Source organism: Burkholderia sp. Bp8998 (assembly GCF_003854235.1).
Lineage (GTDB): Bacteria > Pseudomonadota > Gammaproteobacteria > Burkholderiales > Burkholderiaceae > Burkholderia.
On sequence record NZ_QTQF01000051.1, the window covers coordinates 1 to 44,480 of the forward strand.

General features: G+C 68.8%; 28 protein-coding genes and 1 pseudogene. 11 read left to right on the forward strand and 18 right to left on the reverse strand.

Going from position 1 to position 44,480, the window contains the following annotated elements:
* Nucleotides 1-101: pseudogene (locus DIE06_RS33115) on the reverse strand (hydrolase); the annotation flags it as partial.
* Between the two features lie 312 nt (nucleotides 102-413).
* Here DIE06_RS33115 and DIE06_RS33120 point away from each other — a divergent pair.
* Both DIE06_RS33120 and DIE06_RS33125 read left to right on the forward strand, forming a co-directional pair.
* The gene (locus tag DIE06_RS33120; protein ID WP_124665045.1) at nucleotides 414-695 is read left to right on the forward strand and encodes a XapX domain-containing protein; all 282 of its coding nucleotides are present in this window, start codon (nucleotides 414-416) and stop codon (nucleotides 693-695) included.
* A gap of 187 nt (nucleotides 696-882) precedes the next feature.
* Nucleotides 883-1,791, forward strand: coding sequence for a LysR family transcriptional regulator (locus DIE06_RS33125; protein WP_124665046.1), 909 nt, complete (start codon nucleotides 883-885; stop codon nucleotides 1,789-1,791).
* Between the two features lie 113 nt (nucleotides 1,792-1,904).
* Here the strand turns inward: DIE06_RS33125 and DIE06_RS33130 are convergent, their stop codons facing one another.
* On the reverse strand, nucleotides 1,905-3,731 hold the full coding sequence (locus DIE06_RS33130) for a winged helix-turn-helix domain-containing protein (RefSeq protein WP_124665047.1): 1,827 nt from the start codon (nucleotides 3,729-3,731) through the stop codon (nucleotides 1,905-1,907).
* Nucleotides 3,732-4,044: 313 nt separating this feature from the next.
* On the reverse strand, nucleotides 4,045-4,470 hold the full coding sequence (locus DIE06_RS33135; RefSeq protein WP_124665048.1) for a DUF3331 domain-containing protein: 426 nt from the start codon (nucleotides 4,468-4,470) through the stop codon (nucleotides 4,045-4,047).
* 557 nt (nucleotides 4,471-5,027) lie between these two features.
* Between DIE06_RS33135 and DIE06_RS33140 the strand changes: the two genes are divergently transcribed.
* Nucleotides 5,028-5,849, forward strand: a complete 822-nt coding sequence (locus tag DIE06_RS33140; protein ID WP_124665070.1) for an alpha/beta fold hydrolase — start codon at nucleotides 5,028-5,030, stop codon at nucleotides 5,847-5,849.
* A 160-nt stretch (nucleotides 5,850-6,009) separates the two neighbouring features.
* Here DIE06_RS33140 and DIE06_RS33145 read toward each other — a convergent pair whose 3' ends face one another.
* The 3 genes from DIE06_RS33145 to DIE06_RS33155 form a co-directional block, all read right to left on the reverse strand.
* Nucleotides 6,010-6,642: a response regulator transcription factor gene (locus DIE06_RS33145; RefSeq protein WP_260433858.1), complete on the reverse strand. Its 633-nt coding sequence runs from the start codon at nucleotides 6,640-6,642 to the stop codon at nucleotides 6,010-6,012.
* A gap of 108 nt (nucleotides 6,643-6,750) precedes the next feature.
* Nucleotides 6,751-7,122: a response regulator transcription factor gene (locus DIE06_RS33150; RefSeq protein ID WP_124665050.1), complete on the reverse strand. Its 372-nt coding sequence runs from the start codon at nucleotides 7,120-7,122 to the stop codon at nucleotides 6,751-6,753.
* 70 nt (nucleotides 7,123-7,192) lie between these two features.
* On the reverse strand, nucleotides 7,193-8,656 hold the full coding sequence (locus DIE06_RS33155) for a winged helix-turn-helix domain-containing protein (protein WP_185733537.1): 1,464 nt from the start codon (nucleotides 8,654-8,656) through the stop codon (nucleotides 7,193-7,195).
* 374 nt (nucleotides 8,657-9,030) lie between these two features.
* Between DIE06_RS33155 and DIE06_RS33160 the strand changes: the two genes are divergently transcribed.
* The 6 genes from DIE06_RS33160 to DIE06_RS33185 all read left to right on the forward strand — a co-directional run bounded on the left by DIE06_RS33160 (nucleotide 9,031) and on the right by DIE06_RS33185 (nucleotide 20,745).
* A complete protein-coding gene (locus DIE06_RS33160; protein WP_185733538.1) occupies nucleotides 9,031-14,115 on the forward strand; it encodes an ATP-binding sensor histidine kinase in 5,085 nt (1,694 codons plus the stop codon).
* A 182-nt stretch (nucleotides 14,116-14,297) separates the two neighbouring features.
* Nucleotides 14,298-15,578: a cytochrome c gene (locus DIE06_RS33165; RefSeq protein WP_124665053.1), complete on the forward strand. Its 1,281-nt coding sequence runs from the start codon at nucleotides 14,298-14,300 to the stop codon at nucleotides 15,576-15,578.
* The gene (locus DIE06_RS33170) at nucleotides 15,575-16,078 is read left to right on the forward strand and encodes a (2Fe-2S)-binding protein (protein ID WP_124665054.1); all 504 of its coding nucleotides are present in this window, start codon (nucleotides 15,575-15,577) and stop codon (nucleotides 16,076-16,078) included. The genes DIE06_RS33165 and DIE06_RS33170 overlap by 4 nt, the downstream gene beginning before the upstream one ends.
* The gene (locus tag DIE06_RS33175) at nucleotides 16,075-18,336 is read left to right on the forward strand and encodes a molybdopterin cofactor-binding domain-containing protein (protein WP_124665055.1); all 2,262 of its coding nucleotides are present in this window, start codon (nucleotides 16,075-16,077) and stop codon (nucleotides 18,334-18,336) included. The genes DIE06_RS33170 and DIE06_RS33175 overlap by 4 nt, the downstream gene beginning before the upstream one ends.
* A 70-nt stretch (nucleotides 18,337-18,406) precedes the next feature.
* Nucleotides 18,407-19,324 (forward strand): LysR family transcriptional regulator, encoded by a 918-nt coding sequence (locus DIE06_RS33180; RefSeq protein ID WP_124665056.1) that lies wholly within the window; start codon nucleotides 18,407-18,409, stop codon nucleotides 19,322-19,324.
* Nucleotides 19,325-19,632: 308 nt separating this feature from the next.
* Nucleotides 19,633-20,745 carry an alkene reductase gene (locus tag DIE06_RS33185; RefSeq protein WP_124665057.1) on the forward strand — a complete coding sequence of 371 codons (1,113 nt, stop codon included), beginning with the start codon at nucleotides 19,633-19,635 and terminating at the stop codon, nucleotides 20,743-20,745.
* A gap of 88 nt (nucleotides 20,746-20,833) precedes the next feature.
* Here the strand turns inward: DIE06_RS33185 and DIE06_RS33190 are convergent, their stop codons facing one another.
* From DIE06_RS33190 to DIE06_RS33200, 3 genes are all read right to left on the reverse strand, one after another.
* Entirely contained in the window at nucleotides 20,834-21,505 is a 672-nt protein-coding gene (locus DIE06_RS33190; RefSeq protein ID WP_124665058.1) for a phosphohydrolase, read from the reverse strand.
* A 95-nt stretch (nucleotides 21,506-21,600) separates the two neighbouring features.
* On the reverse strand, nucleotides 21,601-23,532 hold the full coding sequence (locus tag DIE06_RS33195) for an amidohydrolase (protein ID WP_260433859.1): 1,932 nt from the start codon (nucleotides 23,530-23,532) through the stop codon (nucleotides 21,601-21,603).
* Between the two features lie 110 nt (nucleotides 23,533-23,642).
* Complete coding sequence (locus tag DIE06_RS33200) at nucleotides 23,643-26,540, reverse strand: winged helix-turn-helix domain-containing protein (protein ID WP_124665059.1); 2,898 nt, start codon at nucleotides 26,538-26,540, stop codon at nucleotides 23,643-23,645.
* 385 nt (nucleotides 26,541-26,925) lie between these two features.
* Between DIE06_RS33200 and DIE06_RS33205 the strand changes: the two genes are divergently transcribed.
* Together DIE06_RS33205 and DIE06_RS33210 are read left to right on the forward strand one after the other, a co-directional pair.
* Nucleotides 26,926-27,834, forward strand: coding sequence for a helix-turn-helix domain-containing protein (locus DIE06_RS33205; protein ID WP_124665072.1), 909 nt, complete (start codon nucleotides 26,926-26,928; stop codon nucleotides 27,832-27,834).
* Nucleotides 27,835-27,985: 151 nt separating this feature from the next.
* The gene (locus DIE06_RS33210; protein WP_124665060.1) at nucleotides 27,986-28,891 is read left to right on the forward strand and encodes a LysR family transcriptional regulator; all 906 of its coding nucleotides are present in this window, start codon (nucleotides 27,986-27,988) and stop codon (nucleotides 28,889-28,891) included.
* An 18-nt stretch (nucleotides 28,892-28,909) separates the two neighbouring features.
* Here DIE06_RS33210 and DIE06_RS33215 read toward each other — a convergent pair whose 3' ends face one another.
* From DIE06_RS33215 to uca, 9 genes are all read right to left on the reverse strand, one after another.
* A complete protein-coding gene (locus DIE06_RS33215; RefSeq protein WP_124665061.1) occupies nucleotides 28,910-30,367 on the reverse strand; it encodes an alginate export family protein in 1,458 nt (485 codons plus the stop codon).
* Nucleotides 30,367-31,296, reverse strand: a complete 930-nt coding sequence (locus DIE06_RS33220) for a glyoxalase (protein ID WP_124665062.1) — start codon at nucleotides 31,294-31,296, stop codon at nucleotides 30,367-30,369. Before DIE06_RS33220 ends, DIE06_RS33215 begins: the two co-directional genes overlap by 1 nt.
* A gap of 139 nt (nucleotides 31,297-31,435) precedes the next feature.
* On the reverse strand, nucleotides 31,436-31,975 hold the full coding sequence (locus DIE06_RS33225; RefSeq protein ID WP_185733539.1) for a hypothetical protein: 540 nt from the start codon (nucleotides 31,973-31,975) through the stop codon (nucleotides 31,436-31,438).
* 138 nt (nucleotides 31,976-32,113) lie between these two features.
* Nucleotides 32,114-33,163 (reverse strand): patatin-like phospholipase family protein, encoded by a 1,050-nt coding sequence (locus DIE06_RS33230; RefSeq protein WP_124665064.1) that lies wholly within the window; start codon nucleotides 33,161-33,163, stop codon nucleotides 32,114-32,116.
* Nucleotides 33,164-33,256: 93 nt separating this feature from the next.
* Complete coding sequence (locus DIE06_RS33235; RefSeq protein ID WP_124665065.1) at nucleotides 33,257-36,712, reverse strand: adenylate/guanylate cyclase domain-containing protein; 3,456 nt, start codon at nucleotides 36,710-36,712, stop codon at nucleotides 33,257-33,259.
* A gap of 86 nt (nucleotides 36,713-36,798) precedes the next feature.
* Nucleotides 36,799-37,707: an ABC transporter ATP-binding protein gene (locus DIE06_RS33240; RefSeq protein ID WP_124665066.1), complete on the reverse strand. Its 909-nt coding sequence runs from the start codon at nucleotides 37,705-37,707 to the stop codon at nucleotides 36,799-36,801.
* A 45-nt stretch (nucleotides 37,708-37,752) separates the two neighbouring features.
* Complete coding sequence (locus DIE06_RS33245; RefSeq protein WP_124665067.1) at nucleotides 37,753-38,727, reverse strand: ABC transporter permease; 975 nt, start codon at nucleotides 38,725-38,727, stop codon at nucleotides 37,753-37,755.
* 64 nt (nucleotides 38,728-38,791) lie between these two features.
* The gene (gene atzF, locus DIE06_RS33250; protein ID WP_124665068.1) at nucleotides 38,792-40,702 is read right to left on the reverse strand and encodes an allophanate hydrolase; all 1,911 of its coding nucleotides are present in this window, start codon (nucleotides 40,700-40,702) and stop codon (nucleotides 38,792-38,794) included.
* Nucleotides 40,699-44,286 carry an urea carboxylase gene (uca, locus tag DIE06_RS33255; protein ID WP_124665069.1) on the reverse strand — a complete coding sequence of 1,196 codons (3,588 nt, stop codon included), beginning with the start codon at nucleotides 44,284-44,286 and terminating at the stop codon, nucleotides 40,699-40,701. The genes atzF and uca overlap by 4 nt, the downstream gene beginning before the upstream one ends.
* Nucleotides 44,287-44,480: the final 194 nt, after the last annotated feature.

The window sequence follows — 44,480 nt, forward strand, 5'->3', positions numbered from 1 at the left end:
CGATCGATCGACTGCACGCCGAACGCCATCTGCGGCTGCTGGTCGATGAAGATCAGCTGGCTGTTCTGCGGGGTGAGAACTTCAAGTTTCGGATTGCTCATGGCGGTCATGTCCTTTGACGGGGAGAAAAATCAAGCCTGCCTCGCCGGCAAGCCGGGGTTGGGGCGCCCGATGCGCTGTGCTGGGAGGTTTTCCTGCCAACGGCCTCCATTCAATACGGAAACCCGCAGCAATGCCAATTAATCGTTCTGTTTTAAAACGCCCGCAAAACAGATCCTGAAAAAAACTTAAATCAATTGAATTTTCGCGCCGCGCCCGGCGTGGCCTGATAGGCTCTTTTCCGACTTCGTCCGTTCATCGGCTGTGATTTATCCGCATCCTTCACACGGTTGTCATTCACTTCAATTTATCTTATGAAACCGTACATTGCCTCGCTACTTGCCGGCATTCTCGCCGGCGTCGTCTACGCGCTGATCGGCGTGCAATCGCCCGCTCCGCCCACCATTGCGCTGGCCGGCCTGTTGGGCATCCTTGCCGGCGAACAGATCCTGCCGGTCGCTCGCCGGATGCTCGCGGGCATCCACCTGAAGACCGCATGGAACGAGGCGAAATGCAGCCAACACATGTTCGGCTCGCTGCCCGGCGCGCAGCCCTCCCATGCCGCGGCGAAGCGCCGCGAATCGACGCCGACCTGACGCACCGTCATTGACCGGACCCAGCGGTTCACGGCGTTGACGTGACGGCCCGACGCCTCGCCTGTGGAATGCACCGGAATGTGCTGCAAGCGCCCCCGCCCATCGATGGCGGCTCATGCTCCGTTGCGCGCGCACGTGCATCGCCAAGTGTGAGAATCTTCAGCCTTTAGGCGGGAGAGACGTCAACATGAAGCTGTCATTCGAAGCGCTCGAAGCGCTGGACGCGATCGACCGCACCGGCACGTTCGCCGAAGCCGCGGAACTGCTGCATCGCGTACCGTCGGCCCTGACTTACCTCGTGCAAAAGCTCGAGGGCGACCTCGGCGTCGCCCTGTTCGACCGCAGCGGACGCCGGGCGAAGCTCACGCACGCGGGTCGCGTCGTCGTCGAAGAAGGCCGGCGGCTTCTGCATGCCGCGGAACAGCTCGAACTCAAGGCGCTGCGCGCGCAGCAAGGCTGGGAAACCGAGGTGCGCATCTGCATCGACGAGATCCTGCCGTTCGACGCGCTCTGGCCTTACGTGCATGCGTTCGACGGGCTGGGCATGGACACGCGGCTGCGGCTGTCCACCGAAGTCCTCGGTGGCACCTGGGACGCACTGGTGTCGCGCCGCGCGGATCTCGTCGTCGGTGCGGCGGGCGAGCCGCCGGAACTGCCGGGCATCGTCGCGCGACCGATCGGCACGCTCACGCACGTGTTCGCCGTCGCCCCCACCCATCCGCTCGCGGCGATGCCTGAACCGCTGTCGATGGCGTCGGTCGTCGCGCATCGCGGCGCCGTCATCAGCGATACGTCTCGCGAACTGCAGCCGCGCTCGGTCGCCGTCGATACCGGGCAGCCGACGCTCGCGGTACCCACCCTCGCGGCGAAACTGGCCGCGCAGTGCGAAGGGCTCGCCGTGGGCACGCTTCCGGATTGCATCGCGGCCCGCGCGATCGCGCAGGGCAAGCTGGTCGCCCGCCAGGTGACCGGCATGCGCGACACCACGCATTGCTACCTGGCGTGGCGCGGCGACGAAGCCGGCCGTGCATTGCTCTGGTGGGTCGAGCAGCTCGATCGGCCCGATCTCGTCGACCGGTTCCTCGCGCTTGCGTGATCCCGTCGTGGCGCCGGATTCCATCGCGAATGCACCGCATCACCTTCACGCGCCGCGTGTCCTGGTCCGCGCATCGGTCCGACATATCGTGATTGCACCGGCCACGCGCGCCGTTACGGATCGCGCGGCAGCGGCCCGGCCCCATCTGCCTCACCGGCTTCACCGGCCTCGCATGCAAGCACGTTCGCGTCCGGCCACGCATCGGGCGCGCCCCGCGCCGATCCGGACGGACGTTCGGGCGCGGCGACGTACGCGGCCAGCAGGCGAACACGCGCATCGGCACGGAGCGATGCCGCGTCCCGATCCCGCATCGCATCGAGCGCCGCGCGCGCGCGTTCCCGACCCTCGCCGACGAGCGACAGCTCGAACAGGCACGGCACCGCCACGGCCGCCAGCGCGATGCCCGTCTCGGCGTCACCGCCCGGCGAGAATGCCCAGTCGAGCGCCGCGCGCAGATTGCCGAGTTCGCGGCGAACCAGATCGAGCCGCGCGTCGGCCGGCGAACCGTCGCCGCCCGGCGCCCGCGTGAACAACCGATGGAAGTAGTGCGCATGCGCAAGCGCGGCCGCCGCGCATTCGCCGTTGTTCGCGAGTTGCTGCAGGGCGTAGGCGCGCGTCGTCGTCAGCAGCCGATAGCGCGGCGCGCCGTGCGCATTCTCGACGCTCACGAGCGACTTCGACACAAGGCCGGCGATCGTGTCGAGCAGATCCGCATCGCCCCCGCCCCGCGTTCCGACGACGTCCCGCACCGCGTCGATCGAAAAACCGTCGCGGAACACGCCGAGCCACCGCAGCAGCACGCGCTCCGCGTCGCCCAGCAAGCGGTAGCTCCAGTCGTACATGGCCTGCAGCGTCCGGTGGCGCGGCAACGCGGTGCGAAAGCCGCTGGTCAGCAGCCTGAAATGGTCGTCGAGATGCGCGGCCAGCACGTCGATACCGAGCACGGCCGCACGGGCAGCGGCCAGCTCGATGGCCAGCGGCAGGCCGTCGAGACGCCGGCAAACCGACGCCATCAGGGACACGCTGCGTTCGTCGAGCGGAAAGCGCGGGTCGGCGGCGCACGCGCGTGCCGCGAACAATTGCACCGCGCTTGCGCCCAGCATCTCCGCTGCGGCGGCACGCTCGTCCGGGACATCGAGCGGCGCAACCGGACACTGCCGCTCCCCGTGGATGCGAAGCGCCTCGCGGCTGGTCGCCAGCACGCGCAGCCCGGTGTCGGACTCGGTCAACACGGCCGCGATGCGCGCCGCCGCATCGAGCAGATGCTCGCAATTGTCGAGCACGAGCAGCATCCGGCGATGGGCGACGCTCGCCAGCACCGCTTCGAGCGTCGGCGACCGGGCCGGCCGCGCGATGTCCAACGCGTCCGCCAGCGCGTCGGGGACGAACTGCGGGCACGCAACCGTCGCCAGCGACACGAACGCCGCGCCATCCGCAAAGCGCGTCTCGGCCCGGATCGCGGCTTCGATCGCGACGCGCGTCTTGCCGATGCCGCCGGCACCGACCAGCGTGACGACGCGCGACGCGTCGAGCGCCGCGAGGACGTCGGCGACCATCTGCTCCCGCCCCACGAGCGCCGTCGGCGCGGGCGCGAGCCGCGACGGCGCGAGACGCCCGGGAGCGCCGCCTTCGCCTGGGGGTGGGGCATGGGCTTGGCCGCCGACGAGCCGATAGCCGCGCCCCGGCACCGTGACGATCAGATTGCGGTCGCGGGCCAGCGCCTTGCGCAACGACGCGATATGCACCTGCAGGTTGTTTTCCTCCACGATCGTATGCGGCCACACCCGCCGCATGATCTCGTCTTTCGAGACCAGCGCGCCATTTGCCTGAATCAGGATTTCGAGAATTTCGAAGGCACGGCTGCCGATGCGCAACAGTTTTCCGTTCGCGCGAATTTCACGTCTGTCGAGAAAAACGTGAAGTGTTCCAATGCGGATCATGGGCATTTCTAGTCGAGAGCATTGATCGATGCGCTATCCAAAAGCGACTTCGATTTGACCCCCTATGCTACGGCATCCGCTGCGTATATTGATTCGAATTATTGGAACGGAACGAGCAAGTTTTTTGAATCGTCGGAATCCGCACACCGCCATTTATCGATGAATCGCTTTTTTGACGATAAAACGATTACCGATCTTGAATCGGTTTTTTCCCGCACCGATTGGCGCGGGAACCCGGGCGTACGCAGATGATGTGCCGGACGCGTTTCCGCAGCCTCGTGCTGCGGTTCGAAACGGGCGTGCCCGCCCCCGGTTACGCGCGGGACATCCTGACGATGAAGCGGTCCAGTTCGGACGCGAGGATCGCCTCCCGGCAATTCGCCGGACGATTCGAGCCGCGCCACTGCGGCTTGTAGATCGCATCGCCGGTGCGGATCGGCTGGCCGGTCAGCGCGCAACGCCCCAGCGAGCGCGACTTCGCGCTGATCCAGCGCTGCTCGTCATACCGGCAGTGCGTCGGATCGCTCCACGACACGAGCACCGAGGATTCGGTCTGCCGCTCGATCGCGACGATCGCGCAGCGGCGGCGCGCTCCACCGCTTGGCGCAGCACGTGCATCGTCGCGATGACGGTGGCGCGCGACGTCGCGGTCGCGAAGATTCGACGACGCGCAGCGGCTTGCATCGGGCGACGGATCGAGCAGCGTCATTACGTGGTCCCAGCGATCGAATGCGTCCATGGCGGCATATCCAGGCAAATGGCGAGAGATTCGGACGTTTCGCCCCCGTCCCCATCACGGTCGTCACGCGCCGGCGCGAACCGGCAGCGGCCCGCGACGGGACGGCTTGATGCTGACGATAGCGGGCGGCCGCTGAAGAGTCTTGATTTCCCGGCTTAATTGTTCTGGCCGCCCCGCACGCGCGGCGCGCGGCACGGCCGGTTCATGAAAATTCAGCCGGATTTCAGTACAGGCCGCGTGGCCCCGCGATAGGCTCCCGTCGACGTTCGTTCGCCCCCCTCGTGCGCCTGCCGGCTCGCGAGCGCGAACGCACGACGGCTGCCGGCGAGATTGCCGCATGCGGGCAGATCCGGACATTCATTCCACGCGGCATCGTTCCACCACCGCACGTTCAAGGAGCCTCAATGCGTCCCGAAGACATCGACGCCGTCCCCTCGGCGCGCCGCCGAGACATGCTGCTCGCCGGCGCGACCGCCGTTGCAGCCGCCGCGCTGCCGGCCGCCGCCGCCGCTGCCGCCCCCCATCACGCCTCTTCCGCCCATCAAGGCGCCCATGCGATGAACACGATCACCACGAAAGACGGCACGCAGATCCATTTCAAGGACTGGGGCAGCGGCCGTCCGGTCGTCTTCTCGCACGGCTGGCCGCTGTGTGCCGATGCCTGGGACGCGCAGATGCTGTTCCTGGTGCAGCACGGCTACCGCGTGATCGCGCACGATCGCCGCGGTCACGGCCGATCGAGCCAGCCGTCGCAAGGCAATGACATGGATACCTACGCGGACGATCTCGCCGCGCTGATGAACGCGCTCGACCTGCGTGAAGCCACGCTCGTCGGCCACTCCACCGGCGGCGGCGAAGTCGCGCACTATATCGGCCGTCACGGCACGAAGCGCGTGGCGAAGGCCGTGCTGATCGGCGCCGTGCCGCCGCAGATGGTGAAATCCCCGACCAATCCCGGCGGCCTGCCGATGGACGTCTTCGACGGCATCCGCAAGAACGTCGCCGAGAACCGTTCGCAGTTCTACAAGGATCTGGCCGTACCGTTCTTCGGCTTCAATCGCCCCGGCGCGAAGGTGTCGCAGGGCACGATCGACGCATTCTGGGCACAGGGGATGATGGGCGGCGTGCATGGCCAGTATCTGTGCGTGAAGGAATTCTCCGAGGTCGACTACACGGAGGACCTGAAGAAGATCGACGTCCCGACGCTGATCCTGCACGGCGACGACGACCAGATCGTGCCGATCGACGATTCCGCGCGCCTGTCCGCAAAGATCGTGAAGCACGCGCAGCTCAAGGTCATCCCCGGCGGCGCGCACGGCATGTGCGTCGTCGACGCGGACCGGATCAATGCCGAACTGCTCGCGTTCCTGAAGGCGTAAGCGTCGTCACATGGCGCGCCGGGCCGGCGCGCCCTTCAGCGGCCTTCAACGCGGTTCAGGATTTTTCAGGTTGTTGAGGTCGTCGCCATCCGGTTGCCTCGCGCGCCGATGCGCAACGGCCGCCGGTCGTGCGCCGGTCGCGCACGGCTGGCGCACCGGCTCATTCGGGCGCGCCGCCCGGGCGCACGCCCAGCGCTTCGGCTTGCCGCACGAGGTCCGGCAGCGTGCGCACCTGCATCTTCTTCATGACCTGCGCGCGGTGCACCTTCACCGTGATTTCCTGCAGGCCGAGCTGCGACGCGATCTGCTTGTTCATCAGCCCCGCGACCACATGGCTCATCACTTCGCGTTCGCGCGGCGTCAACGACGCATAGGCCTGACGCAGCGCACGCAGCACGCGATCGCGCGAGAGACGCTCGCGGTCCCCGGCCAGTGCGCGGCTGACGGCATCGAGCATCGCGTCGTCGTCGAACGGCTTGGTCAGGAAGTCGAGCGCGCCGCCCTTCATCGCCTTGACCGTGGTGGCCACGTCGCCGTAGCCCGTCATGAACAGGATGGGCACGTTCAACCCCGTGCGCACCGCTTCCTCCTGAACGGCCAGCCCGCTCTCGTCGGCAAGACGCACATCGAGGATCAGGCAACTCGCCACATCGGGCCGCTCGAACGCGAGAAACGCCCGCGACGACGCGAAAGTCTCGACGTGAAAACCGGCCGAACGCAGCAGCCGGCTCAATGCGCGCCGCAGCGTTTCGTCGTCGTCGACCACATAGACGATCGACGTCATATCCGGCATGCCTGCCATTGCTTTCCCTGTGTTGACGTACCGTTCATCGCCGAATGATAAACGAGCCGGGAGCCCCGCGAAATGCCCGCGCAACCCTTGCGTGGCCGGGCGACGGCGTCAGGCAGGACGCCCGCCCGATGCGACCTGGTCGATCAGATTGATCATATCGTCCGATGGAAACGGCTTGCGCAGAAATGCGACCGCGCCTTGCGCGAGCGCGCGGCGAACCGATTCGTCGTCGCCGTGCGCCGACATGAAGATGATCGGAATCGTCGCGTTGCGCTGAACCAGCAGGCGCTGAACGTCGAGGCCGCTCATCCCCTTCATCTTCAAGTCGAGCAGCATGCAAGCCGCGTCGTCCAGCGGGCCGCTCGCGAGGAATTCCTCGCCCGACGCAAACTGCAATGCCGTATAGCCAGCCGATTTCAACAGGCTGGCAAGACTCTTACGGACCGACGCATCGTCATCGATGATGCAAACAATGCCCATGAAATGAGAACCCGAGATCTTTTTCTATCCAGAACATCGCGATACCGCTCGAGCGGTATCGACCGACGTATCACGCCCACCTGAGCGCCGGCATCGGTTGCACGGACACGACCGTCGCCGGCTGCGGCGCATCCGCGCGCTCCTCCGCCACGAACGACGCATATCGGGCATGAACGCGACCGGCCTCGCCGGACTCCGCCAGCTTCTCGAGCGCATAGGCGCGCACGACCTCGAGCAGCGAGTAGCGCTTCGACAGCCCGGCGGAATGGACGACCAGCAGCGATTTCGACGCGAGGCTGACCACGCAGTCGAGCACCTGATCGGCGGCCGGTTCGTCGCAGGCGGCCAGCGCGCACGCCGCGTCGAGCCGGAACGCATCCGGAAACACCGCGAGACGGCACAGCACGAGGCGCTCCGCCTCATCGAGCAACCGGTAGCTCCATTCGATGGTGGCCCGGAGGGTCTGCTGGCGCGGATGCGCGGTACGCAGGCCGCCGGACAGCGACAGGACGGACTTGTCGAGATCGGTGACCAGCCCCTGGATCCCGAGCGATGCCACACGGGCCGCGCCGAGCTCGAGCGCGAGCGGCAGGCCGCTCAGGCGGCGGCAGATGGTCGCGATCGCGTCGAGCGTCTGCAGGTCCGCCGGAATGTCGGTGCCCATCGCACGCGCGCGCGCCAGAAACATGCGGACGGCGCCGCACGCGAGGATCTCGTCGCCGTTCGCGCCGGCCGGCGGCACCGGCAGCGGCCCGACCCGGTACACGCGCTCGCTGGCGACCCGCAGCGGTTCGCGACTCGTCACCACGAGCAGCGCGCCGGTATTGCCCGCCGTGATCGCTTCGCAGAGATCCGCGAGCGCATCGACATGCTGCTCGGCATTGTCGAACACCAGCATGACGCGCCGCCCGCCGATCGCGCGCACGACATCCGCCGGCTCGGCGGCCGGATCGCCCGGTGCGCCGAGCGCGTCCAGCACCGCGGATTCGAGCGTCGCGCCGCCCGGCCGGCCGGCGAGATCGATCCGGACCGACTCGATGCCGCATATCGCCGACCAGGCCGCGACGACCTCCTGCGCGAGATGCGTCTTGCCGACACCGCCCGGCCCGACCAGCGTGACGAGCGCCTCGCGTTCGAGCAGCGTGTGCAGCTCGGCCGCTTCACGTTCCCGGCCGATCAGCGGACATTTGCGCGATACGCCGCCGGCGCGTGCGCCGGCCGGCGCGTCGGACCGCTCCGGCTCATGCTCGGCGCGGGAAAGCTCGACCGGCGCCGCAAGGCGATAGCCGCGGCCCGGTTCGGTCCGGATCCAGCCGTGCTTGCCGCCGAACAGCTTGCGCAGCGTCGACACGTGCACCTGGATGTTGTTCTCGACCACGATCGTGTGCGGCCACACGACCTGCATGATTTCTTCCTTCGATACGAGCCTGCCGGCTGCCTTCACCAGCAGCTCGAGAATCTCGAACGCGCGGGCGCCGATATATCGCGGCTGCCCGTCGACGTAGACTTCGCGGCACTCGAGGGATACCGTCACCCGACCGAACCTGTACATGATCCGCACCCGCCCATGCTGCGTCAAACCGTGCGCCGCCTCGCGAGGCGGCCCCCTTTGCCTTGCCCTTCGGGCCGCGTCGCGGCATGTCGAAGCGCGCACACGGATCGTATGGCGCGACGCTCGCGCGGACCATTATCCATAGGTTTAGTCCGGTGCCGGCGGGCCGTCGTCGAACTTGCCGCGGGTACTGCAAATTCTCGCGAGCTGACGGACAATGCACGTGCCGCGCGCCACGCGCGCATTCAGCCCGGCCGATACCGCTTTACGCGCCGCCTACACGCCGTACTCTGCTTCAACCCACCTGCCACGCCATCGTGAACCAAGCCCTGCGCGCCCCGGACAACGCAAATCGAATGGATGCGGACTGGCTCGCGCGTGCCGGCGTGTCGAATGCGGTCCGCTCCGGCGACGTCCTGCGGTTCGACCTGACGGACGCCGACACGGGGCGCGAGTGGTCGGCATGCCAGACCCGCTGGGAATTCGATCTGCGCTGCCGGCAATTCGAGCGCGAGTTCGCGTTGAACGACGTGCTGGAACCGGCGTGGGCGCTGCTGCCCGCCGCGCTGATCCGCGCAGCCGACGGCCCGGTGCTCGTGTATCCGCGCGTCGACGTGCGGGCGTTGGACACGCTGGCCGACGAACCGCTGCCGCTCGAGGTGTTTCTCGACACCGCGATCCAGGCCGCGCGCACGCTCGGGGAACTGCACCGGCGCGGCTGGCTGCATGGCGATCTGCAACCGGCCAGTTTCGCCATCGCGCCGAACGGCACGGTCATGCTCCGCTCGTTTGCCCATGCCCGCGACCGGCGCGCGGAGCACGTCGCCGAGCGCACCATACGCACGGAGTTTGCCGCGTTCGCCGCGCCTGAAGTATCGGAGGGCGCGTGCGGTGACGAGCGCTCCGACCTCTACGCGTTCGGCATCACGCTGTTTCGCCTGCTGACGGGCGCGCTGCCGTACCAGGCCACGTCGACGTCCGAATGGGTGTATGCGCACGTCGCCATGCAGCCGGCGCCGCCCACGGCCTTTCGCGCGGACGTGCCGGCCATCCTGAACGACCTGATCCTGAAGCTGATCGCGAAGGAGCCCGCCGACCGCTATCCGTCGTGCGAAACGGTGCAGCGCGATCTCGAACGCATCCTGCACGACTGGCTGGCCTCGGGCCTCGTCGAGCCGTTCGCGCTCGGCGGCCGCGATCCACTCGGCGGCCTGCACACGGCCGACCTGCTGGTCGGCCGCGAGCCCGAGTCCCGCCGGCTCGAGGCGGTTCGCGCAACCGTATCGCGCACCGGCGAGGCAGCCATCGTCCTGATCGACGGCGCGGCCGGCATCGGCAAGACCGCGCTGATCGAGGCGTTCACGCGCGACGTGCGGGCCGCGTCGAGAACGGCATGGTGCGCGTCCGCGAAGGTCGATCAGTTCCAGCCCGCCCGGCCCTACGCACCCGTGCTGCAGGCGCTGCGCGCGCTGTTCGGCAGCGCGCTGGCCCGGCGCGACGACGAAATCGCGCAAATCGCCGCGCGGCTGCGCGACTGCGTGGGCCGTCAGGCCAGCCTGCTGGCGCGCATCTTCCCGGAAATCAACTGGCTGCTCGATGTCGAGCCCGTCGCATTCGGCCATGCCGATGCGATTCCGGAATTTCATCTATGCCAGATCGTCGTGAATGCCTTCCGCGCGTTCGCGGCGCCGGCCGAACCGCTCGTCGTGACGCTGGACGACCTCCAGTGGGCCGATGACGCGACGCTCGCGTTTCTCGCGTCGATCGCGGCCGATCCGCCCGCGAATTTCTGTATCGTCGCCGGTTATCGGAGCGGGCCGCAGCACGATTTCGCGCCGGCCTTCCGCGGCTTCCTGCGGCAGCTCGACCGCGCGTGCGTGACGGCCCTGACGCTCGCGCCGCTCGGCGCCGCCGACGTCCCGCGCATGCTGGCCGGCATGCTTCGCGACGCGCCGGAGCGGCTGTCCGGGCTTGGCGCCATCGTTCACCGCAACACCGGCGGCAATCCGTTCCACATCCAGCAGCTGCTGCGTACGCTGATCGACGAGCGCTTGCTCGACTACGACGCGGCACGGCAGGGATGGCAATGGTCTTCGGCCGATATCGACGCGCGCTCCCTGAGCGAGAACGTCGTCAGCCTGCTGGAGATCCGGATGCAGCGGCTGCCGCACGAATCGAGAATGCTGCTGTCGCTGCTGGCCTGCGCCGGCATCGAGGCCGACGATGCACTGCTGTGCGCCGCCGCCGGCAAGACGCGTGCGGAACTGAGTTTCTGGATGGACCCCGTGCGTCAGGCCGGCCTCGTGTCGCTCACCGACAGCCGCTGGCGTTTCGCCCACGACCGCGTCCTCGAGGCCGTCTACGCGCTCACCGATCGCGCGGAGCGCACGCTGCGCCACACGCGGATCGCCACCGCGATGCTCGCCCGCGTCGACCGCGCGTCGACCGAATGCCTGCTCGCGCTGGCCACCCAGATCGAGCAGGCGAAAGCCGTGCCGCTCGACCGCGCGCTCGCGCTCGCGTTCGCGGATGTGCTGGTCGCGGCGGCAGAGGCGGCGGCCCCGGCTGCCGCGCGCGATCGTGCATTGTCGTTTCTCGCGTCCGCGCAATCGCTGCTCGGCCCCCACGCGTGGTCGCGGCACTATGGTCTCGCGAGCCGGATCGGCATCCTGCGCGGCGGCCTGCTCCTCGCCACCGGCGAAACCGCGCAGGCGGCCATCGCGATCGACGCGCTCATGGCGCGTACGCGCACGCCGGCCGACCGTGCCGAGGCCCACCGGCTGAAAGCCGCGCAACTCACGGTGGAGTCGCGCTACCGGCAGGCCGTCGACGTCGCGCTGGCCGGGCTGGCGCTGCTCGGCGTGACGCTGCCCGCCGAGCCGGTCGAGGCCGATCTCGCGGCAGCCTGCGACGCGGTGAAGGAGGCGCTCGACGGCCGCGCCATCCACACCCTCGTCGACTTGCCCGTGATGACCGACACACGCGTGGAAGCCACGATGGCGCTGTTGACCGCGCTCGAAGCCGCGATGTTCTATCCGAGCGGCGGGCTGATGCTGCTGCATTTCGCGACCATGGTCCGGCTGACCCTGCGCCACGGCGTCACCGCCGCGTCGGTGCAGGGCCTCGCATGGTACGGCGTCAGCATTGCGCAGTATCGCGACGCGTACGACGAGGGCTTCGAATTCGCGCAGGTCGCGCTCGCGCTGGTCGATCGCCACGGGTTCGAGCGCTACCGTTCCGCGACGTTGATCGCGCTCGACCAGGTGAGCGTCTGGACCCGGCCGCTGTCGTATGCACTCGAATGCGCGCGCGATGCGAAGGCGGCCGGCAACGCGAGCGCCGAGCTGCGCTGGATGTGCTACAGCTGCAACCACATCATCAGCGATCTGCTGTCGATGGGCGAAGCGCTGCCGGCGATCCGCGACGAGATCGATCCGCTGCTGAAGATCGCGCGCGGCGCGCGTTACGACGACATCGTCGACCTCGTTTCCACGCAGTCCGAATTCGTCGATGCGCTGCAGCTCGGTTTCGATCGGCCGATCGGCACCTGGCGCACCCGCGCGTCGCCCCGGACGCCGATGTCGGTGCTGCGGTTCTGGACCGACGTGCTCGCCGGCCAGGCGGCGTTCATCTTCGGCGACGCGGACGCGGCGCGCGCATCGCTCGATGCGGCCGCGCCGTTCGCGTGGTCGACGCCCGCGCACATCATGCAGTCCGACTTCCACCTGTTCGGCGTGCTGGCCGGCATCGCGGGCGACGCCGGCACCACGCCGCCCGACCGGCTGCTCGAACGCTTCGCGCCGCAGCGCGCGCGCTTCGCCGCGTGGAGTGAACGGAATCCGGGAACGTTCCGCAACAAGCTCGCGCTGATCGACGCCGAGTTCGCGCGCGTGCGCGGCGACCATGTCGTCGCGATGCAGCAGTACGAGGCCGCTGCCAGCCTCGCCGCCGAGCGCGGTTTCGTGCACGAACAGGCGCTCGCGCGCGAACTGGCCGCGCGCCATGCCGCATCGCTCGGGCTGAGCGGCCAGGCCCGCCATCAGCTGCGGCTCGCGCACGCGTGCTACCGGCGCTGGGGCGCGGCCGGCAAGACGCAGGCGATGGAATCGCAGCATCCGTTCCTCGTGATGGATCCGTTGCCGGGCGAACCGGCCGTGCCCGCACGCGAGGACCTCGATTTCGCGCTCGCGATGCGCGCCGCGCACTCTCTGTCCGAGGAAATCGTGCTGGAGCGCCTGATCCAGACGCTGATGCGCAACATGATCGTCTATGCCGGGGCGCGCTACGGCCTGCTGCTGCTCGCACGGCACGACCGGCTGACGATCGAGGCAACCGCGCGCACCATCGGCAGCGACATCATCATCAACAGTACGCGCGGCGAACCCACCGACGACGACATTCCGCTGTCGATCCTGAACACTGCCGTGCGAACCCGCAAGCCGGTCGTGTTCGCGAACGCGCAACGCGAAGGCGCACCCGATCACATCGACAGCCTGCGCGCGCATCCGACGCGCTCGCTGGTCTGCCTGCCTCTGCTGAAACAGGGTGCGCTGATCGGCGTGCTCTATCTCGAGAACAAGTTGACCAACGGCGTGTTTTCGCCGCGGCGCATCGCGATGCTGGAAGTGCTGGCGCCGCAGGCGGCCAATGCGCTCGAATCCGCACGGATCTATGCGGAACTGATCGACGAGAACGCGCGCCGGCTCGAAACGGAGGCCGCGCTGCGGCATGCGCGGGCCGAGCTCGCACGCACCGCGCATGTGACCGTGATGGGCGAACTGGCCGCGTCGATCGCGCACGAGATCAACCAGCCGCTCACCAGCATCGTGGCGAGCGCGGGCGCCGGCATGCGCTGGCTGCGCGGCACGCAGCCCGACCTCGGCGAAGCGCTCGCGAGCCTCGAGGACATTCGCGCGTCCGGCGTACGGGCGGCCGACATCGTCCGCGCATTGCGATCGCTCGCGCGCCAGGCGCCGCTCGCGCTGGCCCCGCTCGCGATCGACGACCTGATTCGCGACATGCTGCATCTCACCGCGACCGAAATCGACGCCAAGCAGGTCGCACTGCGCGTCGACCTGCACTGCGACGACATCCGCGTGATGGCGGATCGCACGCAGCTCCAGCAGGTGATCCTGAACCTGGTCACCAACGCGCTCGACGCGATGGACGGCCCGGCCACGTCGCGCGAGCTCGACGTCACGTCGTACGCCGGTGACGGCCAGGTGGTCATCAGCATCGCCGATCGCGGCGCCGGCATCGACGCCGGCATCGCCAGCCGGATCTTCGATCCGTTCTTCACGACGAAGTCGCACGGGATGGGGATGGGCCTCGCGATCTGCCGCTCGATCATCGAGGCGCACGGCGGCACGCTCGAGGCCACGCCGCGCGACGGCGGCGGTACCGCGCTCACGTTCCGGCTGCCGGTGTCGACGGCACACTGACTTCAGAACGTTTCAGCACGGCTTCAGGAAATGGCGACAGTGCACGCGTAGACTGCCTGCACGAGCCGTTGCGCGGGCATTTGGCCGCGCGCGGTGCCCATCCTGGAGTGACGCATGATTTCCGTCGCACATTGTCCCGCACGTCGAATCGGGCGCGAGCGGCCGATTCGCGTGGAGCGCGCATGAAGCACAAACGACTCTGGTTCGGTTTGACCGGCGTCGCGATCATCGGCGTGGCCATCGCGGCCGCCATCATGATCCGCCCGTCGATCGCGCCGATCGATCCGCCCGCGCGCGCATCGTTCGATCCTCGACTCGTGCGGGCCGGCGCGCGCGTGGTCGCGCTCGGCGATTGCATCGTCTGCCATACCGCGAAGGACGGCCAGCCGTTCGCCGGCGGGTTGCCGCTCGCGACGCCGTTCGGCACGATCTACGCGACCAACATCACGCCGGACGCCGATACCGGCATCGGCCGCTGGTCGCGCGAAGCCTTCGCGCGCGCCTTGCGCCGCGGCATCGCCCGCGACGGTCATCCGCTCTACCCGGCCTTCCCGTACATTCATTTCACGCGCATGTCCGACGACGACATCGCGGCCGCGTATGCGTACCTGATGACGCGCGAGCCGGTTCAGGCGAAGACGCCGAAGAACGACCTGATCTTCCCGCTCAACTTCCGCCCGCTGGTCGCGTTCTGGAACGTCCTGTTCCTGCGCGAGGGGGCGTACACGCCGGACCCGTCGCAATCCGCGCAATGGAATCGCGGCAAGGCGCTCGTCGACGGTCTCGGCCACTGCGCGTCCTGTCACTCGCCGCTGAACGCGATCGGCGGCGAACAGGCGGGCAAGGCGTTCGACGGCGGCCTCGTCGACGGCTGGGACGCGCCGCCGCTCAATATGCTCGGCAACGCGGCACGTCCGTGGACGCAGGCGCAACTGGTGACGTACCTGCGCACCGGCCGCGCGAGCGAGCATGGCGCGGCCGCCGGACCGATGCTGCCCGTCACGCGCGATCTCGCGACCGTGCCGGCGGAGGACGTCGAGGCGATCGCCGCGTACATCCTGTCGATCCAGAAACCGGGCGGCCCGCGAACTGGCGCAGTCGAAGCCGCGCGCCCGCCCAGGACGCCCGAGGGACAACGCGGTGCGGTGCTGTTCCAGGCCTCGTGCGCGCAGTGCCACGGGCCGGCGGCGCCGATGCAGTCGATCGGCGAGCGGCCGACGCTAGCGTTCAGCACGGCGGTCGCCGCCGACACGCCGCGCAATGCGATCCAGATGATGTTCAACGGCATCGGCTGGCACGGCGAGGACACGCTGAACTACATGCCGTCGTACATCGACCCGTACGACGACCGCCAGATCGCGGACCTCGCCGCCTATATCCGCGAAACGTACTCGGATCGCCCCGCTTGGAACGGCGCCGAAGCCATGGCCGCGAAGCTCAGAAAGGAGGACAGCCCGCGATGATCACCCTCACCGTCAACGGTGCGCGGCACACGCTCGACATCGATCCGTCCACGCCGCTGCTCTATGCGCTGCGCAACGACCTGCACCTGCACGGCGCGAAGTTCGGCTGCGGCCTCGGACAGTGCGGCGCCTGTACCGTGATCGTCGACGACAAGCCGATGTTCTCGTGCCTGATCCCGGTCTCGGCGGTCGGCACGCGCAGCGTCAGAACCATCGAGAGCCTCGGCACCGCCGAGCGGCCGGGCAAGCTTCAGCAGGCGTTCATCGATCACCAGGCGGCGCAGTGCGGTTATTGCATCGCGGGCATGATCATGCGCGCGCAGGCGCTGCTCGAACGCAACCCGAAACCGACCGAACGCGAACTGCGTACCCACATGGAACCGAATCTGTGCCGCTGCGGCACCCATCTGCGGATCCTGGCGGCCGTACGCCAGGTCGCGGGCCTGCCGGATCCGCAGCCGGCCGGCGCACCCGTCACGATCAGCAAAGGGCTCCGATGAACGCACCCGACGACATCGACGAAGGCCGCCGGCACTTCATGGTTTCCGGCGCGCTGTTCGTCGCGTTCAGCCTCGCGCCGGCCGCTCGCGCCGCCGCCGAGGTCGTGATCGCGGATGAAGGCGCGGCCGTCCATGTATCCGGAGCCACCGAAACGCTGGCCGGCAGCCTGAAGACCAATCCGCTGCTGGATGCGTGGATCAGGATTGCCCCCGACGGCCGGGTCACCGTGTTCACGGGCAAGGTCGAGCTCGGCACCGGCGTGCGCACCGCGTTGCTGCAGGTGGCGGCCGAGGAATTGAACATGAAGCCCGCGCTGATCACGTTCCTGACCGCCGACACCGGCGCATCGCCGGACGAAGGCCTGACCGCCGGCAGCCACACGATGGCGGACAGCGGCTCCGCGCTGCTGAACGCCGCCGCGCAGGTGCGCGGGCTGCTGGTCGACGGCGCGGCGAAGCAGTTCGGCGTCGATCCGCGCACGCTCACGGTCGCCGACGCGGTCATCAAGGCGCCGGACGGCCGCACGATGCGCTATGGCGATGCGGTCCGCATCGTCGACCTGCATCGCAACGCGACGCCGACGTCGCCACTGAAGAACCCGGCGACGTTTGCCGTGATCGGCACGTCGCTGCCGCGTGTCGACATTCCGAACAAGGTCACGGGCGGCGTCAGCTACGTGCAGGACATGGCACTGCCCGGCATGCTGCATGCGCGCGTCGTGATGCCGCCGGTGTACGACGCGAAGCTGCAGTCGTTCGACGAAGCCGCGATCCTGAAGATGCCGGGGGTCGTGCGGATCGTGCGCAACGGCAGCATGCTCGCCGTCGTCGCCCAGGGCGAATGGCAGGCGGTCGTCGCGCAGCGCGCGCTGGCCGCCGGCAGCCGCTGGTCGGCGGGCCGCGCGTTGCCGGATCGCGCGACGGTCCATGCAGACCTGAAGCGCATCGCCACGCAGGACATCGAGATCGCCAACACGCATGCGGCCACCGCGCCGGCGGCGAAGACGCTGAGCGCCACGTTCCGGAAGAACTACCTGCTGCACGGCTCGATCGGGCCGTCCTGTTCGGTCGCGCATCTCGAGAACGGCACGCTGACCGTGTGGACCCACTCGCAAGGCGTGTATCCGCTGCGCGACGCGCTCGCCGAGATGCTGTCGATGCCGAAGGCGGCGATCCGCTGCATTCACATGGAGGGCTCCGGCTGCTACGGGCACAACGGCGCGGACGATGCGGCCGCGCATGCGGCGCTGATCGCGGCCGCGATGCCCGGCAAGCCGATTCGCGTCCAGTGGATGCGCGAACAGGAGCACACGTGGGACCACTTCACGCCGGCGATGGTCACCGAGATCAGCGCGTCGCTCGACGCCGGCGGCCGTATCGTCGACTGGAAATACGCGCTGTGGAGCAGCTCGCACAACGAACGCATCGTCAATGCCGGCCGGTTGCTGCCCGCGCGAATGCTCGAGCCGCCGTTCGTCCCCGCGCCGTCGACGCCGATGCTGCAGCCCGAGGGCGGCGGGGATCGCAATGCGATCCCGCTGTATGCGCTGCCGAACCTGCACATCGTCAACCACTTCTCGCCGACGATGCCGCTGCAGACGTCGGCCATGCGCTCGCTCGGCGCGCACACGAACATCTGGTCGATCGAAAGCTTCATGGACGAGCTCGCGCACGCGGCCGGCATCGATCCCGTCGAATTCCGGCTGCGTCACATGCAGGATCCCTGCGCGCGCCAGGTGATCCAGCTCGCCGCGACGAAATTCGGCTGGCCCCGCCCGCCGCGCGCGCGCAACCGCGGCGTGGGCTTCGCGTTCGGCAAATACAAGAACCTGATGGCCTACGTCGCGATCGCGGTCGAGATTTCGGTGGTGCCGGAAACGGGCCAGGTGACGCTCGATCACGCGGAAGTCGCCGTCGACGCGGGCCAGATCGTGTCGCCGGACGGCATCCGCAACCAGATCGAGGGGGGCATCGTGCAGGCCGCCAGCTGGTCGCTGTACGAGGCGCTGAACTACGATACGCAGCGCATCCGCAGCTTCGACTGGAGCAGCTATCCGATCCTGCGTTTCCCGGCAGCGCCGCAAGGCGTGAAGGTGCACCTGATCAACCGTCCCGGCGCACCGTTTCTCGGCGCGGCCGAAGCGTCGATGGGGCCGACCGCCGGCGCGCTCGCCAACGCGATCTTCGACGCGACCGGCCAGCGCCCGCGCGACATGCCGTTTGCCGGCGAAGGGCTCAGGCAACGCATCGACGCCTAGCGTCGTCACACCACCGATCGCGCCGGCACGAACCGGCGCCGACACTCGACAGGCTGGAGATTTCTGAACGATGGATACCTTGCTTTCGATGCGCGTGTTTACGCGCATCGTCGAAACGGGCAGTTTCACGCGTGCGTCGGATACGACCGGGCTCACCACGCCGCGCGTGTCCGCGCTGCTGAGCACGCTCGAACAGCATCTCGGCTGCCGGCTGCTGAACCGCACGACCCGCCGCATCTCGCTGACCGAGGACGGGCAGGCTTACTACGAACGCTGCGTCGGCGTGCTGCGCGAAATCGACGACATGGAAGCGGCGGTTTCGCAGGCGCGCAACGTGCCGCGCGGCCGCCTGAAAGTGAACCTGCCGCCGGCCATGGCCAAGCAGATCATGGTGCCGGCGCTGCCCGAATTTCTCGCCGCCCATCCGAACATCTCGATCGAACTCGGCGTGACCGATCGCCAGATCGACCTCGTCGGCGAAGGCGTCGATTGCGTGGTGCGCATCGGCGCGCTCGACGACTCGGGCATGATCGCGAAACGGATCGGCAGCCTGACCACCTGCACGTGCGCGGCCCCCGCGTATCTCGAGCGCTGCGGCGCGCCCGAAACGGTCGACGATCTCGCGCAGCATGTCGCGGTCAGCCACATCTCGGCCGATACCGGCCGGCCGCGGTCGTGGGATTTCGTCGTCGACGGCGAAACGCGCATCGTGCAGATGTGCGGCACGGTCGCGGTCAACGACGCCGATACCTACATCGAGTGCGGCGTCGCGGGCATCGGCCTGATCAAGACGTCGCTCTACCTGGTCGAGCCGTATCTGAAATCGGGACGGCTGCACGAGGTGCTGACCGATTTCAACACGCCGCCCCGGCCGATCTCGATCCTGTATCCGCCCAATCGGCACACGCCCGTCAAGCTCAAGATCTTCGTCGACTGGCTGGCGGGCCTGTTCGCGCGGATTCCGACGCTGCAGGGCGAGCGCGGCTGAACGCGGCCACCGGCGATCCTGCCCGGACGCGCAACGCGCGCCGCCGCCCCGACCGCTTGCACGGCCTCGACACGGCCTGCGCCTCCGCCTCCGCCTTCGCCTTCGCCGCCGCACAGCGGCGCCGGTGCCCGCGGGCATGCCACGCCTTTGCGCGGAACGCAATGCTCGATTGCGCGACGGACGTATTCCGCTGTGATCGCTCGATCAATAGTCTTGACGGCAATGCGGCGTGCCCGGCGCGCCGCTTGCGGAATCGCCACGCGCCGCCCGGCACACAGGCGCCCGACATCTCGTTCAAGGAGTCCACCATGTCTTCCCTGCTCAGCACCTACGATCTGCGCGGCCTGCCGCTTCCCAACCGCGTCGTGATGGGGCCGATGACGCGTTCACGCGCGCCGGCGCGCGGCCAGCCGACCGCGCTCATGGCCGAGTATTACGCGCAGCGCGCGTCCGCCGGCCTGATCGTCACCGAGGCGACCAACGTCAGCCACGCGTCCGCGGCATTCGAACTGACGCCCGGGCTCGTCACCGACGCGCAGGCGGCCGGCTGGCAGCAGGTCACGGACGCGGTCCATGCGAACGGCGGCCACATCTTCGCGCAGCTGTGGCACGGCGGCCGCGTCAGCTCGCTGACGCTGCTCGGCGGCGACGCGCCGCTGTCGCCGTCCGGCATCAACGACGACCTCGAGCATTTGCAGGTGTGGGCGCAGTTGCAGAACGGCTACTACACGAAGATCCACGCGACGCCGTCGCGCGCGATGACGACGGACGAAGTCGCCGCGGCGGTCGATGAATTCCGCCGCGCGGCCGCCCGCGCGATGGCGGCCGGCTTCGACGGCGTCGAGATCCACGCGGCCAACGGGTACCTGCCGCACCAGTTCCTGTCGTCGACGCTGAACCGCCGCGACGACCGCTACGGCGGCTCGGTCGCGAACCGCGCGCGCTTCCTCGAGGAGATCGTCGATGCGGTCGGCGGCGTGATGCCGATCAGCCGCGTGGGCGTGCGCATCTCGCCGTACGCGCACTACAACAACGTGCGCGACGCCGATCCGGATGCGACGTACGCGTACGTCGGCCGCATGCTGGACGAAGCGGGTGTCGCCTACCTGCACGCGGCGGACACCAACGGCTGGAGCGGTGAGCCCGACCTGCCGCGCATCGTCGGGAACGCGCGCAAGACGTTCGGCGGCACGCTGATCGTCAACGGCGGCATCGCGCCGGACGCCGCGAACGCGCTGATCGATGCGGGCGACGCCGATCTCGTCGCATTCGCGCGCGCCTACATCGCGAACCCGGATCTGGTCGAGCGCATCGCCATGCATGCGCCGCTCGCCGCGCCGCGGTCGGTCGGCTGGTATGGCGGCGACCGCGCGGGATACGTCGACTATGCACGGCACGGCGCGGCGGAACCGGCCGCCTGAACCCGGCAGCGACGCGGCGGCCCGGCGCAATGACCGTCTGGACATGCCGGCCGCGACAGAAGCCGGCCGTCGCTTCGCCATCGCGCCGTCAGGCGTCGTTCCAGCGCGCACCCAGCACGCGTCCGCAGAAATTCGGCCGACGGAAATCCGGGTCGGCCCGCTCGAGCACGTCGGCGCTCCACGTGCCGAACGTCGATGCGGGCCGGTGCGCGACGCCGCGCGCGACCGCATCGAGGAACGCCGCGCCGAACCCGTCGCCGCGCGGGTACGCGGCGAGCAGCGCGCGGCGCTCGTCGATGGAATACGCGTCGACGGCCGCGGCCATCAGGTCCGTCGCGACCGCGGACGACAGCGCACGCGCCAGCGGCGACACACGTGCGGCCACGGCGGGCGTCGTATGCAGCGCGATGGCGCGCCATACGTCGTCGCACAGGTGCGGCGGCGTCCGGTGCCGCAGCAGGAAAGCGTGCGCGGCATCGGCGCTGTCGAGTTCGTAGCGCGCGCTCGAGCGGCAATAGGCGGTGCTCAGGCCCATGTTCGCGTACATCGCGGCCACGTACAGCGCGTCGGCATCGCACGTCTCGCTCGCGCGGCGCGCGGCGAGCGACGCGAGGACGAACACCCGGCAAGCGTGATCGGTGAGCACGCGCGGCAGCGACGCGCTCGCGGCTTCGGCGGCCTCGATCGCGATCGGCGTGCGCGGAATGCGCACGCCGGCGACTTCGTCGTCGGCCGGTGCGCACGTGTGCGCAGCATTCATGTTGTCTCCTGGTGCCCCGTGCCGGGGCCGGAAGGTTGTTAATTCTTCGCCCGGCACGCGTCGAGGTAGCCACCACACATGCCGACATCCATCGTCTAGCAGGCCGCGCCGACGCAGCCGAAGGCGTTGCACGGCTCGACGAATCCCGTTGCGGCCGCCTGCAGACACCGCGCGAGACGGCGCCCGTATTCGCGCGCGAAACCGGTCTCGCGGCCGCCATCGGCCGCGACGCGCGGCTGCGCCGACGCAGCCGGGTGCCGCCGGCCGCTGCCGCCGAATTCGGCCACGGGCGACCATGCCGGACTCACCGGCAGCGGCGGCGGCGCCAGCGGCGCGAATTCGTCGTCCGCGTGCACGACCTTGCCGTCGACGATCGTCAGGACCGACGACAGGTGCTTGATGCGCGCCTCGTCGATCGTGAAGTAATCGTCCGTCAGCACCGCGAAATCCGCATACCGGCCAGGTACCAGCGCGCCCTTGCAATCGTCCTCGTTCGAGAACCACGCGCTGCCGACCGTATAGCGCCGCAGCGCCTCCATCCGGCTCAGCCGGTTGCCTTCCGGGTAGAGCACGGTGCCGCCGACCGTGCGCCCGGACACCATCCAGTACAGCGACACGAACGGGTTGTAGCTCGCGATGCGCGTCGCATCGGAGCCGGCACCGACCGGCAGGCCGGCCGCCAGCATCGCGCGGATCGGCGGCGTGCGCGTGGCGGCTTGCGCGCCATAGCGCGCGATGAAGTACTCGCCCTGGAACGCCATCCGGTGCTGGACCGTCACGCCGCCGCCGAGCGCCGCGATGCGCGCGATGTTCGCATCCGAAATCGTCTCGCAATGATCGAAGAACCAGCGCAGGCCGTCGAACGGCACGTCGCGGTTCACGGCTTCGAGCACGTTCAGGAAGCGGCCGATCGATTCGTCGTAGGTCGCATGCAGCCTGAACGGCCAGCGCCGCGTGACCAGCAGCCGGACGACCGCGGTCAGCTCCGCCTCGAGCACGTCGGGCAGGTCCGGGCGCGGTTCGAGGAAATTGCCGAAATCGGCTGCGGAAACCACCAGCAGTTCGCCGGCGCCGTTCATCCGCAGGAACGCGTCGCCGTCGCCGGGCTGCGCCAGCGTCATCCAGCGCGCATAGTCGTCGATCTCGCGCCCCGCATGCTGCGCGAACAGGCTGTACGCGATGCGCACCGTCATTTCGCCGCGCTCGGCGAGCGCCATGATCGCGGCGTAATCGTCCGGATAGGCCTGGAAATCGCCGCCGGCGTCGATCGCGCTGGTCACGCCGAGGCGGTTCAGTTCGCGCATGAAGTGCCGGATCGAATTCATCTGCTCGTCGAAACCGAGCTTGGGGCCCTGCTCGAGCGCCGCATGCAGGATGGCCATGTCCGGGCGCGCGATCAGCATGCCGGTCGGCCTGCCGGCACGATCGCGCTGGAGCTCGCCGCCGGGCGGATCGGACGTGTCGCGGCCATAACCGATCGCGCGCAGCGCGGCCGCGTTCAGGAGCGCGCTGTCGCCCAGATGCATCACGAAGACCGGCGTGTCGGGTGCGATCGCGTTGAGTTCGGCCACCGTCGGCCCGCGCTTTTCCGCGAACTGGAATTCGGTCCAGCCGCCGACGACGCGCACCCACTGCGGCGCAGGCGTGCGCAGCACCTGGCGACGCAGCATGCAGAGCGCCTCGGCCAGCGTCGACACGCCGTCCCAGCGCAGTTCCAGGTTGAAATTCAGGCCGCCGCGGATCACGTGCAAGTGCGAGTCGTTCAGCCCCGGGATCACGGTGCGGCCGTTCAGGTCGATGTGAAGCGTGTCGTCGTGCGCGTGGCGCATGACCTCGTGTCCGCTGCCGGCCGCGAGAATCCGGCCGTCCTTCACCGCGAGCGCGGTCACGAACGACTGCCTGTCGTCCTGCGTCGCGATCTTGCCGTTGTAGACGATGAGGTCCGCCGACTCCGCGGATTGCGTCGCTCTAAGCACCGTCAGCCTCCCCGCTCGCACCGCCGGCCGGCATGCGACCGCGCGCGGCATGCCTGCGGTTTGACGTTACACGGACCATCCACCCTCCCTTGAATGTTGAACGATCGGACAGACGGATGGCCGCGGCGCGCGGGCGTGTCCCGCGCGGTCCGCGCGCGCCGTCATGCCGCCGATTGCATCGTGTCGGCCAGCGCGTGCCGCATGCGCGCATCGCCCGCCGGCTGCATCGTCTCCGGGCGGATGAAGCACTTCACCCGCGCCAGGCGGCGCACGTCGAACGCGCGCGATTGCGGATCGATGGGCGCGGACAGGCTGGCCACCAGCGACGACGCCTGCCCGATACGCCCGCGCTCGATCAGATGATCGGCGAGATCGAGCGTGGCGCGCAGCGCCCACATGGCCGCGCCCTGCCCGTTCGCGGCATGGATCGCCATCAGGAGATGCCGGTGCCCGTCCGCATCGCATGCGATCGCGCGCTCGGCGTCGGCCGTGCGTGCCTGTTCGAGCATCGCCAGCCCCCTGACCCGCAGCAGTTCCGGCACGAACAGATGCTCGCCTCGCGCGCGGCAGCACGCGAGCATCGCGTCGAGCTTCGCGCGGGCCTCCGCGGCACGACCCGTGCGCGTCAGCCCTTCCGCATACGCGACCATCAGCGGCGCGAGCAGGCGCCGGAATCCGCTCGCCTCGATGCGTCGCAGCGCGGGCTCGAGCCGCGCCATCCCGGCGCCGGGATGGCCGGCCTGCATGTCGAACTGTCCCGCGAGACATTCCGCGTGGCTGAGCCAGATGTCGAACCCGTTCGCCTCGGCGGTCGATCGCAGCGTCGCGAGATAGTCGGAGATCACGTCGTGATCGCCATATCGCAACGCGATCGGCACGGCCGCGGCGCCGAGCACGATGCACGACGCCAGCGCCGACCCGCTGCGGCGCGCGGATTCGACCGCCTGCGCACAGAGCCGCATCGCCTGTTCCGGATCGCCCTGCATCCAGACGAGCCGCGCCAGCATCGTCCGGCCGAGCGTCGCCACGTCGACGCCGAGCGCCGCCACCGCGCAAGGCGGTTCGCCCGTTTCGGCCAGCTCGGCCGTCGCCGCCTCCAGCCGCTCGCGCGCCTGCGCATGCTCGCCGAAGTAATGCAGCGAAGTCGCGACCATCGCGTTTGCCAGCACCCGTTGCGACCGGTCGCCGCGCCGCTGGGCGGCCCGCTCGAAGCGCATCGCATAGCGCAGCGATTCGTGAATCTCGGCGCGCGTCAGCATCGTGTTCCACAGCCCGACCAGCGCGCACGCGTCGAATGCGTCGTCGCCGACCCGCCCGGCGAGACCGAGCGTGCGCTCCCACATCGCGGCGACCGTCTGCGTATCGCCGTCCGTATGCAGAAGCGCCGACGCGTAGGCCGCGCGCAAGCGCATCTCGCGCACCGCATCGACGGCCCCGAGCGCGCCGGCATCGATCGCATCGAGCGCACGCCTCGCCGGTATCGAACAGTCGCGCATGCGCGCCGGTTCCCGCAACGCGCGCGCCAAGGCGTCGGCTTCCGGGACGGGCGGCTCGACCGCCGTGGCCGCGGGCCCGGGCGCGCTGGCCACGCGCGCGGCGTGCGCGCGAGCCGACGCGCGGGCTTCCGCTTGCGCGTGTTCATGACGTGCATGACGCTCGGCGATGCGGTCGAACTCGCCCTCGTTGTGCAATTTCTCGAGGGCGTACGCACGGGTCGATTCGGTCAGGCGGTAGCGCGCCTGCGTGCCGTTGAACTCGACGGTCACCAGCGACTTGGCGACCAGTTCGCCGAGCACCGTGGTCATGTCGGCGGCAGACATGGCGGGATCCATCGCGACGTCGCGGGCGGCATCGAACGTGAACGGGCCGACGAAGCACGCCATCCGGCGAAACAGCGCACGCGCGGCCGGATCCAGCAGCACGTAGCTCCAGTCGAACGTCGCGCGCAGCGTCTGATGGCGCGGCAACGCGGAACGCAGCCCGCCCGTCAGCAGGTTCAGCCGGTCGTCGAGACGCGACGCGACGACCTCGAGCCCGAGCGTCGCCACGCGCGCGGCAGCCAGTTCGATGGCGAGCGGCAGCCCGTCGAGCCGCCGGCAGATATCGCCGATCAGCCGGATGCCGGCCGCGTCGACCACGCAATCGGGCGTGGCCGCGCGAATGCGCGCCAGAAACAGCTCGACGGCCGCATGACGCGCGATCTCGTCGACCGTGGCAGCGCCGTCGGGCACCGCCAGCGGACTCACGCGAAACACGGTTTCGATCGAGATATGAAGGGGTTCGCGACTCGTCACGAGCACCCGCAGCGGTGCGGCGCGCGCCGTCAGCGACTCGACGAGGTCGGCAACCAGGTCGACGACGTGCTCCGCGTTGTCGAGCACGAGCAGGTCGCGCGAAACGGCGAATGCCGCGCCGATCCGGTCGACGGCCGGCACGCCGTCCGTCTCGAGCCCCAGCTCGGCGGCAATCGCCAGCAGCACGTCGTCGCGCGACGTGGCGCGCGCCAGTTCCACGAACAGCACGCGCTCGCCGGTCCGGCCGCGCAGCGCGTGCGCGACCCGGTCGGCCAGGCTCGTCTTGCCGATGCCCCCCGCGCCGACGAGCGTGACGACCGGCACACGGTCGATCATGTCGACGATCTGCTCGAGCTCGGCCCGGCGTCCGACGAACGGGGTCGGATCTGCCGCGTCGGCATCCCGTGCCGCGGCATCCCGTGCCGCGGCATCCCGTGCCGCGGCAGCCGGGTGCGGCGCCACCGCGTGCGCGACGGGCGGATTCGCGATCAGCAGGTACCCGCGGCCCGGGACGGTCTTGATCAGGTCGCGGCTCGCGCCGAGCGCCTTGCGCAACGTTGCGACATGCACCTGCAGCCGGTTTTCCTCGACGATCAGGCCGGGCCAGACGGCATCCATGATGTCGTCCTTCGACACGACGGAACCGTTGGCGCGATGCAGTACTTCCAGTATGTCGAGCGCGCGCGCGCCAATACGCAGCGACGCGCCGTGGCGGCGAATGTCCCGCTGCTCGAAATCCACCGATAAAGCCCCGATCTGGATCATGGCGCCTCCAGGTTCCCCACGATGACCGCCGTGTGAACGCAGCAGATCACCGGCGGGAGTCCGCACCCGGCCTGCCCTTCAGGCGGGTTCAAAGTCTCTAAGAAGTGGGCCGAGTGTATACGTGGCATTTCCGGAAATCTTGAAGGAAAATGCGCTGTCGCCCCGCGCCGGCCACCAGGCACGGCGCGAATGCGGATCGGGCGATATCATTCGCAATCGCGTGTGTGCGTGCCGATCGTGCCCCGGCACCGCGCGCAACGGTCCGCTGCAAGCATTTCGTCAAGCAGCGGACATTTGTTCAAGTTATCGTCGGCCTATCGGGCCCGCCGTATGTACCGGACGCAAGGGCGCTCGCCCGGCGTCCGACTCCGAAGGATTTTCCGACATGCCCCATCCCCTCGCCGCGCCACCGCCGGCACCGCCGAAAGACACGCTCGGATGCATCTCGAGCCTGCTCGCCAAGGATATTGAAAGGTCCACGGGCGGCCTGACGCTCCACCGCAAATGCATGCGCGACGAACAGTTCGAGCGCATCGAGATGGCGGCCAGCGATCGCGGCTTCCTGGTCGGCGTGTCGCTGAATGGCGGCCACCGCCGCACGATCTACCGCGGATCCGGCCAATCCGAGCGATGGTTTCAGCCCCACTCCATCTACGTTCGCGACTTTTCGCGGCATTTTCGCGCCGACCTGTACGGCAAGTTCGATTTCGTCCTCGTCGAGCTGTCGCAGCGCTACCTGGACGACCTCGGCCGCGAGCACGACGGCATGGAAATCGGCGGCCTGAGTTGCGCGCCCGACGTGCAGGACGCCGTGCTGGGCCATCTCGCGCACGCGGTCGCCGACAGCCTCGACGGGCCCGGCGCGCTGAACGCGCTGTTCGTCGAGCAGATGGGGCTCGCGATCGGCACGCATCTGGCCCGCCGTTACGGCCATGCGCGCGCGCCTGACCTGGAGCGCAAGGGCATCCTGTCGCCGGCCAAGGTCGCGCTCGCGCAGGAGCTTCTGATGGAGAAGGCGAACCTCGGCGTGTCGATCGAGGAAGTCGCGCACGAATGCGATCTGTCGCGCGGCTATTTCATCCGTGCGTTCTCGCGGACGACCGGACGCACACCGCATCAATGGCTGCTGGAACAGCGCGTGATCCGCGCCCGCCAGCTGATCGAGACGACCGACATGACGCTCGCGGAGATCGCGGGCGTCTGCGGCTTCGCGGACCAGAGCCACCTGAACCGCGTCTTCGCGCGCATCGTCGGCCATCCGCCCGGCGCATGGCGGCGCGGCATGTCGCGCTGAGCCGCCCGCGCCGACGGCCGGTTCACGCACGCTTGCAGCGGCACTTGAATCGTTCTGAAGACTGGCACCCGGTGCGATCCATGCCGTCGGCCGGACGATAGAATGCGAGCGGCATGCAACGCATCGTTGCGGCACGCATCAAGACGACGACATGGACAAATTCTCCGCGCTGCGCGCGTTCGTGGAAGTAGCGGAAGCCGGCGGCTTCTCCCGCGCGGGGCGGCGCCTCGATCTCGCGGCTTCGTCGGTGGTGCGTGCGGTGGACGCACTCGAGGCGTCGCTCGGCACCGTGCTGCTGAACCGCACGACGCGCCAGGTCACGTTGTCCGATGCCGGCTCCGTCTACTACGCACGGGCGAAGCGGCTGCTGGAGGAGCTCGCGGAGGCCGACGCACTCGTCGCCGATCGCGGTGACGAGCCGTCCGGCCCGCTGCGCGTGTCCGTGCCGGTCGCGTACGGCGTGCGCCGCATCGCACCGCACGTCGCCGCATTCCTCGCGCGCCATCCGAAGCTCGACGTGGATCTGCAACTCACCGACGAACGCGTCGATCTCGTCGCGGGGCGGATCGACGTCGCGATCCGGCTCGGCGAGGCGGCACCGTCCGCGGAGGTCGTCGCGCGCCCGCTCGGCACGTTCCAGCGCTACGTCGTCGCGAGCCCCGACTATCTCGATGCGCACGGCACGCCGTCGACGCCCGGCGAGCTGGGCGAGCACACGTGCCTGCGCTTTCATTTCGGCGGCGACCAGCAGGCCTGGTCGTTCGCCGATGCGCATGGCGCGACGAAGGTGTTCGTCGCGGGGCGATTCAAATCGAACCACAGCGAGGTGTTGCGCGAGGCCGCACTCGGCGGCGCCGGCATCGCGCTGCTGCCCGACTGGCTCGTCGACGCCGACCTCCGGTCGGGCCGCCTGCGCAGGCTCTTCGAGCAGTACGACGTCACGCCCGATACGGCCCGCTCGGTCGTCACCGCGCTCTACCTGCCGAATCAGCGCGGCTCGAAGCGCGTCACGGCGTTCATGGATTTTGTCGAGGCGCTGGCTCGCGCGCCGCACTGAATCGCACGGCGCGCCGCGTTACCAGCCGAACTTGGCCTCCATGCCGACATAGTCGGCATTGCGCGCGCCGAGCGCGCGGATCGAGTCGGCGATCTGGAAGTGCACGGCCTCGACGGCCAGCGCCACGTTCGCATTCACGAGCCAGTCCACCCGCGCCTGCGCATACATGCCCGTCCACGCGCCGCCCTTGCCGGCCGTGCCGGGCACGGCCGACATCCCCTGTCCGTAGATCGCGTCGGCCGTCGTCGCACGCCACTGGAAACCGACCGCGGTCAGCACCGTCACGTTGCTGGCCGGCTTGAACGTCAGCGACGGCTTCACATGAATCAGGTTGCTGTAGCCCGTGTAGCCGGCGAGCGTGAAGTAATAGCCGTTCGGGAACAGCGGATTGAAGGTGCCCATGCGCCCGTCGCCGGGATGCGTGTCGCCCGACGCGCCATCGACCTGGATGCCGATGCGCGGCGCGCCCGGCATCTGGGTGAACGTGTAGCCGGCCAGCGTGCCGAACGCCCATGCCCCGATCGTGTCCGGTCCGATGTGCCCCGTCTGCAGCATCGCCTCGGCGTCCCAGTCCAGCTGCCCCGACTTGCCCGCGTAGCGCACGTCGAACACGTCGCGCCGTTCGGTGCCGGCCCCGGCAAGATAGCGTGCGTTGTCGCGCGTATAGCGCGACCAGTAGGCCGACAGGTCGCCGGGCCCCACGCCGGATCGCTCGACGCGCACGCCGTCGAATCTCAGGTGACGGTTCGACACGTCGTCGAACACCGCGTCGTTGCGATATTGCACCGGGCGCGTCACATAGCCGATCAGCCGCCACTTGCCGATTTCGTAATCGGCCCACAGGGCGTCGAACGCCTGACGCACGTTGGGCCCGTCGCGCACCGACACGAAGCGCTGCAAGTCGAACGCCATCTCCTGCCGGCCGATGCGGGTCTTGAACGTGCCGCCGCCCAGCTGGTCGACATACGCGACGAACGCCTGTTCGATGTCGAACTGGTCGCGATCGACCGACCCGACCGTATCCTTGCCGAACGGCCGCGCATCCTCGAACTGGACGAACGCCTGGAAATGCCCGGCATAGCGCAGGTCCGCGTGGACGTTCGTGCGCTGGATCACGTAATGATCGTCATGCGCGGCGCCGAGCCCGAACAGCGGTGCGTTGTTCAGCTCGAAGCGCTCGCGCAGGTTCGCGCCGAGCGACAGGTACGTCGACGGGTCGCCGCCCAGCGGGATGTACTTCAGCGCATCGAGCGGCTTGCGCGGCACGCACGGATTCGCGAGTACCGACCAGTCTTCCTGCCAGCGGTTGAACAGCACGGTGGGCCGCTTCGCGGTACACGCCGTGCCGTCGGCCGAGGACGGCGCCGATGACGCGTCGGCACCGGCCGCCGTACCGGCATACGTCGCGGCGCCCGCCGCCAGCATGGCGGCCGGCAACATGCCGCGCCACGCGCGTTTCCTCGGCGGGTGTCCCATCACTTCGACCGCGCGTGGATCTCGGCGACATAGCCGCCCGGGAACTGCACGAGCGCCGCGTCGCGGCCGTCCGACGTGAAGGTCGGCACCAGCACGGTCACGCCGGCCGCCTGCGCCTGCTTCAGCGTCGTGGCGAGATCGGACACTTCGTAGCCCGTCATCTCGCGGCCGAACGGGTAAGGCAGATGGCCATCCGTCGCGAGCACGGTCATCTTGCCGAAGCCCGATTCGATGCGGATGCGGCGGTACGTATCGTTCGGCCGGCCGATCTCGACGCCCGGCGCGTGGCGCACGTCCGACACGACCTTGCCGCGCGAGAACGCGACGAAATCGTGCACCAGCTTGTTCGCGCTTTCCGGCGACACGTACACCCGGTTCTCCGGCACCGTCTGCAGCGCGTCGTAATGCGGCGCCTCGGTGTGCCAGTACAGCTGCATGTTCACGCCGCCGGGCCAGCGGACGATCGCGTCGCGGCCGATCGGGTCCGGGAACGTGTCGACGATCACATCCGCGCCGTGCGCGCGCGCCGATTTCACCGCGACGTCCATGTCGGTGACGAGATAGCCGGTGCGCTCGTCACAGAACGGGTACGGGATCGGCGTCTTGAAGCCGAATACCGAAACCGTGCCGACCGGCGTGAGCACGAGCTGCGACATCGTCTGGCTCGGCGTCGGCGTGACCTGGAACACGCCCTGCTTCGACTTCTTGCCGCCGAACGTCGCGACGAAGCTGTCGGTAAAGCGGTCGAAATCTTCCGGCGCGACGCAGACGTGCGTCGTATCGTATTGCGGGCCGACCGCGACGGCCGGCACCCGCCCGGACGCGGAATCGACCAGGCGCGTCGTATCGGCATGGGCCGGCGCGGTCGCCAGCAATGCGCCGAACACGGCGGTCGTCATCAATACCTGTCGCAACTTCGGGGCAATCATCGAGTTCTCCTTGAGCTTGCCGACTGGCGCGCGGCCCGTGCGGCGGTACGTCAGCAAGACTAGAGAAGATGAGCCTTAAAGTCATGGCGGCATCCTGAATTATTCTGAATGTGCGCGACGCCGCCGATCACGCGCGCCGTCACGCCGGGCTCGGCAAACCCAGCCGCCAGCTCAGGTTGCCGCGCGCGCGCGCCTCGCAGCGCGTGTGGAAGAAATCCGTCAGGTAGATGCGCGGACGTTCGAGCAGCCCGCGCAGAATCGTCCGTTCATGGCGGTCGTATGCCCGGTCGTCGAGATCGGGGCGCTCCGCCCGCAGGCGCCGGCCATCTTCGCGAAATCGGCTGCGGGACGCGCCGAGCGCGGCCAGGTCGATGTCGCACACGAAGCGGGTATCCGGTTCCGCGGCGATCCCCGCGTGGGTCGTCGCGAGGATCATCGCGCAGATCGGGTCGCTCGCGCGGATTCGCCCCCGCGCCTGGTGCCGGAACCAGTCCGCGCTGCGCTGCTCGTTGTCTTGCGCGCCCGGCACGAAAATCACGTCATGGAACCAGAGCGCGAGCTCGACGGCGTCCGGCTCGGCAATCGCGCCGCGCGCCAGGTCGAGATGACGCAGGCATCGCCGGACATGCAGGAGCGTATGGTAATGGCGCGCCGGCTCCGCATAGCATTGCGCGAGCATGCGATAGACCTCCTCGGCATGCATCCCGCCGCTGCACGACCACAACGCGACGAACCGCGCCTGCGTCCGGTTCACGTTCGCTCCTTGGCCCGGGACGGCTGCGCCTGCGCGCCCCATGCCGACATTACCGCGATGCGCTCAGAGAAATTCCCTGCGAATGTCGATACTCGACCGCTGTCCGATGTTGCCGTAGTGATGCGCGAGCCACGCATCCGCCTCGCGTCGCCCGTGGTCGTGCAGCTCGCTCAGAAAGCCCCAATCCGCGTTGTACTTGCTCGATACGCTCAACGCGCTCAGCGCGTCGTCGGCGCGAATCGAATGGATCAGCATTTCCTTCATCTCGCCGCGTTGTATCGTGCCTTGCTGGATCAGGTCGGTGACGAACGCGATGGCGCGCATCTCGCGCATCAGCGACGAATTGAAACTGATCTCGCTGATGCGGTTGAGAATCTCCGCGGCCGTGATCGGGACGCCGCGGCGCACGAGCGGATTGATGTGCACGATCACGACGTCGCGCGTCGCGCAGTTGTAGATGAGCGGATAGATGGCTGGATTGCCCATGTACCCGCCATCCCAGTAGAACTCGCCATCGATCGAGACCGCCTGGAACAGTGTCGGCACGCATGCGGAGGCAAGCACCGCGTCCGCACTGACGTCCTCTCCCGTGAAGAGGCGTATTTTCCCCGTCTCGACGTTGGTCGCGCACACGTACAGCCGGATCGGACAGTGCTTGCGCAGCGCGTCGAAATCGACCTGGCTCTCGAGCACCTCGCGCAGCGGATTCAGGTTGTTCGGATTGAACTGATAGGGCGAGAAAACGCGCAGCATCATGTCGGCGAATGCATAGAGCGGCGAATGATCGAGCCCGAAGCTGTGCGTGCCCTTCAGCCAGGGGGCCCAGCGCAGCGGGTTGTAGCGCTCCGCCGAATGCGCGACCGCGCGCCAGAAGTCGTGCAGGGCCTGACGCGCACCGTCTTCGCCGCCCTTTTGCATCCCGTAGGCGAGCACGGTGGCGTTCATCGCGCCGGCACTGGTGGCACTGACGCCTTCGATTTCGAGCCGGCCGTCCTCGAGCATCCGGTCGAGCACGCCCCAGGTGAAGGCGCCGTGCATGCCGCCGCCCTGCAATGCGAGCGCGATCGGTTTGCGCGGGACATCGTTGCGGCGTCTCGTGTGCGTGGTTGTCATGCCCGTCTCCTCGGCGCGCCGCGCATGCGGCGCAGCGGCAGGTCATGGAACGCACGTCGTCACGCGTTACATCGCCGTGCGCCGTCGTTCCCTTCATCCCGTGCGCGCGTCCAATTCATCCAGCAGCGCTTTCGCCTCGCGCAGGTCGCGTGTATCGAAGCCTTCCGTGAAGCAGCCGACCACCTCGGACAGCGCTTGCCTTGCCTCTGCAACCTTCCCCTGCCGTTGCCATAGCCGCGCCAGGTCCGACGCCGCCCGCAATTCGAGCGATCGGGCACCCTGCCGGCGTGCGCTTGCGATCGCCCTTTGAAAGTCATCGACAGCTTCGTCGTCACCTTCGGGTGCCGTGCCTTGCTTGCCTGCGCCGCCAGCCAGATGGATTCCCGAGAGCCGGTACAACTCGGCCTCGTAGCAATGCTCGCCGGATTTCTCGACGATCGCCATCGCCTCGTCCAGCCTGTCCCGTGCCGCGCGCTCGTCGCCCGCGCGCCAGTAACTGTCGGCGAGCAACGCGAGAGAATACGGCCGCAGGTCTTCGCCGCCGGCGGCCCGCAGCGCATCGAGGCCCAGCCGCATCTGCGCAATGCCGTCCTGGATGTTTCCCTGTGCGCTCGTCGCCCAGCCGCGCAGGAGCGTCCCCCATGCGAGCCAGTAAGGCAATCCGTGCTCGGCCGATACGGCGATGACCGCATCCGCACGCTCGCCGGCACGCACCGGCTCCCTGCGCAGCAGATGCAAGTGGGCCGCGTAGGTCAGGCCGAACGCCAGGGACGGCCCGTAGGAAAGACCCTGCGCGAGCGCGAGTGCCTCGCCGCTGCGTTTGAGCGCTTGTTCCGGATATCCCTGAAACCACAACGTCAACGCGAGGTAGCTGAGCGCCCGAATGCCGGGATCCACCCCGTGTGTGAAGACGTGCGCCTGATGCTGCTTCGGATCGTAGATCGCGAGGGCCTCTTCCAGACTCGCGCGAGCCGCGCCGAAATCGCCCTGCAGAAACAGGCACCCGCCCAGTGCGCTATGGGCCTCCACGAGCAGGCCCGGGTCATTCGCCTCCCGCGCCGTATCGAGCATCTGCTTGCCCAGCGCGCTCGCGATCGCATACTCGCCGCGCACCACATGGTGTATCCGCAATCCCAGCTGCGTCGCGAAGCGTTGCGATACCTCGCCCGTCCGCTCGCACAATTCGAGCGCGCGCCGGTAGGTCTCGCCCACCTCCGTCGAGCCATACCCGCGCACATCCATCAGGACCGGGCCGAGGGAAAGCAGCAGCGCCAGTTCCCAATGCGCACGCATGGGTGTGTCCGGCAAGCGCTTCAGCAGCGCAAGCGCCGCGCCGAGGTGATTCATGGCATCGTGATGGGCCGCATGGCGCAATGCCTGCTGGGCCGCACGATGCAGGTATTCGACTGCCTTGGGAATGTTGCCGCTCTGGCTGTAGTGGTGCGCCAGTTCGCTGCAGTAATCGGCGATGCGCGTCGGGAACAGCACCTCGATCGCCTGCGCGGTGCGCTCGTGCAGCGTGGTACGCCGCTCCGTGAGCAACGAGCGCCCGGCCACTTCCTGGGTCAGCGCGTGCTTGAACGAATAATTGACTTCGGGAAAGGCGGGGCGCTCGTAGATGAACTCCGCCGCTTCCAGATGCGCGAGCAGGCGCCGCAGTTCATCGTCCCGCGCCGGCTCCTCGCCGCAAATCCGCCGGATCAGGCTGAACGGAAACTCGTGACCGATCACCGCGAGTGCCTGCAGCAGTTCCTTTTCCTCGATCGGCAGCCGGTCGATCCGGGCGGCGAGCACACCCTGCACCGTGGTCGGAATGTGCAGCGTCGCGGGCGTCTCCACGATACGATAGCGCCCGGCATCGCCGAGCAGCGACCGCTCCTCGACGAGCGTCTGGACCACTTCCTCCATGAAGAACGGGTTGCCCTCCGTCTTCTCCAGAATGAGCTGCTTCAGGGGCACGAGCGAGCGGTCCTCGCCGAGCAGCGCCGCCAGCAGCCCTTGCGCATCGGCGGGGCCGAGCGGTTCGAGCCGCAGTGTGCTCCAATGCGCGGCGTGCGCCCACGCGGGCCGATACTCGGGCCGGTAGTTCACCAGAAGCAGGATGCGTGCGTCCGGCACGTGGTCGATCAGGTCGGTGAGGAAGGCCTCCGTTTCGCGGTCCAGCCATTGCAGATCCTCGAACAGCAGATGGACCGGCTGGTTCCGGCTCTCTCGCACGAACAGCTGCCTGATCGCGTCGAAGGTACGCTCGCGCCGGATCTGCGGATCCATCTCGACGAGTACCGGCCCGCCTTCGCCGATGCCAAGCAGATAGAGGACGTACGGCACGAGGTCCTCGAAACCGCGCTCGAGCGCGAGCGCCTTGCCGATGACCTTTTCCCGGCAGCGCCGCTCGTCGTCCTGCGCCGTGATCTGGAAATAATTCTTCAGGAGTTCGATGAGCGGCAGATTGGGAAACGCCTTGCCGTGCGAGACCGAGAACGTCTCCAGCACCAGCGCCCCGCGCCGCGAACGCTCCTTGAACTCGTGGAAAAGACGGGACTTGCCGACGCCGGCCTCGCCCACGACGCCGACCACGCGCCCGTGCCCGGCCCTCATGGTCTCCAGCGCCCGGTTCAGGTGTTCCATCTCCGTTTCGCGACCGACGAACCGCGCGAGACCGCGGTGCGCCGCCAGTTGCAGGCGCGTGCGCAACGCGCCCAGGCCCAGCACCTCGTAGACGCACAGCGGCGCGGGAACGCCCTTGAGCTGCGTCGCCCCCAGCGCCTTGAACTCGAAATAGCCTTCGGCCAGCTTGTGGGTGGACTCGCTGACGAGAATCGACGTCGGTGCGGCGATGCCCTCGATCCGCGACGCGATGTGGATCGTATGCCCGAGCGGATCGTAATCGGTGTGCAAGTCGTCGGTGCGGATCGAACGGACGACCACCTCGCCCGTGTGAACGCCGACGCGAATCTGCAGCGGAATGCCTTCCTGCAGACGAATGCGGTCGCCATGCTGCCGCATCGCCTGCTGCATGCGCAGTGCGGCGAAGAGCGCGCGCTGCGCATGGTCTTCGTGGGCGATCGGTGCACCGAACAGCGCGAGGATGCCGTCACCGAGCGACTTGGCGACGTACCCTTCGTAGTAATGCACCGCTTCCATCATCAGCTCGACCACGGGCACGATCAGGCGATGCGCGACCTCGGGATCGAGATCGTGGATCAACGCGGTCGACCCGGCCATGTCGGCAAACAGCGCGGTCACGGTCTTGCGCTCGCCGGCGGGCTCGCCGCGCGCTTCCATGGCCGCGTGTTCGGCACGGATCCGCTCGGCAAGATGATCGGGGGTGTAGTGAATCGGGGTGGGTGACGGCGCCTGCCCCGAGGGTCGAGACAATGGCGGCGCAGCGGCAGGCGCCGCCAGCGACGTCCCGCAATGGCTGCAGAAGCGGGCCGCGGGCTCCGCCTCGTGCCCGCAACGCGGACACGTGCGGGACAGCACGGCCTGACATTCCTGGCAGAACCTCGCACCGGGAGGGTTCTCGGATCCGCAGATTGTGCAGCGCATAAAACCCTCTTCCAGCCAAGGGTCGATCTCAAAACATTATGCGCCACTCTCCCCGCGGAATCAGGCCGGCAAGCCGATCATTCCCGCTACTCGACATTGTCCGAAACGTCCGTCATCCGGATCATGTGCGGCTTGACACCCTCGTCGTCCGCCGCCGCTTCCTTCGGATGGATCAGCGCTTCGAGCCGCGCCTTCGTCGCAATGAATTCGGGCGTATTGACCTGCGAGTATTCCCGCGGCCGCGCCACCGGCACCTCGATCAGTTCCTGGACGCCCCCCGGGTTCGCCTTCAGCACGAGAATCCGGTCCGCCAGGAAAATCGCCTCGTCGAGATCGTGCGTGATGAACAGGATCGTCACGTCGATATTGCGCCAGATGTCGAGCAGGTGTGTCTGCATCCGCGCGCGCGTCTGCGCGTCGAGCGCGCCGAACGGCTCGTCCATCAGCAGGATGCGCGGACGGTTCGCGAGCGCGCGGGCGATCGCCACGCGCTGCTTCATGCCGCCCGATAGCTGATGCGGATACACATCGGCGAAACGCGTCAGCCCGACCAGATCGAGCCATTGCAGCGCCTCGCGTTCAGCCTCGCCGCTGCTGCTGCCGTTCATCCGCAGTCCGAACATCACGTTCTTCTTCACGGTGAGCCACGGAAACAGCGTATAGCCCTGGAACACCATCCCGCGATCGGCGCCCGGCCCCTGCACGGGCTTGCCGTCCAGCAGCACCTCGCCGCTCGTCTGCGCGTCGAGTCCCGCCAGGATGCGGATCAGCGTCGACTTGCCGCAGCCGGACGGTCCGATCACGCACACGAACTCGCGACGGTGGGTACGGAAACTGATGTCGTCGAGCGCGACGCACTCGCCTTGCGGCGTCGCGAAACGCTTGCCGACATGGCGCACGTCGAGTATCACGTCGCGGGATTTCAGTCGCGCGAAGCGTTCGCGCACCGCGTCGGATTGAATCAGGTAATCGGGAACGGCTTGCGGATTCTGCATGATGCCCTCTACGGAAATCGGTCGATGGATGCGCGTCAACGGGCGTCACGCCTTCAGCGTGCGATCCCACGGAAACAGCTTGCGGCCGAGCAGCCCGAGCGCGATGTCGGTGCCGAGACCGATGATCCCGATCATCAGGATCGCCGCGTACACGTTGTCGAAATGCTGGTAGCGTGCCTGCTGGCTGATGTACCACGTGATGCCCGAGCTCGTGCCGACGAGTTCGGCGACGATCAGATAGGTCCATGCCCAGCCGAGCAGGATCCGCTGGTCGCGATACAGGTCCGGCAGCACGCCGGGAATCACGACGTGCGTGAGCAGCTTCAGCTTCTTCGTGCCGAGCGTCATCGCGGCCTCGAACAGCCCGTATTCGAGCTTGCGCGTCGTGTTCGCGATGATCAGCACCTGCTGGAACAGCGTGCCGATCACGATGATCGCGATCTTCGGCGCGTCGTAGATGCCGAGAATCGCGACCATCAGCGCGCCGAACGCCGGCGCCGGCAGGTAGCGGAAGAACTCCAGGAACGGCTCCTGCAGCCGCGCGAGCGCACTGAAGGTGCCGCAGACGATGCCGACCGGCACGCCGATCGCGGACGAGATCACGAAGCCCCAGAAGATGATCCGGATGCTGTGCCACAGGCTCTCGTGCAGCCACACGCCGTCGCGCGATGCGGGCGGCGTCGTGAACGCCGTGTAGAACGCGCGCAGCACCTGGTGCGGCGCAGGCAGGTACACCGGGTTCGCGCGCACGCCTTCGGGCACGGCCGCGTGCGTCGCACGCGCCTGCGCGAGTTCGTCGTCGAACACGTCGCGGTCGATCTGCATGCCGGTCTGGAAATAGTCGACGCTCCCCGGATTCGTGATGCGCATTTGCGGATGCCAGACGAACGGCACATAGCTGATCAGGCACCAGACGGCGAACGGCAGCAGGAAGGACGCGAGGCCGAGCGTCCATTTGCCGCGCGTCGTCAGTTCGCGGCGCACGGCCAGCCATCCGGTCGTGTTGCGGGTCATTGACATGGGAATCTCCGTATCGTTTCGGGTGCCGGTCGCGCGGATGCCCGGGCAACGCGCGACCGGGCGTTCATTGCAATGCGCCGCTGGCGGCCTGCGCGCGGTAGGCCCGCCAGCCGCCGAAGCGCGTGATGTCCTGCGCATCGTCGAGCGCCGCGCCTTCACACAGGAAACCCTGCACCCGCGAGCCGTCCGCGAGCGTCAGCGTGCCGATGCCGAGCGGCGCCGCGATCCCCGCGACGAAGCTGCCGTACGCATCGACCGGCATCTCCCAGATCTCGACCGCGATCGGCGCGCCGCCGTCCGGCACGCGTACGAGGCCCGGCTTGGCGACGCCGCCGCATGCCGCCGCGGACAGCGCGTAGAGGCGATAGGCGGCCGCCGTCGTCGTCGCGGCGATGAAACGCGCGCCCCGCTGCGTGAGCTGCCCGTTCAACGGCTCGCCACGCAGATGCGCGCCGACGACGGCCACGCGCACGACGCCGGGCGACGCATCGGGCGACGCATCGGACAACACGCCGGGCGCAGGTACGTCCGGTGCCGGTGACCCGGCATCACCCGCAGCCGCATCGCCCGCGGCGACGATGCCGTCGGCCCACGCCTGTGCGAAATCCAGCAATCGCGCATCGTCGTGCGCGTGGCCGACGAACGTGATCCCGAACGGCAGGCCCGCATGCCGTCCGGTTTCGCATCGGCCGGCAGGCACGGCGATCGCCGACAGGTCGAGCAGGTTGACGAAATTCGTGTAGTAGCCGAAGCGTGAGTTGACGCCGATCGGGTCGGCTTCGAGCGCGTCGACGGTCGCGGTCGTCGCCGAGGTCGGCATCACGAGCGCATCGAGCCCGCCCCATGCGCGGCCCGCCTCGACGCGCAGCGCCGCGAGCCGGTCGAATGCCGCGAACGCGTCGGCCGCGCTGAAGCGCGACGCACCGCCGAGGATCTCGCGGATCACCGGATGCAGCGCATCGGGTTCCCGCGCGGCGAATGCGCCGATCGCGGCGAGCCGCTCGGCCACCCACGGGCCTTCGTACAGCAGCCGCGCGGCGGCCAGGAACGGGCCGAAATCGATCTCGACGACCCGCGCGCCGGTCGCGCGCAGCCGTTCGAGCGCTGCACCCCACGCCGCGCGATACGATTCGTCGCCGAAGAATTCGAGCTGATCGGCACGCGGCGCGCCGAAGCGCGATTGCCCGAGCGGCCGCACCGGATGCGCGCGCAGGCCGTCCGCGCCCGGCAGCGGCTGCCATGAACGCCCGTACGGATCGCCGTCGATCACGCCATGCGCGGCGTCGAACACCGCCCGAGCATCCGCCGGCGAGTGCGCGAACACCGACACGCAATCGAGCGACCGGCAGGCCGGCACCACGCCGAGCGTGCTCAGCACGCCCCGCGTCGGCTTGAGCCCGACGAGCCCGTGGAACGCGGCCGGCACGCGCCCGGAACCGGCCGTGTCGGTGCCGAGCGCGAACGTTGCGACGCCGAGCGCGACCGCTACCGCCGATCCGGAACTCGACCCGCCCGACGCATAGCGCGGATCGAGCGCATTGCGGCACGCGCCGTACGGCGAGCGCTGTCCCGAGAGCCCGGTCGCGAACTGGTCGAGATTGGTCTTGCCGATGGGGATCGCGCCGGCCGCGATCAGCCGCTCGACGACGGGCGCGCTGCGTGCCGGCGTATACGCATAGGCCGGGCAGGCCGCCGTCGTCGGGATGCCGGCGAGGTCGATGTTGTCCTTGATCGCGAACGGCACGCCGTAGAGCGGCAACGACGCGATGTCGCGCCCGGCGAGCGCGTCGGCATGCCGCGTCATCTCCGCGCGTGTGAGTGGCCGGATCCACGCATGATGCGGGTCGCCCGCGTCGACATGCGCGGCGATCGCGTCGACGAGCGCATGCGGCGTCAGGTCGCCCGCTTGATAGCGCGCACGCAGCGCGGCAATCGAGCGCAGCCCGGGCAGGATGGAGCGTTCCGTCGTGCTCATGCGACCGCCTCGGCCGCGCCCGCCCGCATCACCATCAGCCGCTGGCCGGCCACCACCGCCGCGCCCTGCGCGCAATCGATCGTCTCGATCGTGCCGTCTTCCGTTGCCGTCACCGCCACCTCCATCTTCATCGATTCGACGATCGCGACGACCTGCCCTTCCGTCACGCGCTCGCCCGCCTCGACCAGCACCTTCCACACGCTGCCCGACACGTCCGCGGCAATCGCCCGCTGCGTGTCGTCGAGCGCACCCGCTGCCCGCGCCGCCTGCGCGTCGACCTGCTCCGCGTCGCCGACGTACTCCGCGTGGCCAGCCGCCCGCCATCGCTCGCGCTCCGCTTCGAACGCGGTTTGCTGCGCGGCCTTGAACGTCGCGATCGAATCCGCCTCGTCGCGCAGGAAGCGGTTGTAGGCACCCAGATCGAACACGGATTCCTCGATGCGCAGCGCCGCACGGCCCGCGATGAAATCCGCGCGCAGCGCGGTCAGCTCGGCCTCGCCGACTTCGTAAAAGCGGATCTCGTCGAAGAAGCGCAGCAGCCACGGCTTGCCGGCCTCGAATTCGCGCGTGGTGCGGTGGCGGTTCCACATCTGCACGGTACGGCCGACGAACTGGTAGCCGCCGGGCCCTTCCATCCCGTACACGCACAGATACGCGCCGCCGATGCCGACCGCGTTCTCCGGCGTCCAGGTGCGCGCGGGGTTGTACTTCGTCGTCACGAGCCGGTGCCGCGGATCGATCGGCGTCGCGACCGGCGCGCCGAGGTAGACGTCGCCGAGCCCCATCACCAGATAGCGCGCGTCGAACACGATGCGCTTGACGTCGTCGAGGCTCGCCAGGCCGTTGATGCGCCGGATGAACTCGATATTGCTCGGGCACCACGGCGCATCGGGCCGCACCGACTGCATGTAGCGCTCGATCGCGATGCGCGTCGACGGGTCGTCCCACGACAGCGGCAGATGCACGATGCGGTTCGGCACGCGCATGTCGGCCACGTCGGGCAATTCTCGCTCGGCCGCCTGCAGATGCGCGAGCAGCGCGGCAAGCGGCAACGTCCGCGCGTCGAACTGCACCTGCAGGGAGCGAATCCCCGGCGTCAGGTCGAGCATGCCGGGCAGCCGGTGCGCGTCGAGCCAGCACATCAGCGCGTGCACGCGAAAGCGCAGGTTGAGGTCGAGCACGAGCGGCCCGTATTCGACCAGCACGTTGCGATCGCCCGAGCGCCGGTAGACCACCCCGATGCCGCCGCCGGCCGACGCGTCGCGATGCAGCACGCAATCGTCCGGCGCGCCGGCAGGTGCCGCCGGCACGACCGCGGCGGCATGCGCGGGTGACACGCGGGCGCGCACGAACTGCACGGTATCGCCCGGGCGCAACTGCCCGAGCTTCCACAACTCGTCGCGCACGACCGTCACCGGGCAGACGAAGCCGCCGAGGCTCGGACCGTCGGGGCCCAGGATCACCGGCATGTCGCCGGTGAAATCGACCGCACCGATCGCATACGCGTTGTCGTGGATGTTCGACGGATGCAGGCCTGCCTCGCCGCCGTCCACGCGCGCCCACTGCGGCTTCGGGCCGATCAGCCGCACGCCGGTGCGGCTGGAGTTGTAATGGACCGTCCACTGCGTGCCGTAGAGCATCGCGATGTCGTCGGGCGTGAAGAAATCCGGCGCGCCGTGCGGACCGTCGAGCACGCCGAGCGTCCATGCATGCGTCAGCGCGGGAATGTCGGCCGCGGCCAGCATCGCACCCGCGTCGCCACGCCCCGCGTCGGCGTGCAGATGCAGCACGTCGCCCTTGCGCAGCGCGCGCCCCGCGTGGCCGCCAAACTGGCCGAGCGTGAAGGTCGCCTTGCTGCCCAGATAGTCGGGCACCTGCAGCCCGCCTTTCACGGCCAGGCATGCGCGCACACCCGCCCCCGTCACGCCGCCGAGCTTCAGCACCGTGCCCGGCCGTGCGCGCAGCACCTGCCAGAACGGCGCGGGCGCGCCGTCGAGCGTGGCCGCGAGCGGCGCGCCGCCGAGCACGAACAGCGCCGCCGTGTTGAAGCGCAGCGTCGCGCCGACCATCGTGAATTCGAGCCCGGCCGCATCGCGCGCGTTGCCGAGCAGCGCGTTCGCGAGATCGAACGCGCGATCGTCCATCGGCCCGGACGGCGGCACGCCGACGCTCCAGTAGCCGACGCGCCCGGGCGCCTGCTGCACGGTGGTCTGCACGCCGCCGTCGAGCACGTCGATCGTGTGCGGCGCGAACGCGAAGCGCGACAGGAATGCCGTCGTCGGCGCGCCGCGCGCGAACGTGTCCGAGCCGACCACGGCGCGCAGGTAGTCGAGGTTGGTCTCGATCCCGTACAGTTCGGTACGCGCCAGCGCGGCTTGCAATGCAGCCAGCGCGTCGCGCCGCGTATCGCCGCGCACGATCAGCTTCGCGAGCAACGGATCGTAATGCGCGCTGATTTCGGTACCCGCGTCGATCCAGCCGTCGACACGCACGTCGTCCGGAAACGCGACGTGCGTGAGCAGGCCCGCGCTCGGCAGGAACTGCTTGTGCGGATCCTCCGCATAAAGCCGCACCTGGATGCTCGCGCCGCGCGGCGTGACGGCGAGCGTGTCGAGCGGCGGCAGGTCGCCTTCGGCCTGCAGGATCATCCATTCCACGAGATCGACACCCGTCACCGCTTCGGTCACGCAATGTTCGACCTGCAGGCGCGTATTCACCTCGAGGAAATAGAACCGCCGCGCGTTCGCGTCGAACACGAATTCGACCGTGCCGGCCGACGCATAGCCGACCGCGCGGGCGAGCCGCACCGCGCTCGCGTGCAGCGCGTCGCGCTCTTCATCGGTCAGACCCGGTGCGGGTGTTTCCTCGATCACCTTCTGGTTGCGCCGTTGCACGGAGCAATCGCGTTCGCCAAGCGCGATCGCATCACCGCGGCCGTCGCCGAAGATCTGCACTTCGATGTGCCGCGCATGTTCGACGAACTTCTCGAGATAGACGCCCGCATGCGCGAAGTTCGCGTTGCCGAGCCGCACGACGGATTCGAAGGCCGCCTCCAGCTGCGCGGCGTCGCGGCACAGCGACATGCCGATCCCGCCGCCGCCCGCGGTGCTTTTCAGCATGACCGGATAGCCGATCGCGGCGGCTTCGGCGAGTGCCGTCGCCACGTCGTCGAGCAGGCCGGTGCCCGGCAGCAGCGCGACGCCCTGCGCGGCGGCGAGCGCGCGCGCGGTGTGCTTGAGCCCGAACGCGCGCATCTGATCGCCGCGCGGCCCGATGAAGCGCAGGCCCGCGGCTTCGCATGCATCCGCGAAGCCGGCGTGCTCGGACAGGAAGCCGTAGCCGGGATGCACGGCTTGCGCGCCCGTTTCACGTGCGGCGGCGAGGATCGCGTCGATGTTCAGATAGCTGTCCGCCGCCGGCGCGGGGCCGACCCGCACGGCTTCGTCGGCGAGCGTCACATGACGCGCATCGCGATCGGCATCCGAATAGATCGCGACCGACGCGATGCCGAGCCGCTTCAGCGTGCGGATCACGCGGCACGCGATTTCGCCGCGGTTCGCGACGAGGACTTTCGTGAATCTCATGTTGCCTCCCGCCGGGCCGCCCCAAGGGAGGCAACCGCCCCCTCGGGGGGCAGCGAACAATAGTGAGCGTGGGGGTCGTTCATTCAGCCTCCCGCCGGGCCGCCCCAAGGGGGGCAACCGCCCCCTCGGGGGGCAGCGAACAATAGTGAGCGTGGGGGTCGTTCATTCAGCCTCCCGCCGGGCCGCCCCAAGGG

What these genes read in the sequence shown, in the direction of transcription:
- DIE06_RS33240 (WP_124665066.1), bottom strand. Translation starts at nt 37,707, where the DNA reads ATGCAGAATCCGCAAGCCGTTCCCGATTACCTGATTCAATCCGACGCG.
- DIE06_RS33175 (WP_124665055.1), top strand. Translation starts at nt 16,075, where the DNA reads ATGAACGCACCCGACGACATCGACGAAGGCCGCCGGCACTTCATGGTT.
- DIE06_RS33230 (WP_124665064.1), bottom strand. Translation starts at nt 33,163, where the DNA reads ATGACAACCACGCACACGAGACGCCGCAACGATGTCCCGCGCAAACCG.
- DIE06_RS33205 (WP_124665072.1), top strand. Translation starts at nt 26,926, where the DNA reads ATGCCCCATCCCCTCGCCGCGCCACCGCCGGCACCGCCGAAAGACACG.
- DIE06_RS33120 (WP_124665045.1), top strand. Translation starts at nt 414, where the DNA reads ATGAAACCGTACATTGCCTCGCTACTTGCCGGCATTCTCGCCGGCGTC.
- DIE06_RS33235 (WP_124665065.1), bottom strand. Translation starts at nt 36,712, where the DNA reads ATGCGCTGCACAATCTGCGGATCCGAGAACCCTCCCGGTGCGAGGTTC.
- DIE06_RS33125 (WP_124665046.1), top strand. Translation starts at nt 883, where the DNA reads ATGAAGCTGTCATTCGAAGCGCTCGAAGCGCTGGACGCGATCGACCGC.
- DIE06_RS33165 (WP_124665053.1), top strand. Translation starts at nt 14,298, where the DNA reads ATGAAGCACAAACGACTCTGGTTCGGTTTGACCGGCGTCGCGATCATC.
- DIE06_RS33150 (WP_124665050.1), bottom strand. Translation starts at nt 7,122, where the DNA reads ATGGGCATTGTTTGCATCATCGATGACGATGCGTCGGTCCGTAAGAGT.
- DIE06_RS33220 (WP_124665062.1), bottom strand. Translation starts at nt 31,296, where the DNA reads ATGATTGCCCCGAAGTTGCGACAGGTATTGATGACGACCGCCGTGTTC.
- DIE06_RS33210 (WP_124665060.1), top strand. Translation starts at nt 27,986, where the DNA reads ATGGACAAATTCTCCGCGCTGCGCGCGTTCGTGGAAGTAGCGGAAGCC.
- DIE06_RS33180 (WP_124665056.1), top strand. Translation starts at nt 18,407, where the DNA reads ATGGATACCTTGCTTTCGATGCGCGTGTTTACGCGCATCGTCGAAACG.
- DIE06_RS33170 (WP_124665054.1), top strand. Translation starts at nt 15,575, where the DNA reads ATGATCACCCTCACCGTCAACGGTGCGCGGCACACGCTCGACATCGAT.
- DIE06_RS33190 (WP_124665058.1), bottom strand. Translation starts at nt 21,505, where the DNA reads ATGAATGCTGCGCACACGTGCGCACCGGCCGACGACGAAGTCGCCGGC.
- DIE06_RS33185 (WP_124665057.1), top strand. Translation starts at nt 19,633, where the DNA reads ATGTCTTCCCTGCTCAGCACCTACGATCTGCGCGGCCTGCCGCTTCCC.
- atzF (WP_124665068.1), bottom strand. Translation starts at nt 40,702, where the DNA reads ATGAGCACGACGGAACGCTCCATCCTGCCCGGGCTGCGCTCGATTGCC.
- DIE06_RS33130 (WP_124665047.1), bottom strand. Translation starts at nt 3,731, where the DNA reads ATGATCCGCATTGGAACACTTCACGTTTTTCTCGACAGACGTGAAATT.
- DIE06_RS33195 (WP_260433859.1), bottom strand. Translation starts at nt 23,532, where the DNA reads ATGCCGCGCGCGGTCGCATGCCGGCCGGCGGTGCGAGCGGGGAGGCTG.
- DIE06_RS33135 (WP_124665048.1), bottom strand. Translation starts at nt 4,470, where the DNA reads ATGGACGCATTCGATCGCTGGGACCACGTAATGACGCTGCTCGATCCG.
- DIE06_RS33215 (WP_124665061.1), bottom strand. Translation starts at nt 30,367, where the DNA reads ATGGGACACCCGCCGAGGAAACGCGCGTGGCGCGGCATGTTGCCGGCC.
- DIE06_RS33145 (WP_260433858.1), bottom strand. Translation starts at nt 6,642, where the DNA reads ATGCCGGATATGACGTCGATCGTCTATGTGGTCGACGACGACGAAACG.
- DIE06_RS33140 (WP_124665070.1), top strand. Translation starts at nt 5,028, where the DNA reads ATGAACACGATCACCACGAAAGACGGCACGCAGATCCATTTCAAGGAC.
- DIE06_RS33200 (WP_124665059.1), bottom strand. Translation starts at nt 26,540, where the DNA reads ATGATCCAGATCGGGGCTTTATCGGTGGATTTCGAGCAGCGGGACATT.
- DIE06_RS33160 (WP_185733538.1), top strand. Translation starts at nt 9,031, where the DNA reads ATGGATGCGGACTGGCTCGCGCGTGCCGGCGTGTCGAATGCGGTCCGC.
- DIE06_RS33225 (WP_185733539.1), bottom strand. Translation starts at nt 31,975, where the DNA reads ATGCTCGCGCAATGCTATGCGGAGCCGGCGCGCCATTACCATACGCTC.
- DIE06_RS33245 (WP_124665067.1), bottom strand. Translation starts at nt 38,727, where the DNA reads ATGTCAATGACCCGCAACACGACCGGATGGCTGGCCGTGCGCCGCGAA.
- uca (WP_124665069.1), bottom strand. Translation starts at nt 44,286, where the DNA reads ATGAGATTCACGAAAGTCCTCGTCGCGAACCGCGGCGAAATCGCGTGC.